Origin of the sequence: Psychrobacter sp. DAB_AL32B (genome assembly GCF_002224105.1) — a bacterium.
Lineage (GTDB): Bacteria > Pseudomonadota > Gammaproteobacteria > Pseudomonadales > Moraxellaceae > Psychrobacter.
The window spans coordinates 1-57,671 of sequence record NZ_NEXU01000072.1; the positions used below are offsets into that span (position 1 = coordinate 1).

Here is a 57,671-nt window from a genome sequence, read left to right on the forward strand (position 1 = left end):
TAAGATTAAGATTAAGATTAAGATTAATATTGAAAGTGAGCTTGAAGTAATTAAATTTGTCCACTCATACATAGTAATTATAGAATATGAGCAATGAAACAAAGCTACGTGAAAGTTTATAGTTAAATTTTTTTAGTATAGGATAGGACAACTGGGGGCTTTGATTAAGTAGGATAAGATTGGCGGTGAAGGAGGGATTCGAACCCTCGATACGCTATTAACGCATACACACTTTCCAGGCGTGCGGTTTCAGCCACTCACCCACTTCACCGTTTTTGATACTGCTAGATTTAATACTGAACAGATTATTCACCAGAAAATAGCTATAATTGACTGTTGGTCTGTTTTTGGACGACACTGATTTTTGAACGCCTCAGTATAGCGGATACGATTTAGAATGTCACGGCTTGCGCTGTATCTTTCTTTATTAGTGGACGCCTGCTAGGATAGCGCATACATAATAGTAGGCATAAATGGTTGAAAGTTGCATGGTCAGTATTTTTAAACGTAAATCCAGTATTAAAAATAGCATAACAATGACGGCAATCACTGCCGTACTCAGCATATCATCGGCACATGCTGATGACTTTATTCAGTGTAGTCAGTCATTTTATGGCGGCGTCTATCCCGAATTTACCAATACTAAGCTCAGTAATAATACCCAAGCGCTATGTATGGACGGTTTTGCCGTCATGTATTCTGGTGTATCACGTACGCCGCTGTGGTCAGCGGAATATCTGACTCGTAAACGTTTGCAGCAAGCCAAACAAATCGATCGCGAAGACAGCTTTCATGAAGAGAGCCGTCTACCACAATCTATGCGTGCCAAATTATCTGATTATTCAGGTTCAGGTTATGACCGTGGACATTTAGCACCCAATGGCGATATGGCCAATCGTAGCCAACAGTACGATAGTTTTAGCTTAGCCAATATCGCCCCACAATCGCCGCGTAACAATCGCTATATTTGGCGTAATATTGAATCTGCTACTCGCTATTTGACCCAACAATACGGTGAGGTTTATACAATCACCGGAGTGGCATTTACCGATAAAAAAACCAAGCAATTGGCTGAACGTGTACTGGTACCCAGTCATTTTTTTAAAGCAGTTTATATTCCAGCAAGCAATCAAGCAGGCGTTTATTTTGCGCCAAATGACGAGTCAGAGCGTATAGAAATCATTAGTATTGACGAATTAACCACGAAGATTGGTATCGATGTTTTACCTGTTCTTGATGCAAAAACCAAGTCCCAAGCCTTTAATTTACCCCTTAAAGCTGGCGAGGTACTAGATACGCCCAAAACACCTGAAGAAGAGCCCACTTGGATGTTATTTGTCTTAGCAATTTTTGAATGGCTTATGGCACAATTGCAGGCATAAGTCGTTTAAATGTAACTAAACCCCCACTGTTTTAAAAAATTAGGTAATGCGTTGTTAATGAATAGGAGAACTAAATGATTGACCCATTTGCTAATAATCACCAAAGTATGCAAATCGGTGAACTGGTGATCGAAAATCAAGAAGATAAAATTATTATTTATGGTGACATTAATCTGGTATTTGATGATGCTGGATATGAACAAGCACAGCAGTTGCACGAGCTCACCAGTAAAATTCTGCTAGCGTTTGAAAACAGAAGTCCTTATAGTAATAAAGACATTAAGTCAAAAGAAAAAGATGACCAATCGGATAAAATTATAGACAATCCGTTCCTGTAACTGTTTGATATGCTTTTGGTTTTCTAGAAATAATAAACTATAAAAAAATTACTAGGCAAATTCTTAAAATTGCTTATAATGAGTCAAGACATCGCTTATGTTGTTTATATTTTTTATGAAAAGCTAATCATTAACTAATTGCTCCTATTGGTAATTAATGTAAAATTACTCAAGAAAAGCTTAGCTTCTAATAAAAGATTGTCGGCAAAGGATAAGCATAGGACATCAGAAACATAATGTTTCTAGTAATCATTGATTGAAGGGAGTCTATTTATGAAATTATTCGCAAAAACTACATTAGCCATCGCTGGTATCAGTTTAGCAAGCATGGCATTCGCCGCTGATCCATTAGCCAATACTACTTGGCAGACCTATGATGAAGGCAAACCAAAAGGCGTGGTTAAAATCACTGAGTCAAATGGTGTACTAACGGGTAAGCTAATCAGCACAGTTTCAGAGAAAGGTCAGAAGCACGTGGGCATGACAATCATCTCTGGTCTAAAAGCTGATGGCAATGGTAAATACAGTGGTGGTAAAATCACTGATCCTGAAAAAAACAAAACTTATAAACTTACCGCTAACTTGAGCGGCAGCAACTTGGCTCTAAAAGGTCACTTAGGACCTTTCTCACGTAGCCAAACGTGGAAAAAGAAATAAGTTGATGTTGATGTAGTATTCTCATTAAGTCTAGTTGTTAGTTAAAACCAGCCTTAATCAAGCATAAAAAAGCCCGCATAACCGAAAGGTCGTGCGGGCTTTTTAGTTATGTCAGCTGCTTTGATAGTTAATAAAGCGAGAATATAAATAGCCTATCTTATAAATTCTGGATAGGCTTCCATACCACACTCTGTAATATCGGCACCTTGATATTCTTCCTCTTCGGAGATACGCAGACCAATTACCAATTTGATGAGGCTCCAAACGATTAAACTGGTCACAAATACCCAAGTAAAAATGGTAGCAGCACCGGCTATTTGACCTATTAAGGACGACGCTGGATTGGTCAATGGTACAATTAGTATGCCAAATAAGCCTACCACGCCATGGACAGAAATAGCACCTACCGGATCATCGATTTTTATTTTGTCTAATATAAGAATCGATAGGACGACGATAACGCCCGCTGTCATCCCGAACAGTGTGGCTTGCAGCGCTGAGGGGGTTAAAGGTTCTGCAGTAATAGCGACTAAACCTGCTAATGCACCATTTAAGAGCATGGTCAGATCAGCTTTACCAAATATCAGCCGTGCGATGAGTAATGCGCCAATCGCTCCACCAGCGGCAGCAGCATTGGTATTCAAAAACACGATGGCAACGGAGTTGGCACTGGTGATATCAGCCAGTTTTAGAACCGATCCACCGTTAAAGCCGAACCAGCCCATCCATAATATCAACGTTCCAAGCGCTGTCAATGGTAAGTTAGCCCCCAGAATCGCGCGTATCTCACCTTTAGGACCATATTTACCCTGGCGGGCGCCTAATAGCAGTACTCCTGCCAATGCCGCTGTTGCCCCTGCCATATGTACGATACCTGAGCCAGCAAAATCAGAGAATCCTAAGTCGCCTAGATTAAATAAACCAAAGACATCTTTGCCGCCCCACGTCCAGCTGCCTTCTAACGGATAAATAACGCCCGTCATTACCACGGCAAAAATTAAGAAAGACCACAGCTTCATGCGCTCAGCTACCGCGCCTGAGACGATGGACATACAGGTTGCGACAAATACCACTTGGAAGAAAAAGTCGGATGCTTTTGAGTAAACGGAGTCGCCACCAAAGCCATTTTTGGCTGAGGCTGTTAAAGCGTCTGCTACTAAGGTTTCAGTACCTGCAATACCGCTCAAAAATAGATTGCCATCATACATAATGGCATAACCACATATCATATACATGGTACAGGCGGTGGCAAAGAGGGCGATATTTTTGGTTAGGATTTCGACGGTATTTTTTGAGCGAACCAGCCCTGCTTCTAACATTGTGAAGCCAGCTGCCATCCACATGATTAGCGCCCCACACATTAAGAAATAAAACGTATCTAATGCGTACTGGAGCTCGAAGATTTGATTTTGCATGTTTATTCCCCCTTGAATATATGCAATACAGTGATCGATATGACCTATAAATCGATGTTTAAAATCAACGTTTATAGGTGGGTCTTACGCTTAGATAGCGTCAGGACCTGTTTCACCCGTACGAATACGAATGACTTGCTCAAGATTGGTCACAAATATTTTGCCATCACCGATTTTTCCGGTACTAGCGATGCGAGTAATGGCTTCGATAGCTGGCTCAACCATCTCATCCATAACCGCCACTTCGACTTTTACTTTAGGTAAAAAGTCCACCACGTACTCGGCGCCGCGATAGAGCTCGGTATGACCTTTTTGACGACCGAAACCTTTTACCTCAGTGACGGTGACACCTTTAACACCGATGTCAGAAAGCGCTTCACGCACATCATCGAGCTTAAATGGTTTTAAGATCGCAGTGATTAGCTTCATAAAAAAATCCTTATATGGGTGATGTCGCAGGTTAATAAGTGCAGTTTGATGCAGCATCCTATTGTCATGCTTACCGTAAGTGATTCAAGAACTGTGCCAAAACTACTCAAGGGGGAGGTAGGATAGGGCACGTTTGCTTAAAAATAACTATGGTGATGACAAAGAATATTGTTTATACGGCAACGATAAGCTCGTCTTAAGCTGCATAAACAAGAGCAATCAACCTTTAACGTTGAGTTAACGAAAACTTTATTATAACCAACTTTTTAAGTGCTTGGGGCAGCGATGCCTTTATTTCATGTGATGATTTGATAAAAGCTTATAGGATATACAACAGGTATAAAAGATAAAGACCGAATGCTCACCGCTATGAAGAATAGGATTCATAGTGGTGAGCATCCGGTCTTATTATTGAAATAAAAGCTCGGTTTTAGGCTCTAGGAAAGAGTAGGTACGGGGTAGTAGTCGTACCAAGTAATTTTTTGGTGTCACTACCTTTAATCAGCTCAAGCAAGCGAGGTTGACCAAAAGCACCGGTCATAAGAAGACCAATATCGTTCTCACTTTGATAGTAGTTTAAAGCAGCGGTGACATCGCGGCAGTCCAGCAAGGTTTTTTTACATTTGATACCGGCTTGCTTAAGGCGCGCATAAGCTTCACGTAACGCATCACAGTTTTCAGAATTCTCTTTGCCGACCATAACAATATGAACCGTCAAGGCGCGGACGAGCGGTGTTTTACAAAGCCAATTCAGCAATTTATGCGATGTTGGGCTATTATCAAAAGCAAATAAAGCGCTAGTAGGGGGCAAAAATGGTGCGTGAGTCACCAAAATGGGGCAGAGACTTAAGCGTATGAGCTGGCTTAATGTCGATTTACAGGTGACGTGATGACCGATAACGATTAGTTGCGCTTTGTCGTCGACGTAATCAATGCTTTCATTGAGATTCTCGTGCCGATGCAGTGTATAGGTTTTAAGTTTATGACGCTGCTGCTCACAGTAGGTGGTGGCTTGATGCAGAAGTAGCTTACCTTGTGCTTTTAGCTCGCAGTTACTGGAGTACTCTTTCGCTGTGAATTGATCTAATAAAGTGTTCTCATCATCAATATTGAGGCAACCTGAATAATCTACGGCTGCTTTTTGCTGTAAGCTTGGTACTGAGTGTAGCAATCCAATTGGGGCTTGCAGGCGAATAGAGGCCCACATACTCGCATCCAACACCGCTTGCACGTGATCAGGACAATCTAAGCAGGCAATCACGCTATCTGGCTTCAAATTACTCATAAAGACATCACATCATTTCAATAATTAAAATGCAGGGATGACAGTTAAAGCGTTTGTCTTAACCATCAGACCTGATTTTATATACCAATATAACTGCTGATCAATAAACAAGGCGTTTATATCAGCTTGATAACAAAAATGCAGCGTTTTTTAATCCAGTAGCCCAATATCGCGGCGATCATGAATAGAAAAACGGTCAATAAGGGTACGGCTGGCGCTATTGAGTCCGACTACTTTGACATCGATACCTTCGCGCTGCAAACGTATGACTAATTTGTCCAAAGTATCAACCGCGCTGATATCCCAAAAGTGCGCTTGGCTGACATCGATGTGCACGCTGTCTAATGCTTCTTTAGTATCAAAGCTTTGCAAAAACTGTGTCGTTGAAGCAAAGAATACTTGTCCTTGAACGTAATAGTAACGGGTATTGCTACTGTCATCATATTCACTAAATATGGTCAAAAATTGACCGATTTTGTTGGCAAAAGCCAAAGCAGATAGCAGCACGCCGACACCAACACCGTACGCTAGATTGTGGGTAAAGACAGTGGTTAATACAGTCGCTAGCATAACGATATTAAATGACACTGGATGCGTCTTAAATTCACGAATAGACTGCCAATTAAAGGTACCGATAGAGACCATAATCATGACCGCGACCAGCGCTGCCATCGGTATTAGGCTGACCCATTCACTCAAGAATACCACCATAATCAGCAGCACCACACCGGCTATAAGCGTTGATAAACGAGTACGCCCACCAGACTTGACGTTAATCATCGATTGCCCAATCATGGCACAACCTGCCATACCGCCAAAGAATCCTGAGACCACGTTAGCAATACCTTGACCACGACACTCGCGGTTTTTATCGCTTGGCGTATCGGTCAGCTCATCTACAATGGTCGCTGTCATCATCGATTCTAATAAACCTACAATGGCTAGTGCGATGGAATAAGGCGCGATGATGAACAACGTGTTTAAGTTGAGCGGAATATCCGGCAACAAAAACATCGGTAACGAGTCTGGCAGCTCGCCCATACTACCCACGTTACGAATATCAAGATTCATATACATGGCTACCGCAGTCAATCCCACAATACAAACCAGTGGTGAAGGAATGACGCGACCAATTTTAGGGATCAGTGGAAATAAATAGATAATCGCCAAACCTGCGGCAGTCATGATATAGACGGTCATACCGACACGCTCAGTCATGGGGTTAAGCTCTGGTATCTGCGCGGCAAATATCAAAATCGCCAGCGCATTGACAAAACCAATGACTACGGAGCGAGAAACAAAACGCATCAGATTACCAAGTTTTAAGATTCCCATAACGATTTGAAGCGCACCGCACAATAAGGTGGCAGCAAGCAAATACTGAAGACCATGCTCGGCGACCAAATCAACCATCACCAGTGCCATCGCCCCGGTCGCAGCCGAAATCATTCCCGGACGTCCACCGACAAAACTGATCACAACGGCGATACAAAATGAGGCATACAGACCCACTTTTGGGTCAACACCGGCGATGATAGAAAAGGCAATGGCTTCTGGAATCAAAGCCAGTGCGACCACCAAGCCTGATAATGTATCGCCACGAATATTGGAAAACCATTCTTCACGCAAACTACCAAAAAAAGATGTCATAAGTAAACTGCATAGGGTTAGAGACAAAAAAAGCAATCATTATTCAGTGATAGAATGATTGCGTTGCGATAATAAGCGCTCTCGGTTATTTTTTAATGCTACTTGGCACAGTTATCATTGGTCGCTAAAAGCTATTGGTTATTCAAAACGAAAAAATCAGTAGTACCGATAAGTAATAATGATAGCTAGCAACATTTATAACGGTATCGCAAATACAATCATCAATAGTAACTATGATGAAAATATCTAAAAAGTATTTAAAATGATGAATACGTGCCCGCAATGATGTGCTGCGATAGAAGAAGATAAGTAATCTGGCAGACAAAAGCGCAAAAGTATCTGCAAGTAGTTGCCTGTCATACCATTACCACAATATGAATCGTTGCTAAAGAGAGATGACAATAGCGTGATAAGGGTGACAACATGCTAAACTAAAATGCTAGATTGAAGGCTGATTTAAATTATCAGTCAAATTAGCGGTTATTGTTAGGCCAGCTATTATAGCATTAGCCACTCAATATAAAAACAGGCGCATAATAGCACAACGTTTTGAAAAACCAGTGTATTGAAAAACCAGTACCGAAATCTGAGCGATACCGCTATGATGCTATCCATCTGCCGCGTATCACTCAGAAAATATAGTAGATTCATTTTAAAAACGATACAGTGCTATTGGCTATAAATTTTTGCAGCCTCTGTCACGCTTGCGAACAGCAAGCAAGAAAAATTTATAGCCAATAGCACGTTATTACAATCGTATCGCTTTTATTTTGAACTGACTATATGTGGTGCGTTTTTACATAATGGCAGTTTATATTATGCCTGCTTAAACAGTGCTTATTTGCTTGATAGCATTTCGTTCGTCCAACAGAAGGAAAAGATATGACCGCTAGCACCGTAACGGAAACCTTAATTCACAAAGGTAATGGCTTGCAAGTCGTGGTCGGTTTGGGGCAGTCGGGGTTATCGGTAGCGCATTATTTAGCCGAGCAAGGCTATCGAGTCGCTGTTACTGATAATCAGGCTAGTCCCACTTTAGCAGATAAATTGCCTGCCGCTGTTGATATCAAGCAGTTCGGTGGTATAGATGCCGATTTATTGCAACAAGCGGCACGGATTATTATCAGTCCTGGCATCGCTCTAGATAACGAAGCCATTAGCGCGGCCAGAGAGGCGAATATTCCGGTAGTCAGCGACATTCAGCTGTTTTGTGACGCCTGTACCGTACCGATAATCGCGATTACTGGCTCTAATGCAAAAAGCACCGTGACCACATTGGTCGGTCAAATGGCGGCGGATGCTGGTGTCAATGTGGGAATTGGCGGTAATATCGGCGTGCCAGCACTGAGTCTGCTGACGAATACCGAGATGGAGCTGGCCGTTATTGAACTATCAAGTTTTCAGCTGGAAACCGTGACAAACTTAGGGGCGCAGGTCGCAACAGTGCTTAATATGTCGCCTGATCACTTAGACCGTCACGGTGATATGCTCGGCTATCATCAAGCTAAGCATCGTATCTTTCAAGGTGCTAAGTCAGTGGTCATTAATCGTGAAGATGCTTTGACCCGTCCACTGGTGTCGGATAATTTACCGCGATTGAGCACGGGTATTCATGCGCCTGATAAAGGTCAGTATGGTCTTATTACTGATATTGAAGGGCAGACCTACCTCGCACGAGGTACAGAGCGTCTACTATCGGCGGATAAGCTACGAATTAAAGGTCGTCATAATTTGCTTAATGCTCAGGCAGCTTTAGCACTTGGTGAGCTCGCAGGTTTACCGCTTGAGAGCATGCTGAACACTTTGCAGCAGTTCGCAGGGCTTGAGCATCGCTGTCAATACGTCGCTACGGTCGCTGGTGTTGATTACTTTAATGATTCTAAAGGCACCAATATAGGCTCAACCATGGCGGCTGTCGAAGGGTTAGGTGCGGTCTATGCCCCAAAAGACGGTAAGCTGTTATTAATCTTAGGTGGTCAAGGTAAAGGTCAGCAATTTGGCGAATTGGCTCCTTTTATTAATCAATACGTCAGTCAATTACTCTTTATTGGTGAGGATAGTCGGCAGATTGAGCAGCATTTACGGGCAGCTGGCCTCAGTGACGATGTGACACTACATCAATGCCAGACATTAGAAGGCGCTTTTGCAACAATTGAGCAAGTGACTGCGAGTAGTTTATCGCAAGTACAAGCTGTGTTATTGTCACCCGCTTGTGCCAGCTTTGATCAATTCAGTGGATTTGTCGATCGTGGCGAGCACTTTAGTCAGCTTGTCAGACAATCAGACGCAGTGTTGTAAGATGATATAAGGTGTCATGTCATAAAAGGCTGTATGACAACATCATGTGACGCGCAATTTATAATCGTAAACACGATCTGCATTTTTTTGATAAATGATTGTTTTGCTTATAAATTGCTGCTACTGTCAAACATAAGCAGTGCAGCCAGTGACAAATTAAGCATTCGAGCATGTAGGCACTGAATAAAGCGTTATTTGTCGATACTGAACTGTTAGTTATTAATTGTTAGTTATTATCTATTTAATAAAATCTATTTCATATTTTTTAAACGGTGGCGTTTCTATAGACGCCGTGTTTTTTCGTTTGCTAGTGTATATAAAATTATGGCGCTCTCTTCTATTTTTCGTTCATCTTCTCAATCTCAGCAAGCTACCGGTTCAGATGGTATTCTTTCTATGCCATCAGCGCGCGCCATTTTATTATCGAGCGTCGGCTGTATGTTGGTGCTGAGTCTATTGATGGTTGCTTCGGCTTCTATTCCTTTTGCGCTCAGTCGCGGCATGACAGAACTGCATTTCTTCAATAATCAGCTACTCTACATGAGTATTGGGCTGGCTGTCGCAGGTATTGCTTATCGTGTTGTGTCCCTAAAGAATTTATATAAAACTGAAACTCAGTTTATGCTATTGGCCATCACCGGGGCATTGCTGGTTGCCACCTTATTTAGTACGCCCATTAATGGCTCTAAGCGCTGGCTAAGCTTGGGAGGTTTTAACTTTCAGGTAGCAGAGTTGGCAAAGCTGGTGATGATTGTGTTTGTCTCAGACTTTGTGGTACGGCGCTCATTTGAGGTTCGTAATGGTTGGGATGGCTTTTTGAGGATTGCCCTAGTGGTCGGGCTGATAACTGTACTGCTGTTAGCGCAGCCAGATTTTGGCTCCTTTGTGGTTATCATTGGAATGGTTTTTGCTATCTTTTATATTGCTGGTGCACCCTACAAGCAATTTATAGCCTTGGGTGCGGTCGCCGTCGGTGGGGCAGTGTTAATGGTTGCGACTGTACAATACCGATTGGTACGGGTGATGTCGTTTTTGGATCCTTTCGATGATGTCCAAGATACGGATTATCAGCTGGCACGTAGCTTGATTGCCTTTGGTCGTGGGCAGTTTACTGGCGTCGGTTATGGTGAAAGCGTGCAAAAATTATCGCATTTACCAGAGGCGCATACGGATTTCTTATTAGCGATTACGGGTGAAGAGTTGGGTTTTGTTGGCGTTACGATGATATTAGTGCTTGAGGCGCTGATTATCGGTAGTGCAATGCGTATCAGCTATAATGCGCTAAAACGTCGACAGATGCGCATGAGCTATACTGCCTTTGGCATCGCTGTGGTGTTTATTGCGCAGACAATTATTAATGCCGCGATGAATATGGGTGCGATTCCGACCAAAGGTCTGACGATGCCTTTCTTTAGTTACGGTGGTTCATCGATGTTGATTAGCTTAGTGATGGTGGCGGTGCTGCTAAAGATTTACAAAGAAAGCCCTGAGATCGAAAAAAGCCAGTGTCGTTATTACTAAACTATTCGCGCATTTTGATCATAAACTGATAAATTGTTGCTGGTTGTCTTTTTGGTAATAAGTCTGATACCAATTTTGATACTAAAAAGATAACCGGTAAATATATTAAAGCGTCGTAGCAGCGGCGCTTTTTCTATTAAATGTTAGGCATATTTAACGATTGCATACCCTGTAATGGCACGTTATCCCATTGTGCAATCGCTTGATTGAGCATGCATGCTGGCGTGTCGTGATCGACCGTAGGTTGCTGTAATAGTTGTAAAGCATGAGCAATCAGCTTACTTGGATCACGCGTATCAATAGGCTGGGCAAGATTCTGCTTAGATAGCTTTTGACCGTCAGGATTGCATATCAACGGTAAATGATACCAATGCTCGATAGCAGGCAAGCGCGCGGCATGCATGATACTAATTTGAGCCGTGGTCATTGGTAAAATATCCAAACCGCGCATGATATGGGTTACTTGTTGTAAGCCATCATCAAGGCTGGCGGCCAAAATATAATTAATCATCCCATCTTGGCGACGAACCACCATATCCCCTAAAGTCTGCTGTGGATTATCCCACTGTACGCCTTGAATGCCATCCTTAAAGCCAATGCTATAGTCTGGTAACTGTATTCGTAGCTTATGTTGTTCATGACTCAGATCAGCATTAACACAGAATCTTGGATAGCGCTGTCTATTAGGTTGTATTTGGGTGTTATGCATAGAAGGTGAGTCAGTTGCTAAGAATTCCGCGTTCATAACTGTTGCGTGCTGTTCTTCTTGCTGCGTCCAGTAGTGTTCCAAGCTCTTACGTGAACATTGGCAGCCATAAGTCAGCGGGTGCAGCACTGAAGAGAGATAATCATTATAAATATCAATGCGCTCAGATTGATAAATAACATCACCATCCCAGTTTAGCCCAAGCATCTCTAAGTCGATAAGAATCTGCTCAGTAAATTGTCTATCACAGCGTTCTGTATCTGTGTCTTCCATACGTAATAACCATTTACCACCGAGGGATTTGATGTGACAAAAGCTGGCAAGCGCTGTCGTTAATGAACCAAGATGTAACTCACCTGTGGGTGAAGGCGCAAAACGACCGATAGGCTGAAGTAATGATTTTTGAGCGTGCAACGAGATGTTTGGCATAGGATTTTTAATCTAGAGAGGTTAGACGTTTTTGAAATAGCCAGTTATTGAACCAAGGGATATATAGATAGAATAAAGAAAATGATGATAAAAAGATATTTATCAAATAGCTCTATTTTGTTGGTAACTCGTCAACAAACCTAAAGTGACATTATGAAATAGCCGCATTATAAAACGCGACGAGCGACCAATATATGGTCGCTCGTGTTTATTATTGAAATTTTTATTTATTGCAATTTCGTTGATAGCGTATCTAAGCGCGCGTCTAGGTATGACCTTGATTTTGGCGTTCTTTGATCTCAGACAAGGTTTTGCAGTCGATGCACTGAGTCGCCGTTGGGCGTGCTTCGAGACGACGCAGACCAATCTCTACACCACAGGTCTCGCAAAAACCATAATCGTCATTTTCGATTTCTGAAATAGACTTGTCGATTTTGCGAATGAGTTTGCGCTCACGATCACGCGTACGCAAAGTCAGAGCAAACTCTTCTTCTTGAGTGGCGCGATCATTAATATCTGGCATGGCGCTCGATTCATCTTGAATATAAGTCTTGGTGCGATCAGCTTCACCAATAAGCTGATGCTTCCAGTCTAATAACATAGCCTTAAAATGCGCTAACTGCTCATCAGACATATATTCTTCGTCTTTGGCAGGTGCATAAGGCGTAAACTTAACATCACTTGGATTCGTGGTCAGGGTGCTCATATGGGTATCCTACTTTTTCAAATTAATCCAATAAAACGACCTGTCGACAGACAAGACGTTATCAATTTACCAAACGCTATAAATGGTCCCTTTATAAAACGTTTTACCACTTAGTAACACAGTTGATCTAATTAAGATGGTTATCTCGATATGGCGATTTCGACATATCAATGGTCAAGTATATTGTCATAAATATTTTTATTTAAATGGTCGTACTTAAATAAAATAACAAATCACGGACTGTGAAAACTTAGATTGTGGTCAATGTAGCCATCCTAGCTATTATAATTTTGCCTAATTAAGTCTTAGACCGTACGCATTTTTATGGCATTTCATCGTTGATAGTGCTACTTCTAAATCGCTGATGGCAAAAGCGAGAAAGCGATTGTTAAGATAGATATAGACCTGTACTGTGCCAGCCATTTCATATTGAATCAAGCAAAATCAGCTAGCGATATAAAATACAGATGCCTCATTTTTATATGCGCTATTATAGACAAAGGGTAGTCAAGCGATAGACAAATCCTAGCCAATAAAACTGGTCGTCAAGTATCTAGTCTTTCAACCCAGCTTGCAACCTTTCCATTGTTGGCTAATTGCAACCAACGATATCCTGGGCGCGCGTTTTTATCGTAAGCAAAATTATCCTCAAAAGGCTTGAATTGATAGCAGGTAGAGGGCGTACTATAAACGGTGACCCCTTGATAGTGGCGCATTTGGTCTTGGTGAGTATGTCCATGAATAACCACTTTTAAATGCTCAAACGCTGAGATATGCTGCCAAAAATTATCTGCATTCTTAGCCATATGGCTATCAATCCACGCAGAATCTACCGGTAACACGTGATGGTGTAGAGCAATGAGTGCTGGCTTATCACAAGAATCTAGCTGCTCAAATACCCAATCAATGTCGGTAGGCGTAACCTCACCTTCTACCTTGCCTGTAATGGAGGAGTCTAATAAAAGTAGCTGCCAATGGTCGGTTTCAATAATATGCCGACTCAGCAAACGTGAGTCAGTAGGCCTAGCAATGAGTTCTCGCTGGAAAAATGGTAAATCCTCACCAATCTCATCAGTTACGTCATGATTGCCTGCAATACAGGCAAAAGGAATGCCGGTTTCCTGCAATACCTCAAAGATATGATCATAAATAGCTGGCTGCACTTTATTGACCAAGTCGCCCGTCACAAGGATCAAATCACAGCGAAGCTCTTTGCTTAATGCTTGTTTGACAATCGCCTCAAAACTGTACTGGCAAACGGACACTTCACTACTGTTTTCAGCAGCAGGCACAGGCGATGATAAATGCAAATCAGTAATTTGTAAAACATTGACCTGTCCATCTGGCGTGCTGACGGTACTGGCAGGATAGCTTAGCATTGGATTCAGTCCCTCATCGAATCAATGAATATTTTTATAAGTTAATACGATTAAACGAGTAGCGATAAATGAGCGACTATTACTTGTCTGGTATTTATGTCTCATGTTAATAAAATGAAGCTTCATACTATAAGAGTGGTCATCAAAAGCGATTATCTAATCCTATATAAAGCTTGTTTATACACCGCTCGTTTGGTGGTAGACGTATTTAACTATAGTGTTGATAGTATTAGGGAAAGTTTACAACATAATGCCTCTGAAAGCTTTAGCAATTTTGATGAAATAAAATTCTATAAAGGATAGAAAATATCTTTGCCGTGTCGATTAGTGCCGCTGTCATAATAGCTATAGACTGTTCAAAATCAAAATTTATACTTTAAATATAATCAAAGCACAGTAAAATCGGAACGCTGTCAGAACGCGACTAGTCACAGGCTATTGGTATAAATTTTCATCATCTACTTTGTGTTTCGCATTTGAATAAGCTTCAAAAAAAGCTTCGAAAAATCTATCCTAGCGGCACTGTGTTTTTTTAAAGTAAATCAACTGTATGACAGCAACAAACTATTCTAATCTAATGCTATGACGATACAATGACCTAACGACGTGGCGACCAAAATTTTGCCATTATTGACTTTGCTGATATGAGTTTTGAGACAATCAAGGCGGCGAAAAATAGAATGGCTAAAATCAATACGATAGAAAGTCCGGTTTGAATATCTAGCCAAATACTGCCCCAAACACCTAGCGTCACGCCAAGTTGAGCGGTGATCAGCGCTATAATCACCATTTGTTTTGGCGATGCTGAGTATAGGCGCGCAGTGAGAGCTGGCAATACCAATAGGCCGCTAATTAATAAGCTACCAACCGCTTGCAAGGCAATCGCACAAAACCCTGCCAATACGCCCATGAAAAACAATCGTTGCCGCGTTGGGTTAATGCCTTGAATACGCGCTAACGCTTCATGAGTAGCGAGCTTTATTTGCGCTGGCCATATATAAATCAATAACCCCAATCCCACCAGTGTGCTAGCAGCAATCAATGGCAAGTCAGCCCAATCAAGCTCAAGTAGATTACCAAATAAAAAGCCTAATACATTGGCTTGCTGATCGGTAAGCTGGGTTAAAGTCAATAGCCCTAAACAAAGTAGCGATACCGCAACCACTGCCAGCACTGCATCGACTGGCAAACGCTCATCATCGATGAGTACCAACCCTAGTACCACCATAACGCTGACCAGAGCAATGCCAATGCCCATTGGCAACTGCCACCATACCGCCAGTGCGACCCCTAGCAATGTCCCATGCGCCAAAGCATCGGCAAAAAAAGCCATGCGTCGCCATAATACTAGACACCCTAAGGGTGCAGAGAGCAGCGCTAAAATACTGCCAGCAATCCAAGCAGGCGCAATGATGGCTAACCAAGCAGTCATAATAAGTATCCATAAAATTTTTATAAAAAGAGCCACAAGGCATTTTTTTGTCTTAATTAGCTAGGTTGTCTATCATATCTCGCTTGGTGCATGATGTTCACAGGCGTGTGGCTGATGGACGTATGGTTGCTCGTAATGATGTCCAAACAGCTTTTGGAATTCACTGCTAATCGCAAGCTCGCTTGGCTGACCTTCACAGCAGATATGCTTATTCAGACAAATTACCCGTCGACTGCCTTTCATCACCCAATGCAAATCGTGCGACACCACTAGCATGGCGCACTGCAAAAATTCTGGTAATTCATCAATAAACTGATAAAGCCAAACCTCAGTATCAGGGTCAAGCCCTTGCATCGGCTCATCTAAAATCAATAAATTGGGTTTGTCTAACAATGCCCGTGCCAACAATACTCGCTGGGTCTCACCGCCCGACAGATGCAGCATCTGCCGTGAGAGCAAATGGGTTAATGACAAATTATCAAATATAAACTGACGTTGCTCAGCCGTTAAGCGCTTTTTGTCTGCTTGCGCTAATAAATCGCATACGCGTAACGGCAAAATTGGCGGCACGGCAAAGCGCTGCGGTACATAGCCAAGCTTCAATGGTTCATCATAAGTGCTAATTTGACCTTCCGTAGGATTAATCAGCCCCAAAATTAGCTTCACGAGCGTTGATTTGCCAGCACCATTAGGTCCAATAAGACTCACAGTTTCATTGACTGCAATATCGATATTGATATGCGATAGTAAGCGTTGTTGCCCAATATGGTAGCTGATATTATTTAAGCTCAGCAACTTGCTGGCATGATTCATCGTGTGACCACTCATATTAGCAGTTGAGGATTGATTAGATGGTGAGGTAGACAGGCTCATAGGCTGACAACTGTTAGCTTGGTAATAAGTTTGGTAATAAATAATGACAAGAGGCAACTATGCAAAGCTAAGTCTCAAGTGCCAAGCAGTCATATTAATAAAACGGCTGCTGTTTTACTGACACGCTTGGCACCGACCGCTCAGCTCAATCACACTACGAGCAACGGTAAAGCCAATATCTTGCTCAGCAAAGCTCATCATCTCTTGCACGGGTAAGCTGCTACATTCTTGTACGCGCTGGCACTGCTCACAGATTAAGAACGCTGCCGTATGCTGCGCGCGCGGATGACAGCAAGGAACATAAGCATTAATAGAGGTCAACTTATGAATCAAACCTTCGCTTAATAAAAATTCTAAACTGCGATACACCGTCGGCGGCGCGACATTCTTTGCGGCATCAGTGTCATTATCGTTGTTTAATAGACGCATTTGCTGTAATTGGGTGATTAAGTCATAAGCGCCAACTGGTTTGTTGGCTTGTAATATCAGCATATAAACCTGTTGCCGCAAGGGCGTAAAGCGCACACCGCGTATACGAGACTGCTCTTTTGCTGCCTCTAGACGCTCAGTCACATTGTGTGGCGTAAAATCTTGCACATCGTGCACATGCTCACAGGTAGATGAGGTGGTCGGCATAGCACAAGCTCCCAAAAAGCAATCTAAATTATAAAGCAGGTATTCATTCTGTAAGTATTTAAAGGTGACATAGTATAACGTCAAATAATAAAGCAAATACTGAGGATTGCTAAGCATCATTATCGTATTTTTTATGCGATTGAAACCGCTTAAAACTAAATAGAATAACAAGCATTAAAAATAAAAGTGTAATTCTATATTGTTATAGTATAACATAATGAAATTAATAAGAACCATAACTTCTACTATTGTTATCTATTTTACAGGGTTGACGACGCATGATTGCCTATTATCACAATGCTACAAAGACTATAAATAAACTTTGGCGCTTAATATTACAGCCGCAACGCTTGTTGATAACTGTAGTAATGATGCTAGGCTCTTTGGCGATAAATGCGCAAGCAGCAACGGTCAGCGTGAGTAACTATCCACTATTTTTATTAAGTCAGGCAGTAACTGCAGGATCGCCACCTGCCAAGCAATTATTGCAAGCAGGGGAGGTGGGTCACCATGGCAGTATCAGTCCTGGTGATATTAAAGCGATTCAAGACAGCACCTTTGTGGTTTGGTTTGGCGAGCCATTAGAAAATAATTTGGCAGCAAGTTTAAATAGTGCGCCCAATGCCATTGCTTTATTTAAGTTTGATGCTTTTAATCGTCATCCACTGCGCGATGTAAAAGGTAAAGCCATTGCTGGTACGTTAGATCCCCATATTTGGCTTGATCCTGATAATGCCAAAGCCATTACCCGTGCGCTTGCTGTCATACACAGCCATGCCAATCCACAATATAAAAAGCTCTATCATGCCAATGCGCAAAAATTTGCCCAGCGGATGAATACAGCCGTGGCGGTGACCAACCAAAATAATCCGCAAAAACCTTTACCGTATTGGGCTTATCATGATGCTTATCAATATATGGAAAGCAGCGCTAACTTACAGCTGATTGGTAGCTTAAGTACTGACCATCATCTCGCACCAAAAGCCAGCCAATTACGCTGGCTCAATGAGCAGCGCCCAGCCAAGCAAATGTGCTTAGTATCGCCAAGCCAACCTGCTAAAGGTTTGCTCGCCAAGCTACAGCCCGTTCAAGCTACCGTTCAAGCTGAAGATATGAGTAACAGTAAAGACTTTATTAGCGGTTGGCAGATAATGGCGGAGCAAATCCGTCAATGCATATCATAAATAATTTTTATAAAGGGTTTTTGGTTAAACAAATTGGAAGGTTAGAGTTTGAGAAATCAGGTAAAAGAGATACGCTTTGAAAATAAACCGATACTAAATTAATCGCTTCTAGCTCTCAGCTAATAATATAAAAACGCTGATTGCTGACGTATTAGCTCTGCTTTATGGATTATGTAGAGAAATTTTCGCTACTAAACCAGCAAATACTTGATAAAAGGGATATTTGACTTGCTTAAAAGGCACTCGCTCCTTATAATGAGGGCGTTTTATTTTGGTTGAAAGATAACGCCTATATGGTAAGCTACTCGCGGATAAAAGTTTCGCAAGCAAGCTACATTATTCCCATGTGATAGGGCTATAGGAATATCAATGACCAAGCCTGCTAAACGCACACAAAAAGATAAAATTGGCATCTATCTCAAGCGCCAAGCATGGATATTATTTATCCTAATTATTATTGCTTGGATGATAGATACGATATGGCTACATAGTGAGCTTGCCGTAGCGAAAAGTACCGCTATTGGTGCCTTGCTGAGTTTTGCCACCCAAGCAGTTTTTGCTTTTTTTATCTTTTGGTATACCGGTTATCGCGCGCGCTTACATATTGTGAGCCAGCTTTATCGGGGTCAGATGGCTAAATGGCTGTTGACCGTGTTTGGTTTCGCACTAATTTTTATTACCGTACAACCCCTATCGGCGCCTGCGCTGTTCATCGGTTTTATGGTAATGCAAATTAGTCACAGTTGGATGTTGTGGCATATACGCTAGTGTAGATAGAGGATAGCTATTTTATAGTTGCCTCATTGAGTGCACTGAGCTCGTCACCCTGCTGTCCAACTTCTCTATGACTGGTTTTAGCAAGTTGCAGTATAATCATTGCCTTAAAATAGCAGCGATAATTGTGATATAAATTTTCGATATAAAGATATACGCAGTTATTTGAGGGTAGGGGAGCGTTTATTACCCATTATAATTAAATGCTTACAATTTAATTAGCGATGCAAAGCTGTGTGGTTTAAGGCGATTCATAGCTAACTTATTCATACAGTAGATAAAAAAGTCATAATTGACTTTACACGAATACAACGCTGCATTAATATAGGCGGCTAAATATCTTGCTTACGATCGCTGTATTAAGCGTTTATCGTGACAAAACGGGCGAAGCAAACAATAGATGATATTTTACCGCATACATTAAAGGGCCATTAATGAATAATGATAAGCCCTTTTTTGATAGCTAAAATTTATCATCAGCTAGCAAATTTAGCATAAGTAACAGAACTATGGGTTGGATGTTATTGCTTACAGAGGTGCTTTAGCGTCGCTTCTTATATCTGCATTTAAGTAATGCCGATATAAGAAGCGCTAGAGAACTCATCAGATAGCAACCGTATTTTTTGGTAGTTGAGTAAATCGTTGACTAATAAGAAGCTTATATTATGGCAGGCGAGCAAACAACCACAGACTATATCTCTCATCACTTAACGAACTGGACGTACGGCTATCTGCCGGGCGAAGGTTGGAAAGTTGCCTATACTGCCGAAGAAGCAGGATTAATGGGCTTTAAAGCGATCCACCTTGATTCTATGCTTTGGTCAATTGGTCTCGGTATTGTTTTCTGCGCCATCTTTTGGATGGTCGCTAGAAAAGTCACTTCAGGCGTGCCGGGTAAAACTCAGGCCGCGGTTGAGATGATCGTTGAGTTCGTTGATAACAACGTGCGTGACTCTTATAGTGGTACCTCAAAGCTGATTGCGCCTTTAGCATTAACCATCTTTGTGTGGATATTCTTAATGAACTTGATGGATTTATTACCCGTTGACTTCATCCCTATGCTCGCTGGACAAATCGGCGCAATGATGGGACATGATCCGCATCATGTATTCTTTAAGATTGTTCCAACCACTGATCCTAATATCACGCTTGGCATGTCATTCTCTGTCTTTGCGCTGATTCTATTTTATAGTATCAAAGAAAAAGGTTTGGGCGGCTTTGTTGGCGAGCTAACATTGCATCCGTTTAGTGCCAAAAATCCTATCGTACAAATTATTTTAATACCCATCAACTTTATCTTAGAGTTTGTTACTCTGATAGCCAAGCCTATCTCTTTAGGTTTACGACTATTCGGTAACATGTATGCTGGTGAGTTGATTTTCATACTGATTGCCCTAATGCCATTTTGGATTCAGTGGGCGTTGTCAGTACCGTGGGCTATTTTCCACATCTTAATTATTACCCTCCAAGCGTTCGTATTTATGATGCTGACGATAGTTTATATGTCACTTGCATCATCAACTGAACATTAATTAGACATTCAATAGGTAAATGAGGATACATCCATGGATCCAGTATTAGGTGGTTACACAGTTATCGCAGTAGCACTACTTATCGGTTTAGGTGCACTAGGTACAGGTATTGGTTTTGCTATTCTAGGTGGTAAATTCCTAGAAGGTGTTGCGCGTCAGCCAGAACTTGGTTCACAGTTGCAAACTCGTATGTTCATCGTAGCAGGTCTTCTTGATGCTATTCCGATGATCGGTGTTGGTATTGCTATGCTATTGTTGTTCGCTAACCCTCTAGCAGGTTAATCAGAAAGCTCAGTTGTAAATGTTTGGTAGTCAAAGTTTGTATCTTAACCATAGCCAAAGTTTGGCTATCAAATATGATCAATGAAACTGATTTTTCATTAACAAAGAGGTGATCACGTGAATATCAATTCTACCCTCATCGGTCAAGCCATTGCTTTTGCAATCTTTGTGATGTTCTGCATGAAATTCGTGTGGCCACCACTTATCGGCGCTATTAATGACCGTCAGCGTAAAATTGCTGAAGGCTTAAATGCTGCTGAAAAAGCAAAAGCAGATTTGGCGACCGCGGAGCAAGATGTACAGCAGGAGCTTAATCTGGCTAAGACCAAAGCTGCTGCGTTAATTGAGCAAGCGAACAAAAGCGCCAATCAACTTGTTGAAGATGCTAAAACGCAAGCCCAAGCGGAAGGCGAGCGCATTCGCCAACAAGCACAAGCGGCAATCGACCAAGAAATCAATCAAGCACGTGAGTCATTACGTGCCCAAGTAGCTGAACTGGCTGTCCTTGGTGCTGAGAAGATTTTGCAAGACACAGTCGATGTGCAAAAACATGCCAGTATGTTAAATCAGCTGGCGGCTAAGCTGTAATTGTGAGGATAACATGGCTGACTTATCAACCTTAGCACGACCGTACGCTAAAGCCGCTTTTGACTATGCCAATGAAAACGGGGCAGTAAATGACTGGGAAAACTTCTTGTTTGTTGCGGCTACCGTTGTCAACGACAAGTCGTTCAGTACTTGGCTAGACAATCCAGCTGTTTCTGCTGAGCATAAGTCAGCTGCTTTGGTCGATCTTTATGATACGCAAGTAGCTAGCGCTAGTGATTCTGCTTTTAAGCAGTTATTAGGTGAGACCCAAGGGGCTCGTCATGACAGCAACGCCAGCTATCCAAAAGTATCAGTAGCACTTAGTAACTTCGTTAAACAGTTATCAGAGCAAGAGCGTCTGGCGCTGCTTCCTGAAGTTTATGAGCATTATCGCCGTCATAAGGCAGTAAGCTTAAAGCAGCTTGACGCTTATGTGACCTCTGCTTATCCATTGACCGATGCACAGCGTGATACGCTGCAAGCAAGTCTTGCTGCTTCGCTAAATGCGAGCGTAGTGATTCATGAATCGGTGGATCCAAGTCTCTTGGCAGGCGTTACGATCAAAGTCGGTGACAAAGTCATTGATGATTCGATGCGCGGCAAGTTACAACAGTTAAAAACACAGCTAACGGCCTAATGCCAATCGTCAACGTAGCTTATCAAGCATGCGTGATATAAGAGCATTTACGTCAGTGGCGGGTTATCATAAATTAAAGGAAACAAGGCAATGCAACAATTGAATCCAGCGGAAATCAGTAACCTGATTAAGCAGCGCATTCAAGACCTTGATGCGGGTGCAACTGCAAAGAATGAAGGCACGATTGTCAAAGTATCTGACGGTATCGTGCAGATTCATGGTCTTGAAGATGCCATGTACGGCGAAATGATTGAGTTTGAAGGTGAAGTCTACGGAATGGCGCTTAACTTAGAGCGTGATTCTGTTGGCGCAGTAGTACTGGGTGACTTCCTAAAACTACAAGAAGGTCAAAAAGCCTATTGTACTGGTCGTATCCTTGAAGTTCCGGTAGGTCCTGAGTTGCTAGGCCGTGTTGTTGATGCTTTAGGTAACCCTATTGATGGCAAAGGTCCTATTAATGCCAAAATGACCGACAAAGTCGAGAAGATCGCCCCAGGCGTTATCGATCGTCAATCAGTTGATCAGCCAGTCATGACTGGTTATAAATCTGTTGATACCATGATTCCAATCGGTCGTGGTCAGCGTGAGCTTATCATTGGTGACCGTCAGACGGGTAAAACCGCGATGGCTATCGATGCGATCATTGCACAGAAAGCCTCTGGTATTAAGTGTGTCTATGTTGCAATCGGTCAGAAACGCTCTACCATTGCCAACGTCGTACGTAAGCTTGAGCAAACTGGCGCCCTTGAATATACGACTGTTGTAGTCGCTTCAGCGTCAGAGCCAGCAGCACTCCAGTATATCGCACCGTACTCAGGTTGTACGATGGGTGAATACTTCCGTGACCGCGGCGAAGATGCACTGATTGTCTTTGATGACTTATCAAAACAAGCCGTTGCTTATCGTCAGATTTCACTACTATTACGTCGTCCGCCAGGTCGTGAAGCGTATCCTGGTGACGTATTCTACTTACACTCACGTTTACTTGAGCGCGCATCACGCGTAAACGCAGCGTACGTAGAAAAATTCACCAATGGTGAAGTGGTTGGTAAAACTGGTTCTTTAACCGCGCTACCTATCATTGAAACCCAAGCTGGTGACGTATCTGCATTCGTACCGACTAACGTAATTTCAATTACTGATGGTCAGATTTTCTTAGAATCAAGCCTATTCAACTCAGGTATCCGTCCGGCTGTGAACGCTGGTATCTCGGTATCGCGTGTTGGTGGTGCAGCTCAGACTAAGATTATCAAAAAGCTATCGGGTGGTATCCGTACCGCACTAGCTCAGTATCGTGAATTGGCAGCATTTGCACAGTTTGCATCAGATCTTGATGACGCAACGCGCGAACAGCTTGATCATGGTGAGCGTGTGACTGAACTGATGAAGCAAAAGCAATATCAGCCAATGTCTATCTCTGAGCAAGCCGCTGTTATTTATGCATCAAACGAAGGCTTCTTAGCAGACGTACCTGTTGAAAAAATCGGTTCTTTTGAAGAAGCTTACTTACGTTATATGCATGATGAGCAAGCTGACTTAATGAAAGAGATTGATGACACTGCGAATTATAACGACGATATCGCAGGTCGTTTAAAGTCCTCTTTAGAGACCTTTAAACAAAATCACAGTTATTAATTTAACGGGTTAAGCCAGTTTTGTTGTGGCTTTAGTGTTAGAGCTTATGGAGTGGCGCGTTGTCTGATAAGCTTTTTATTAAGACAGCAGCGCCACTTTAGTCACAACTAATGGTATATGGTTGCGTCATGCCACAAGATATTGAAACATTAAAACAATGATGCCATGCTACATTGTTAATAAGAATACTGTTTTATATTAAAATATTGTTGCATGCGCCAATGCTTTTTAACCCTCTTATATTGGAATCATTATGGCAAACTTAAAAGAAATACGTGCCAAAGTCACCAGTATTCAAAGCACCCAGAAAATTACTCGCGCTATGCAAATGGTAGCGGCTAGTAAAATGCGCCGTGCCCAAGAGCGCATGGAAGTGGGTCGCCCGTATGCTGATAGTATGCGCCGGGTTATTTCGCATTTGGTGCATGCCTCATCAGATTATAAACATCCGTATATGGTAAGCCGTCCAGTCGATAGAGTTGGCTATATTGTCATCACATCCGACCGTGGTCTAGCGGGTGGTTTAAATATTAATTTATTTAAAGCCTTATCTAAAAGTATCCAGCAATACCAAGACCAGTCTGTACAAGCTGAATTTGCCGTGATTGGCTCTAAAGGTGTCAGCTTCTTTAAAAGCTTTGGTGGCAAGGTCACTGCAGCAGTGACTGATTATGGTGATAAACCTACTTTTGAGCAGATAAACGCACCGGTTCAAGCGATGCTTGATGATTATACTAACGGTAAAATAGATCGCATTTATGTGGTTTATAATAAGTTCGTTAATGCGATGACGCAAAAGCCAACCATTAATCAGTTGGTACCTTTACCAGAAAGTGCGTTTGGTGAAGAAGAGAGCGGCATTCAAACAGAACTGAGCTGGGATTATATCTACGAGCCTGATATCAAAACATTGATTGATGAGTTGCTTGGACGTTACATTGAATCGATCGTCTATCAAGCGGTAATGGAAAACATTGCCTCTGAGCAGTCCTCACGTATGGTTGCGATGAAAGCGGCGACAGATAATGCTGGCGACCTAATTAACGATTTACAGTTGGTTTATAACAAGCTGCGTCAAGCGGCGATTACCCGAGAAATCTCGGAAATCGTTGGCGGTGCTGCTGCTGTTTCATAATTGAAACCCTTTATGAAACCCACTATATACAGAATTTTCAGGAGAACGCAATGAGTAGCGGTCGTATTGTACAGATTATTGGCGCGGTTCTTGACGTTGAGTTTAACCGTAACGAAGTACCTAAGATTTTTGATGCTTTGCTAGTTGATGGCACCGAAACCACTTTAGAAGTACAGCAACAGCTGGGTGATGGCATCGTACGTACGATTGCTATGGGTTCTACTGAAGGACTAAAGCGTAACCTACCGGTTACTAATACTGGTGGCCCGATTTCTGTTCCAGTCGGTATTGGTACGCTAGGTCGTATCATGGATGTTCTTGGTCGTCCTATCGATGAAGAAGGTCCAGTTGCGGCAGATGAGCGCTGGTCAATTCATCGCGAAGCGCCAAGCTATGCGGAACAATCAAACAGTACTGAGCTGCTAGAAACTGGTATCAAAGTAATCGATTTACTTTGCCCGTTTGCTAAAGGTGGTAAAGTTGGTCTGTTTGGTGGTGCTGGTGTTGGTAAAACCGTCAACATGATGGAATTGATCAACAACATCGCGCTTAAGCACGAAGGTCTATCAGTATTTGCGGGTGTCGGTGAGCGTACGCGTGAAGGGAATGACTTCTATCACGAAATGCAAGAAGCTGGCGTTGTTAATACCGAAGACTTTAGTAAATCTAAAGTAGCGATGGTATACGGTCAGATGAATGAGCCGCCGGGTAACCGTTTACGTGTTGCACTGTCTGGTTTGACCATGGCTGAATACTTCCGTGATACTAAAGATCCTGCCACTGGCAAAGGTCGTGACGTATTGCTATTCGTTGATAACATCTATCGTTATACACTAGCCGGTACTGAAGTATCAGCACTGTTAGGTCGTATGCCATCAGCCGTTGGTTATCAGCCAACACTAGCTGAAGAGATGGGTATGCTGCAAGAGCGTATTACTTCTACGCAATCAGGTTCAATTACTTCTGTACAAGCAGTATATGTACCTGCGGATGACTTGACGGATCCATCACCAGCTACAACATTTGCTCACTTGGATGCAACGGTTGTACTAAGCCGTGATATCGCCTCACAAGGTATTTATCCTGCGGTTGATCCACTAGATTCAACCTCACGTCAGCTAGATCCATTGGTTATCGGTGAAGAGCATTACAACGTTGCTCGTGGTGTTCAGGAAGTTCTACAGCGTTATAAAGAACTTAAAGACATCATCGCAATTTTGGGTATGGATGAGTTATCAGAAGAAGATAAGCTAGTCGTTTATCGTGCTCGTAAAATCCAGCGCTTCCTATCTCAGCCATTCCACGTAGCGGAAGTTTTCACTGGCGCACCTGGTAAATATGTGCCATTACGCGATACCATTGCGAGCTTTAAAGCAATCATCGCGGGTGAGTATGACAGCTTACCAGAGCAAGCCTTCTACATGGCTGGCGGCATCGATGAAGTTGTTGCTAAAGCTGAAAAAATGAAGTCTTCTGCAGCGTAAGTTGTATTCGTATTGTCTAACGAGTAGGTATAATATAAATCTTATATCTACTTCTTAGTAACGCATCGCAGTTTTTACTGTTTTTTGATCGCGCTTTGATGGTAAGGAATTAAGTATGGCAACGTTACAATGTCGCGTCGTAAGTGCTCGTGAAGAGTTGTATTCAGGCGAAATTAGCATGTTAATAGCTAGTGGTACCGAAGGCGAGATTGGTATATTGCCAGGTCACACCCCGCTTATTACTTTGCTTAAGCCTGGCGCAATGCGTGTGCAAACCCCAGATGGTTCAGAAGAAGTAATTTATGTATCAGGCGGCGTGTTAGAAGTACAGCCAAAAATGGTGACCGTATTGGCTGATACGGCTATGCGTGCGCACAATCTTGACGAAAGTAAAATCGTTGAAGCACGCAAAAAAGCCGAGCAAATGCTGGTCAACCAGTCTGATACCGTACAGACCAATGCTGCTTTAGCATCATTAGCAGAATCTGTCGCTCAGCTACAAACTATTCGTAAGTACAAAAACCGTGCTTAGTATTTTTTGTTAGTAAGGTTAACTATTTATTTTAGCTTTTTCTACGATAATAAAAAACAGTCCATGATGGGCTGTTTTTTTATGCCTGTCTTTTTATAACTACCTTTTTATATGTCTGTTTTTACCATCGTTTGGCTTTTTATGTTTAACTCCCACAGAGATACACTGTATTAATAGAATCCTCATCAACGAATTAAAAGTTTTTTATAAACTGCTGGAAAAGTCGCTAGCGACAATGGCAATATATGGTTATATTAGGGGTTGGAAAATAAAACTTTAAGTATCAAGTTACTTGCCCTGATTTTGATTAAGTGTGTCTGTATTATTTGGCTATCTAGCTTGGTAAGTAATCGTTTGAATATGATAAAAAATCATTATTGAATAAAAGCTATCTTATTCCTTTTGTTCGCTATAAAAGGGATGATTTTTGGACGCAAACTAAAGTTTTAGCGGATGTAGTTTATAGGTTTTGTTACCAACAATACGCTATAGTATAGGAAGCTGTAGGTTTAATAGTATACTGTGCTACCAAGTTTGTAACAGCTATACCAACATCAATTGCACTGCTTGATGGTGCTATTAATTTTACCGCTCTTACTTTGACTGCTTTTAAATGAGATGTATTAGAGGATATAACAATGACAACGAATGATGATGACAATACCCCACGAATTTTGATTGTTGAGGATGATGAGCGTCTGGCCATGTTGACCCAAGATTATTTGGTCAAAAATGGTTTAGAAGTTGCGATTGAAACGGATGGTAATCGCGCCATTCGTCGTATTGTCAATGAACAACCAGATTTGGTCGTGCTTGATGTTATGCTTCCTGGTAGCGATGGGTTGACTGTATGCCGTGAGGTACGCCCACATTACCAAAATCCTATTTTGATGCTGACCGCGCGCACAGAAGATATGGATCAAGTATTGGGTCTTGAGATGGGTGCGGATGACTACGTCGCTAAGCCTGCTCAGCCGCGTGTATTATTAGCACGTATTCGTGCATTATTACGTCGCTCAGAAAATGCACCCTCAGAAGATGTGCCACAGCGTTTAGAGTTTGGCGAGCTTATCATCGATAACGGTGGTCGTTCAGTCATGCTAGGCGAAGAATTGGTTGATTTTACCAGTGCTGAATATGACTTATTATGGTTATTGGCTTCTAATGCCGGTCGTATCTTGTCGCGTGAAGATATCTTTGAGCGCCTACGTGGTATCGAATACGACGGTCAAGATCGTTCTATTGACGTACGTATTTCGCGTATTCGTCCAAAAATCGGTGATGATCCAGAGAATCCAAAACGTATCAAAACCGTCCGTAGTAAAGGGTATTTGTTCGTTAAAGAAGGCAACTAATACACTCTTTTCGACGCAAACCCTTAGCATTAATCGTTATTTAATAAGAAACCAGCATGAAGCTGGTTTTTTATGGTTTAAATTTTAAGTTTTTAAACTTAATCGCTGTGTTATGTGGTTTAATTAAGCGATAATTTAATACGCCAGTTAAGTAAATGTCAGATAAATACAATAGCAAATATTTATCATATATCCGTTATGATATATAACACGCAGTATTCAAAAAGCAGCCATTAAAAACAGCCGCTATTTGTTTTTGATTTAACCGCAGTTGCTTACATTTATCATGGTATCAATAACTCTTATTCATTAGGTTGGTTACGGCACGTATGTCATTAGTCTCTTCTCTCAAACACAGTATTTTTGTTCGTATTTATGCAGGATTATTAATAGTCTGCTTGTGTGTGGCATTATTTGCCCAGCTATTGATGGATACTATCAATAAAGAACGCGTTCAATCTTACCGTGAAAACATGGCAACAGGGGCTTTTCATATAGTAAGCGAAGGTCTTACTCACCAAGAAAATGAGGCGCAACGTGATTATTGGCTAGCTGATGCAAGCAGTTTGTTTGGCACAGAATTCAGTATTTTGTCCATCGATGAGGTGGACTTCAATGCCAGTGAATTGCGTCGCTTTGAGAAGGGAAATACTGTCGTTCGCTATGTCAGTCAGCCGATGTACGCTGATGTTTATTACCGGTTACCAGACAATAAAAGTGTTTTAACCGCCCGCATATCACAAGTCACCGAACAGCATGTACGGGCAATTGCTGTATTTCTATTAGATGATTTGTCCTATTACAGTACCTTGTCTGATAAGCGTGCACGTTTAGCGCAGTTGGAAGAAAAATTTTCGTTTCCGTTAGCATTTAAAGCCGTAAATACACTCGATTTAGATCCTGATCAGATGGCACGCTTGCGCCGTGATGAGGTCGTCATTTTATTGCAAGATACTAATAGCAGTAAAAGCAATTCGTCTATTAAAGTTGTTGTGCCATCTGAAATAAATGATATGGCGGTTTTGATAGGACCAGTCCCTCTGTTTAATTTTTTCCCGCTTAATTTAATCGTCAGTATGATTCTGATCAGTATGTTTTTAATCAGTTTGGGCGTTTATGCGCTGATTTTCCCGCTCGAGCGCAAACTACAACTGATTCAAGTGGGTGTTAATGAAGTTAGTAAAGGCAATCTTGATAGTCAAGTACAGGTCATTGGGCAAGATGAAATTGCGCGTCTATCAGCGACCTTTAATGCGATGACTGCCCATATTAAGCGTTTGATTGAGTCGCAGCGCGAGTTGACCCGCGCGGTCTCCCATGAACTGCGTACGCCGGTTGCACGTATCCGCTTTGCTGTTGATATGCTGGCAGATACTGATGATGAAGACTCGCGGTTCAGTCAGCGTGACTTTATTGATGAAGATATTGAGGCGCTGAACGGTCTGATTGATGAGATATTAACGTATGCGAAACTTGAAGAAGGCTCACCAAAACTAGATTTGGAGCCGGTGAACCTTAGGGAATTACTTGAGCAGATTGAGCGTGAAACCAATGCTTTAGGTAAGCCTATCAAAATAGTGACTAAGCTGCCAAATGCTAAAGTGAGCGCAGTAGCCGATAGGCGCTACTTGCATCGCGTTATTCAAAATTTGGCAGGTAATGCCTTACGCTATGCGGAGAGCACTATTATTATTAGCGCTGGAGTTAAAAAGGGCAATGCCTTTGTCAGCGTAGAAGATGACGGTCACGGTATTTCAGAAGCAGATCGTGAAAAGGTGTTTATTCCATTTTCACGCTTGGATGATAGTCGTACGCGTGCCTCAGGTGGCTACGGGTTAGGCTTATCTATCGTCTCACGTATCGCTTTTTGGTTTAATGGCAGTATGAAAGTAGATGAGAGCCGCGATTTGGGCGGTGCGCGATTTGTCATGACCTGGCCGATTAAACCGCTGACCCAAGTTCTTGCTGCTGATGAGTTAACACAAGAAAAGAGCGAACGCGATTTTGATGCTTAATCATTTATAGTCAGTGCAAAATTAAAAATAATCGACTATAGCTTGTAGAATAATATAGTCGAAAATAGAGGAGGGCAAAGGATGCCATATTTATTTGGTGGTTTAGTCGTATTGAATGCCGCAACGCTAGGGTATTACTTGTTTCTGCAGCAACCAACCACGACTCAGACTTTAAAAGCGGCGCAGGAAGACATAATCCAGCCTTTAGCGTTTACCAACAGCGCTGAGTATATTCCGCCTATCATTGGCACTAGAGAATAGTATTTACCGCATAAAATAGCTGCAAAAATTTTATCGTTTGTATTTTTAGTCAGATTTTTCATTTTTAGCGTTATTTATTTACTGTTTTAGCAGCCATAGGGGTTTTATCTGTATTGGCATCCAATGGTTGTTCTCCAGCAACTTTAGAGATCAAAGGAATATGTACGCAGACCTGTAGGCCGCCATCCGGATGATTAATGACCTCAACTGTCCCATGGTGCAAGCGCGCGATACGATCGACAATCGCTAAGCCTAAACCGCTGCCTTGAGTAGTACGCGCTGACTCACCCCGCTCAAACGGCTGCATAATACGCTCTAATTGGTCTTCTGCAACGCCACCACCACAGTCGCGCACACATATTATCAATTGCTCTTTTGCTTCTTTGTTGACCGCATTTTCAGTCACCACATCGCTATCCTCTATTACCTCTGTCTCCATAAAGGTTGGTACAACCGTTGCTGATAGATAAATAGGCGGCTTGCCATAACGTTTGGCATTGTTTACCAGATTGACAATCAGGCGCTTAATGGACATAGGCCGTACGGGGACGACCTTGTGACATTCTGACTGATAAATAAACTGCATTGGTGCAAACTGCACCATAATCTCATTAAATATGGTATCTAAATTGGTGAGGCGTACCGGTTCATCAGAGCCATCTTTCATAAAGGAGATAAACTGCTCTAAAATAGCATCCATATCTTCAATATCATAAATCAAGCCTTCACGAAAAAACTCATCAGGCAGCATCTCAGCGGTTAAACGCATCCGAGTCAGCGGTGTACGCAAATCATGTGAGATACCGGCAAGCATAATCGTGCGCTCTTTTTGCGCTTGATTGAGCGTCGTAAACAAGTGGTTAAAGGCCATATTCACTTGGCGAATCTCAGTAGGACCATGACGGGTTGGCAAAGTGGTGGCATGACCGAGACGAATATAGTTGGTCGCTGCACGCTGTAAATAACGTAACGGGCGATTTAATTGACGTGCCAATAGAATGATGGTCAATAGCGTTAAAATCGGTAGGCCAATTAAAAACAATATTAATAAGGTCGGACTGTACTGAGAATAATAAACCACCGGTTCGCGAATCCAAAAACTACTATCACGACTGTCTTGTACCCAAAGCTGCGGGGTCGGTTTAAACTTAAAATACACCTCCACCGGTCGGCCCAACTGCGCCCCGATTTCGCGTTTTAGCACATCGGTAAAGACACCGACAAAAGCTTTATCCGCAATCTGTGGAAAGTCGTTTGGATTGTCTACGACCACTACATGAGAGTGCTGGTAAATCCATTGACGTACTTCAGGATTGTCCTTCCAATCTTGATTGACGCTATTCATTAACCGTAGCTCACTGGTCAAATAGCGTGCATGGCTTTTAAGCTCTGGTAAATACAGACTACGCCAAAAAAATAAAATCGATACCCCGACACTGATGATAACAATAAAAGCGACCATCAAGGTGGTCAGCCAACTGTTGGAGTAAGAGCGTGGCAGCCAGCTTTTATGAGGCAATTGAGTATTTGGGGTCGTCATATGAGTCCAAGATATTGGTATGCAATGGTAGATACTAGGATAGCATAATCAAATAGCGGCGCTGGTAGCTTTCATATTACAAAATGCTTGCTCACATAGGCGGAAAAATACGAGCCTATTATTCTAATAATGAGTACAGATTATGGATTTTGTTTTACAGCAACGATGATTTAAGCTATTGTTAATAAATAATTAAATAAGCACAGTTTATGTTTTCAATAAAATAAGACTGTGATATAATTATGCCCTTTTTGGTATACCTGCGAAAGAGAGAATTCACATGGTTGTTATTCGTTTAGCACGGGGCGGTGCCAAGAAACGCCCATTTTATCAAGTAGTTGTTGCTGATCAACGCCGCGCGCGTGACGGTCGCTATATTGAAAACATCGGCTTTTTTAACCCACTCGCTAAAGATTCTGAAGAAGCAGTACGCCTAAACATGGAAGCGTACAATGCGTGGATCGAAAAAGGTGCACAACCTTCAGATCGCGTTGCTTCATTAGCAAAAGCTTATAACAAAGCTGCGGCTACTACTGAAGCGACTGCTTAATTTTTAAGCAGGCGTTTTAGTGGTAAAAAGTGATAACGTGATAATAGCGTTATCTCGTAGTTTTAGAACACACAGCGTAGCTGGTCTGACCAGTATGCGCGATTAACTGTTTATCGCTGTTTTAATTGACTACCGTGGTTGAACGGGCGCGATTTATTTACTGCTGTTTATATATTGTTAGGTTAGCCGTTATGTCATCTGTTCCAGACGCTAGTACCCTTATGAAAATCGGTCAACTCAAAAAGCCTTATGGCATTAAAGGTTGGCTTTGGGTGTTTAGCGACACCGATGAACACGCGGAAATATTTGACATTAGGCCGTGGTGGATGAAAACAGCTACCGGCATGAAGCCGTTAACTGTTAAAGCGTGGCGTGAGCAAGGCACAGGACTTGTTGCTCAGTTTGAGCAAGTCCCTGACCGTAATATTGCTGAAACCATGAATGGTGTTACCATTTGGGTTGCTCAAGACGTATTGCCAGAACCTAATGAAGACGAATATTATTGGTCGGATTTAGTTGGTATGCGGGTTATGAATGAGCAAGACCAGTATCTTGGTGATATTACTGAAATGTTTGAGACCGGTGCCCATGACATCATGCGTGTAACGGCAACCTCAGACAGTTTAGATGCTGAAGAGCGCCTGATACCTTGGCATAAGCAAACTGTGATACAGGTCGATATGGCCAGTAAAACGGTAACGGTAGCTTGGGAAAGCGACTATTAGTTTAGTGCCTGTTAATTCAGTGCTTATTAATTCAGTGCTTATTAATTTAGTGCTTATTAATGTCATGTTAATAGCATAACGTTAATATCGTAATCATCATGTCAGTCGTTATTTAAACGCTTGTATGTAGGATTCAGATGTATTTTGCCGTGATTAGTATTTTTCCTGAGATGTTTGCAACGATTCGTGATTTTGGTATCACAGCGCGTGCAGTGACTCAGGAAAAGGTCACGATTGAATGCATTAACCCGCGCGATTATACCACTGACAACTATCGCCGTATTGATGAACGTCCGTATGGTGGTGGTCCTGGTATGGTAATGATGGCTGAGCCATTGTCACAAGCTATTGAAGATGCTCGTCTGCGCGCCAGCCAACATGGTTGCCGTATGGACGCAGCGCACTGTCCGGTGATTTACATGTCACCACAAGGGCAGACGCTGAGCGAGAGTAGTGTGGTCGATATGACTGAGTATGACGGCATGATTATATTATGTGGTCGTTACGAAGGCATTGACGAGCGCTTATTGTCGCGGTATGTGGATATGGAAGTGTCGCTGGGTGACTATGTACTGACCGGTGGTGAGCTACCAGCGATGGTGCTAATGGATAGTGTGATACGTCGTCTGCCTGATATTATGGGTGATGATAAGTCAGCTGAGCAAGACTCGTTCGTCGATGGCTTGCTTGATTGCCCACATTATACTAAGCCGCATGAGTTTGCGGGTATGACAGTGCCTGAAGTGTTACTTTCAGGCCATCATGCCAATATCGCGAAGTGGCGCTTTAGCCAGCAAGTTGAGCGTACGCAAATGCGGCGTCCAGACTTATGGCAAGCGTTTACCCCAACGGTAGAGCAAGCGAAGTGGTTAAAAGCATTGGCAAAAGCAGATAAAAAGTAGCGTTGATAGCTGCTATAAAGATAAACAGTTAAGTAATAAAGTTTTGAGCAACAATAAAACGAGTCATAGCATAATGGCCGTTTGTCATAACCCACTTACGTTGTGTCTCATTAAAACAGATGCGATTAATTATTACAAACAGGTGATATGCGTTAAGCCTCTATTATCTAATGTGAGGAGATAACTCTCATGAGCAACAAGCATCCATTGGTTCAGGTCATCGAAAATGCTCAATTGATTGAGCGCCCAAGCTTTGCACCCGGCGATACCGTTGTGGTTCAAGTAAAAGTACGTGAAGGTGAGCGTGAGCGTTTACAGGCTTTTGAAGGCGTTGTAATTGCTAAGCGTAACCGCGGTTTAAACTCAGCGTTTACCGTACGTAAAATCTCAAGCGGTGTTGGTGTTGAGCGTGCATTCCAATTGCATTCACCAATTATCGAGAGCATCGAAGTGAAACGCCGTGGCGCTGTTCGCCGTGCGAAACTATACTACTTACGTGAGCGCTCTGGTAAATCAGCACGTATCCGCGAGAAGCTTGCTCCGCGTGCACCTAAAGTTGTTAAGCCAAAAGCTGACGCTTAGATTATATCCAGTATCTGCTTTTAAGCATTGTGCTTAATATTACTTTATTGCTGAGCCGTCTATTATGCGATTCAGTAATAAAGAAGAATCAGATACAAGCCCTTATTCATAGGTTTATCATATAAATAAGCGGGTAGTACCAAAAAAGACAAAGCCCCAATCTGTGCGCATGCCAGATTGGGGTTTTTGTTTCTGCAGTTTTAAATTAGGATTTTAAATTTAGATTTTAGAGGGCTTAAGATTTGAGCTCGCAGTTTTAGCTTAAACTATCCATATTAAACCTAGCCATCAAGATTTTCGATACGGCTGTTTTGATCTTTAGATTTACTGTATTTACGCAGGCGTATGTATAACTTTTTAGTGACGGTAGCAATGGTTTTTTGCTGATCGTCGACGATATCTACTTGGTATTCGCGAAAGACGGGTTCGCCGTCCTTTGCCAATTCTTGAATAATTGTGATTTCATTGCTAGGAATTTTCATGCGGGCAGTGACTTTGCTATTACCGGGGGCAAGGAACTCGATATGTGAGCTTTTATCCCAAACGACGTAGCTGCTACCTAACTGATGCATCAGCATCAGCATATAAAAAGGATCAATCATTGAGTATAAACTGCCACCGAACTGTGTACCTACGATATTTTTATTCAGACTATTAAGTCCCATGCTCACTACACATAAGCCCTGATCAAGGTTGATATGCTCAATTTTGATACCGGCACCGATATAGGGAGCATAAGTGTTGATACGCAGCTTAAGCAGATAAGGCGTGAGCAATGGCATAATGTTTTTTTTAGCATTACGTTTTAGAGTCTCAAGTTTGCTGGGTAGTAAACTCATAAATTTATCCTATGGCCTTTTCTTGATTTTTTAGACGGCTACTAATCAATCGTGATTGATAAAAAGGTATTCATCATAATTAAAAATAACTAAAGTCGCTAGACCTAAAGCGTAACTGAAGCAGAACTTTAATCGTTACTTTCTATTATTATTAATCACTTATCGTAATGGTATTTATAATTGTTGGCGCATTAGCCAAAAAAGAAAATGTGTGTTTTAGCTTAAGCTAGTCTCATATTAGTCCGTCGATATAGCGTAATTTTATGTCCTTTTATTATATAAGCATCTGATTAGTTTCAGATAGTCATAAATGGAAACTTTAAGTTATCAATAATAACGATGCATATAGTATCTTTTAATCGTTATAAATTCGCATTTCAAAGGCTCATAGCATACAATAGCCGCAATTTTGTCTTTGGTGGCTTAACGTTTATAGCAAGTTTAGTAAATGAACGGGCAGTCACTCAAACATCGGTCGACATAAGGAAATGTGATGAGTGATACACAGCTTCCCGCTTCAGGGTCCAATCCGCAGCATCCAATCCCCTCTGATAGTGATTTGCAAGGTAGCTATGTAGATTTACATAAGCCCAATTCAAGTTTTAAAAATCGTAACGCCTATCTGAACCATGAATTACAAATTATGCAGCCCAAGCGCTGGCGTCCTAATTTGCCGTTCCGTGATTATCGTTTTGAATATGAAGATACGATTCCGGCAATGGCGGCAACCATTGGCAAAGTCGTGATGGTCGGTGCCATTGCCGCCACCTTTGCAGGACCGCTTGGTTTGGGTGATGCATTTGTTCTAGAAAACGTCCGTTATGAGCTGTTAATCGTGGCGTTCTTCGTTATTTTATTCTCAGGTTTTTTGCTACCTACAGCGAACCTTGCGGGTACCCATGGTCCACTAATCCCACTAATCCCTATTGTCGTAGCCGCTGGTGGTCATCCAATGGCTTTTGGTCTGCTTATCGGTGCTTTTGGCTTATTGCTTGCCATTAGTAAAGGGGGAAGTCTGCTGGCAAACTTGACCAGTAAAGGCGTGTGCGGTGGTTTACTACTATATTTGGGCTTTATTGGTACCATCTCCCAAGTTAAAAATCTGTTCACTTGGGCAGAAGGCATCGGTATGGCACATATTGCCTTTGTGGTGATTCTACTCACAATCATACTGTATGCGGTGCTAGAGAATTTTCAAAAACGCTGGCTTGCCGTGCCGCTTAGTTGCTTACTAGGGGGCGGGGTTGCTTTTGCTATGGGTGCGCCTTTTGCTTTTAAAACAGCACCAGGTCTACCGAATATGAGCCCGATGTATTGGTGGGGAGAAAACACCGGTTGGATGCTAGGATTACCAACCGTTGAGAGCTTTATCGTCGTACTGCCATTTGCGGTGTTGGCGGTTGCCATGTGGTCACCAGACTTTTTGGGTCATCAGGTCTTCCAAAAAATCAGCTATCCTAAACGTACCGAACGTGTGCTGATGGATATTGATGATACGATGACTAGTGCATCGTTTCGTCAGGTTGTAGGCTCTTTGCTTGGCGGTGCAAACTTTGCCTCCTCATGGGGTACTTATATTGTACCAGCAGCGATTGCGAAGCGTCCGATTCCAGCCGGTGCGATTTTAACCGGTATTTTCTGTATCATCGCTGGTGTTTGGGGTTATCCCATGGACTTGGCAATTTGGGAGCCAGTTATGTGTGTGGCGCTCATTGTCGGGGTCTTTATTCCGCTGCTTGAAGCAGGGATGGAGATGACACGTGAAGGTAAAACCACCCAGTCCGCTGCCATTGTCGTTTTTGCCTCAGCGTTGGTAAATCCAGCCTTTGGTTGGTCGATTACCTTGGTGCTTGATAATTTAGGTTTGATTGGCTCTAAAGAGCGTAGTGCTAATCTAACCAAGATGAGCCGCTGGATTATTCCTGTAATTACTTTTGTGATATTAACGGGTGTGATGGCTATCGTTGGTATGTTGCCGGGTATTCCAGCATTAATGCCAAATTTCCGTCATTAAAAAAGTTATACTTACCTAAAAAAGTCAGCCATAGTGCTGGCTTTTTTTATGGTTATTGCTAAGCTGATAACTGTTCTTGCAAAACGCTCACTATCGCCCCATAAATAGCTGTATATCAGTATCTTGAGAGCAATAAATTCTATGGTCAATGTCTCCACATCGAGCCTCGTCGACGATAAAAAAGCCCGTCTTAAGCATTTAATCCAGCGCCTGCCAAATTTGCCAGGAGTCTATAAAATGCTGGGTAAAAATGGCGATATTCTGTATGTCGGTAAAGCTAAATCGCTTAAAAGTCGTGTGAACAGTTACTTTGCTAAGACAATTGATCATCCGAAGACACGCGCGTTAGTCGCACGGATTCATAATATTGAAACCATTATTACTCGTAGCGAAACCGAAGCCCTACTGCTCGAGCAAAACCTGATTAAAGAGCATCGTCCGCCTTATAACGTGCTACTGCGCGATGATAAATCCTATCTTTACGTGTTTATTTCAGCAGATAAGCCCTATCCAAGATTGGCTTATGGGCGCGGCAAGGGCAATCATCAAAAAGGGCGCTTTTTTGGACCTTTCCCTTCCGCACATGCCGCAAAAGAGACGTTAGTCTTGATGCAAAAAATGTTTCAAATGCGCCAATGTACCAATACGTTTTTTAAGCAGCGTAAGCGCCCTTGTCTTGAATATCAAATTAAACGCTGCCGTGCGCCCTGTGTGGGCTTGGTATCAGCTGATGAATATGCAGAAGACGTCAGCAATACCATTCGTTTTTTAAAGGGTGATTCTAGTGATATTCATAGCGCGCTGATTGAAAAAATGGAAGCTTCTGCGGAAGAATTAGATTTTGAAAAAGCAGTATTTTATCGCGATCAGCTGTCTATGCTGCGTGAAGTACAAGCTAAGCAAGCTGTTTATACCGTACAGGGTGAGGCGGATGTGATTGCTATTGCCAGTCAAGCAGGCATGACTTGCGTCAATGTCTTAACTGTCCGTGGCGGGCGCGTACTTGGTGGTAAGAACTACTTCCCCGATGTTGATAGCAGCGAGCCGCTTGCTGATAATTTATCAGCATTTATCACCTCGTTTTATTTTCAGGTGACAGATGACTTACCAGCAGAAATCATGTTGAGTCATGAGTTACCGGATCAGGTTGCGATCAGTGAAGCACTGGCGAGCCATTTTGGTAGTAAAGTCGTTATCAAAACCAGCGTCCGTGAGCACCGTGCCGAATGGTTAGATTTGGCTAGACTTAATACCAATAACGCCTTAAAAACCAAGCTTGGCGATTATTTAGAGCTGCATGCGCGTTTTGGTGCACTCAAAGACGTCTTGGCTGACGTCACTGATCGAACCATTGATCGTATTGAGTGCTTTGATATTTCGCACACGATGGGCGAGGCGACCATAGGTAGCTGTGTGGTTTTTGACCAAGGTGGCTCGCGTCGCCGTGATTATCGTCAATATGCGATTCATGACATTGTCGGTGGTGATGATTATGCCGCGATGAAGCAAGTGCTGACCCGTCGTTATAAAAAGCAGCCGCTGCCTGACTTGCTGCTTATCGATGGCGGTAAAGGTCAGCTTGGAATAGCCAAAGAAGTACTGACAGAGCTGGGTATTCTTGGTGATACCTTGCTGATTAGTGTAGCAAAAGGCGAAGGGCGTAAGGCTGGGCTTGAAGTATTGCACTTTATTGATCATGAGCCGCTTGATTTACCCATGGATAGCAAAGCGCTGCATTTATTGATGCATATTCGTGATGAGGCGCATCGTTTTGCGATTACTGCGCATCGTAAAAAGCGTGATAAGCGCCGTTCATCGTCAGTGTTGGAAGTAATTCCGGGACTGGGTGAAAAGCGCCGTCGTGACTTGCTCAATCATTTTGGCGGCTTGCAGCAATTGCTCGGTGCATCGCAGCAAGAGTTGGCAGGCGTGCAGGGTATTGGTCCGATTTTGGCTAAAACGGTTTATAAAGTATTGCATGAGTAGCTTGGTTAATATTAGCTAAATAAAATTGGGGCTGTTCTAGAATTATCTAGGACAGCCTTAATTTTATAGATTTTAAATAAAGAGTCGCTATTATTCAGTGGCTTTTCTTTTATAGGTCACAAATTTAAAATCTAACTCACTTTTATCATCGTACATCCGCTCAGACGCTTCTGCTACTCCAAATTCGCTTGGCAGTTCGGGGTAAAATGCTTCGCCATCAGTAATTTCAGTATCGACATGAGTCAGCTCAATACGGTCGGTATACATCAACGCATCGCTAAAAACGCGCTCGCCGCCAATTACCCAAATCGTATCAATATGCGCACCATGAGCGAGACTTGCTGCTTGCGTCAGCGCATCATCTAAATTATGTACCACATAAGCGTTATCTTTGCCGACAAGGCCTTTTTGCTCAGCATAATCTAGCTGGGTACTAATAATAAAACTAACACGTTTTGGCAACGGCTTGCTACCCATCGACTCAAACGTCTTGCGACCCATAATGACGATACCTTGTATCGCGCCATCATTTTGTTTGGTCGTCATCTTTTTAAAATGCTGCAAGTCGGCTGAGATATGCCACGGTAGCTCATTGTCTTTACCAATACAGCGATTGCTACTGATAGCTGCGATTTGGGCAACTTCGGTGTTGGCATAACTCATAACGTATCCTTTTTATTAGCTTCTAAAATGCAGGTTTTATTTAAAACAGTCAATAAGACCAACGCTATACAGCAACCTTCGCTTTGATAGCAGGATGCGACTCGTAATCAGCAACGTTGATATCTTCATATTTGAAAGCAAAAATATCTTTAACATCAGGGTTGAGCGTCAATGTTGGCAGCGTATACAGCGAGCGCGTCAACTGTAACTCGACTTGCTCACGGTGGTTTTGATAGATATGACAATCGCCACCCGTCCAGATAAATTCGCCAACTTCTAGGCCGCAAACTTGCGCCACCATATGGGTCAAGAGCGCATAACTAGCGATATTAAACGGCACACCTAAGAACAAATCGGCAGAGCGCTGATAGAGCTGGCAAGAGAGTTTATTATCCGCAACAAAGAACTGAAACATCGTATGACAAGGGGGCAAGGCAACTTGTTCTGCTTCACCGGGATTCCAGCCAGAGACGATCAAACGGCGCGAATTGGGGTTGGTCTTTATTTGCTCGATGACTTGGGTAATTTGATCGACGCCATCATTATTGTAGCGACCATCTTCGTCTTTAGTAGCACCATAATTGCGCCATTGATGACCATAAATAGGACCTAAATCACCCGCAGGACGATTGAAGCGTGCGGTTTGCTCGCTGGTCGCCCATTCGTTCCAAATACGCACGCCGTTTTCTTGCAAGTAATCGACGTGGGTACTGCCCCTTAAAAACCATAGAAGCTCATAGGTGATGGACTTAAGATGCACTTTTTTGGTGGTTAATAAGGGGAAACCGTCGGTTAAATTAAAACGTAGCTGCGCCCCAAAGTGGCTAAGCGTACCGGTTCCAGTACGATCACCTTTTTCGGTGCCATGAGTCATGACGTGTTTTAGCAAGTCTAAATAGGCTTGCTCGTTTTTACTCTGCTCGGTTTTAATAATAACGTTGTTCATGGTCATAAAGTTACTCTTCTACGCTGTTCAAACGCATCGTTGATATCGTTCTTAAGGTAATGCTGAAGGAAGATAAAGCTTAATAAGCTGACTGCTTACCCCAATCATAGATGCCGCGTTTATAAGCATAAATCAGCATGATTAAGCCAGCGATGATCATCGGTGCGCTTAATAGTTGTCCTTTGGTCATCCAGCCTAATAAAACAAATCCTTGGTCAACGTCAGGCTGACGGAAGAATTCGATGATAAAGCGGCTGATACCGTAGCCTAGTAAGAACACAGCAGAGGCGGCCATACGTGGACGCGGCTTCGATGAATACCACCATAAGAAGATAAATAGTAGCAGACCTTCGGCAAAGGCTTCGTATAGCTGCGAGGGGTGACGCGGCAGCACATATTGACCATTAACCTCAATCATCAATTCTTGCAATTGTGGATTGCTCTGTAATTGCTCCATATCAAAGGCAGCCGCTTGCGGGAAATAGGTCAGCCAGTTATAGCCACCGTCTGATACGCGCCCCCATAGCTCACCGTTAATATAGTTGCCGATGCGACCAAATAGTAAACCGGTTGGCACACAAGGAACGATAAAATCGAATACTTGGAAAGTGGTTTTTTTATATTTGCGCGCAAAGAACCACATACCTAGCATGACGCCAATAAAGCCGCCGTGGAAAGACATGCCGCCTTCCCAAACCTTTAATAGGTAGGCTGGGTTTTGTAGCAGCTCGCCGAATTGATAAAACAACACATAGCCAATACGACCGCCTAAAATAACGCCAAGCGCACCATAAAAGACCAAATCAGACACCATATCGGTGGTCCAATTATCGCGTTTAGTGCTGCGATACCAAGCCAGACCATAAGCTGCGGCAAATGCCAGCAAATACATTAGGCCATACCAGTGCACTTCTACTGGACCCAAGGACAGTGCTACAGGATCGTACTGAGGATGAATTATCATAAAGGCATCATAATTATTAATAATAGAATGCTGGTCATAATAGCAAAATTCGACCCTTACGAACACTACCGTCTGTTCAAAATAAAAGACGGTTAGCTATCACAGCAGCACGGTATTTTTTCTAACGCTAATCGACACTATGGTTGTTGAAGCGAATTATTGCAGCGGACTATTGCAGCGAATTATGGAACCAGATAAGTGAATGGATAGCAAAGCACTAAAAAAACCGATAAGATGAAAAAAAGCGCATCAATTTCTAAGGAATCATTATGCACACTAATTTATCACCGCGATCACTTTTGCACGATAAACAATTAAAAACAAAGTTTGATGCATTAACCTTAAATAGTAACTTTAAATTGAAAATACTGCCATTATCAGTGCTATACACCGTGGCATCAGGCTTAACGGTTTTTGTTCCTGTAACCGTGCAAGCGGCAAACAGTAGTATCGAACAAATTACAATTTATCAAGGTTTAGCCAGTGTGACTCGCGCCTTGCTAATCAGCGGCACAGGTGAGCAGACGCTGGTTTTTTCTTGTTTATCGCCTGCTATTGAACCAGATAGTATCAGCGTACAAGCACTGGGTAATGTCAATATTGGTGAGGTTAGTATTGAGACGCTAAGCGGTGAACAAGCAGCGCAATGTCAATATCAAGGTGATGCTAACGTACAGACTCAGCAGAATAATCTAGCCGATATCAGCGCCGAATTAGAAGCAGCGCGTTTGACCAAAGCCTATTTGCAGAATCTGACTAAAGTGACGCAGATAACTACAGCTGGCACGCTTGCCAATAATGCACGCGATTTAGAGACGCAAGCGGCAAGTATTAATAAAAAAATTGTAGAGCTGCAAAAGCAAGAAGCTCGCGCTAAAGACGCCCTAAATCAATTGGTCGCGGGCAGTACCACCTCGGCACAGAATAGCGTGACCCAAGTGAGTGTGCGTATCGCTAATCGTTCTGCAAGCAGCGTTAAACTGCATTATCAAGTACGCGGTGCAAGTTGGGAGCCAACCTATCAAGCACGCTTAAATACCGATAGTAAGCAGCTTAATATCACCGCCTCTGCGATCATAGCCCAACAAACAGGCGAGAATTGGAACAACGTACCCGTTATTTTAAGTACCGTTAATCCCAATCAAACGACAACCAGTCAACTGCCAAGAGTCGAGCGTTTGTCGTTATATGAAGAGCGGCAAGATAAGTTGGCTCGCTATGCACAACCCATGATGGAAAGTGAATCTGCACCAGTCGTCGTTTCTGCTAGAGCTAGCTATGGCGGCGCGTCTGGAGCAGATATGCCGCCGCTACCCAGCTTTACGGTTAGCAGTCAAAATAAAAATGGCATCACCGAATATCGGCTACCGCAGCGCGTGAGTATTCCCAGTGATGGCAGGCGGGTACGTACGGTTATTGATGAGCAATCGGGTACCAGTAAGCTATGGTTACGTAGTACACCCAGTGCCGAAGCTGCCGCTTATTGGTATGCATCTGCGCCGTTCTTGACACCAGCTTGGGCTAACGGTTCGTTGCAACTGTACCGCGACGATAACTATGTTGGACAGTCGCAGTATGATTATCAGAGCTTAAAAGAGCAGGGCATTGGTTTTGGTGTTGATCCTAGTTTGCTAGTCAAACAGCTCACTGATGAAAACAAACAAGGTGATAAAGGCGTGTTTAATCGTCAGCAAACCAAAACAACTACCCAAGCTTATCAGTTTACCAATCAGCATAATCGCAGCGTGCGCTTGCAAGTCTTAAGTGCGGAACCGGTGAGTAGCGATGACAGTATTAAGGTAACCGCGACGCATACACCAGCCATTAGCCAAAAAGACTGGAAAGATAATAAGGGCATGGTTGCTTGGGAGTTTGATTTGCCGAGTAAGCAATCTAAAGTACTGCAATCGACCTATCAAATTAGCTACCCTGCGGATAAAAAATTAAACACCAATTAAATGCTGAAAATATCAATATAAAGGAATGTTATGTGTATTGTCGCCATTGCTTGGCAGTTATTTGATGAGCTACCTTTGGTTTTATTGTCCAATCGTGATGAGTTTTTACAGCGTCCGACAGAGCTGCTGCATCAATGGATAGATCAGCCTATTTATGCGGGACGCGATAAGCAAAGTGGCGGTACGTGGCTGGGCATTCACCAACAGCAGCAGACGAATTTTCATCAACAAAATGGACGCTGGGCGGCGGTATTGAACTTTCGTGATGGTGTACAGGCAAGTAATAATGAGCGCTCGCGTGGTGAATTAGTGACTGATTTTTTAACCAGTACTTTAAGCCCGATGGACTTTGCACGGCAAATAAGCCTACAAGATTATGCAGGATTTAACCTTATTATTGGTAATAGCAAGCAAGCGGTTGTCGTTAATAACCGCGGTCATGCACCGACACCGTTACATGCAGGCTTGCACGTCTTCTCTAATGGTCAGCCAGAAGAAGGTTGGTTTAAAACTGAGCGGCTACGCGGTCGGCTACGCCAAGAGGTATTACCATTAATTAGCGAGAACAGCGCATATGAGTATTGGCAAGAGGCTGCTTTTTCTGTCATGTCGGACAATACCACCGCGCCAGTAGATAATCTCCCCGATACTGGTATCGATATAAAAATAGAACAAGCACTGTCGTCTATTTATATTGAAGGTGCAAATTTGACAGGTATTACTCCTACAGCATTGCCAAGCTATGGCACACGGACACAAAGTATTCTAACCTTACTTCGTCAAGAAAGCGCGTCAGATAAAAAAATCCAAGCGGAAATTATTAGTCGTGAATGCAAACATTGAGCAGAATTAACATAAAAAAATCCCCATAGTGATGATGAACAATCAATATGGGGGTTTTTTATTCTAAAATTGTCGAAGCAATCAGTGACCTTATTTCACCAACAAATGGTTGTTTTGTTCTGGAATAATAAGTTCTTGTTTGAGCGGTAGTTCGGGCACCAATTCTTGCAAGGCGCGGCGATATACCCCACGTTTAAAGTGAATCACTTGTCCGAGTGGATACCAGTAGCTGACCCATTGCCAGTTGTCAAATTCTGGTTTCCCTTCATCAAAGCGGATATGTTGGGTGTTCGGCTCATCTAAGCGTAGCAAAAACCATTTTTGTTTTTGCCCAATACACAAAGGATACTGCCCATGGCGCACATAGCGCTTTGGCAAGCGGTAGCGCAACCAATCTTGCGTGACCGCCAGTAGATCCACATGACGTGGATGTAGACCGACCTCTTCCCAGAGCTCGCGATACATCGCATCCATCGGCGTCTCCCCGCGGTCGATGCCACCTTGAGGGAACTGCCAAGCGTTGTGACCAATGCGTTTTGCCCACAGAACTTGCCCTTGTGTATTTGCCAAGATGATGCCGACATTGGCGCGAAAGCCGTCTGCATCTATCATGACTTAACCTTTTAAATTGTTTAAAACAGCTTATCTTGACATGACACACTGACCGCAATCATAATTATTATAGGGTGATCGTTGTCGATATCAGGTCAAAATAAGATTCATTACCGTTATTAAACCAAGAAACAAGCCAAATGTGTAACAGTATTTTGCTATAAAATGTTTCACGAGTTTAGTCATTTAAAATTAAGTAATTATATAGGGGGATATAAACAGACTTTTGTGAACTTATTCAACAAACTATTTTGATGGATTTGTACTTCTGTTTGTTGGTTTTTACTTCGTTTATGCTGGCTGATACACCATATATGCTAACTTAATGGTACAAGACCATGCTTCATAAAATCTCGTTTTAGCTTATGTTACACTAGTCATATTCTGCTTATCTCAATCAATAATAAAATACTAAGTTAATGAAATTGGCTAATGAAATAAGCTAATAAAAAACATTCTATTCGCGGTTAACTATCTACCAATTAAAACAAGGGTTCGCCAAAATGTCAGAGTCAAAAGCAAGTGTTACGTGGCAAGAAAACAAAGCCTTTATGGGTATATCACCATCAGGTCATAACGTCCAAATCGATGCCGATAAAGAAAAAGGCGCAAGCCCGATGGAGCTGATTTTATTAGGGCTTGGCGGCTGTGCCAGTTATGATGTGGTATCGATTTTACAAAAATCTCGTCAAGAAGTAACAGATGTACGTTGTGAGCTGACAGCCCAGCGTGCCGAGACTGTACCAGCAGTTTATACCGATATTCACATGCACTTTATTGTGAAGGGACAGGATATCAAAGATAGCCAAGTAGAAAGGGCCATAAAATTGTCTGCAGAAAAATACTGCTCAGCCAGCCGAATGTTGGTACAGGGCGGGGTGAATGTGACCCACGATTTTGAAATTATCGCAGGATAAAGGCGAATATACTCATGAATTCATTCTTTGGATTGGTCTCTGATACTGCAGCGTCCGCCATTTGGGCGATGATAGTGGCAAGTCTGTTGCCATTAGCAATGGCATTAACTGCAAAAGCGCTCGGCGGCTTTAACTTGACTGACAATGCCCATCCGCGAGAGTTTTTACAAGGTACAACGGGCATGGCAGCGCGCGCTAATGCTGCTCAGCAAAATAGCTATGAGACGTTGCCAGTATTTTTGGCGGCGGTGTTGGTAGCGATGCTATTTTTTGTACCACAGATGATTGTCAATACATTGGCATGGCTATACGTGCTGATTCGTATTGGTTTTTGCGTGGCATATATTACCAATTTGGCAATGTTTCGTTCCATTCTTTGGGTATTATCGATTATCTGTTGCCTCATGCTCTTTTATTTAGCCATTCGGGTTAGTTTTTAACTGAACGTATTTAATTGATGGCATCATTTTATAATAAAAGCAGCCGATTATTACTTTGCGCTAGTTTGTAGTGCTTGAATAATCGCTGCTTTATTTTTTTCTCGTTTAATACTGTCCCACAATATTTGAGCTTCGCTATAGCCTTTGGTCAGCATGCCAAGCCACTGCTTATAACGACCGACTAATATCACTTCGCTTTTCGCTGCGCCTTCTAAAAACTTAATCTGATGAGCAATCAGATCTTGCCATAATAATGTTGTCGTATTTTCTGGATTTTGGCGATTGTCATTATCAACTTGTGCAATCAAGTCGGGACGGGTGACGGCGCCGCGACCTAACATTAAATGCGCTGTCCCTGCTTGCGCCATACAGTTTTGCGCGTGCTCCGCGTTCCATATTTCACCATTGGCAATTATCGGAATACTAAGCGCATTAAAATTTTGGATCTTATCCCAATAGGCTGGTGGCTTATAGCCTTGCGTTTTCGTCCGCGCATGAATAGTCAGCCAGTCAGCGCCACTATCAGCAATCGCCCCGCGAATATCATCCATGCGACTGCTATCGGTATAACCCAAGCGAATCTTTGCTGATACGGGGACATGGGCAGGCACGGCTTGACGCACAGCACTGATAATATCGTACATGACATTAGGCTCATCAAGCAATACTGAGCCACCGCGATGACTGTTGACGGTTTTAGCCGGACAACCAAAATTGATATCGATGGCAGGCGCACCAAGCTCACAGGCGTAAGCAGCATTTTCTGCCATAAGCTGTGCTTCGCTTCCTAGTAGCTGGATATGAATCGGTGTACCAGATGCTGTTTTGGCGTCATGATGCAGCTCAGGAACATATTTATAAAACACATGCGCAGGCAAAACATGCTGGGTGACACGAATAAACTCGCTGACCGACCAATCATAAGGACGACCCAAATCTGTGGCAATTTGAGTCAGTATCTGCCGCATAAGAGGATCGGTCAAACCTTCCATTGGGGCGAGGAGGCGGACGGGATTGTTAAATAGGGTGTTTGAAGTTTTCATTTATCTCATGTTCTGTGTTCAATCGTTAACAAAGCATCCTATGCTAGCATGATAATTCTATGTCTTTATGGGTTATAGGTATGGAATAATCAATAAGACTGCGCGTTTAAGTCATCTATAAAATTAAATTTTGTGTCATTGATTATAAATAAGAATATTATCTTTACTTCAGAATTTCATATGAGTTTATTGAGTCTAATGACTGCTTTTTAAGATAGTTGTTGCTCAGCTACCGATAGGGAAAAGATACTATGATAATCATATGGCTGCCGCTCCTGCTTGGTATTTCACTTTATTTGATTGCCCACTTTTATAATAAGAGGCAAGGTAGGCAGATTTTCTGGAAAGGTAATGTTAAAAAAAATATTTTAGCCTTGTTTTTTATTACTTTCGCTTTTGGTGGTGGTGTTTATTACATTTTAGACCCTAATGAAATGGGTCGTTCAGTCACAACGACATCTTATAGCTATCTATATACTGGTGGCAGGATAATAGGGTTCGGTTTGATAACCATTGCATATACGCTTTTTCATTTCTTGTTTCTTAATTCAGCGAACCTGAGAACTATAAAAGTACAAAAAAAAGTAAAACTAGAATCTGATTTACTATGGATAGGATATAAAACCATATTTGTGTTAGCTTCTATTACCGCTATAGCGTCTGGCACTTATGGTTTTTTGACTCATAATTGTTTAGGACTTTTTGAGAATAGATATATTAGCGATACTTTTATGTGGTGGGCTGAGCTTGGCTGGTGTATTTTTGGTGTTATTGGATTGTTTTGTTATTTTAGATATATTCGCTATTGGGATGGAGAAGAAGGTAATAGTGACCATTAGTTCTAATTCTAATAAACATAGAATATTAAAAACTAAAATTAAGTATTGCCAAAAATCACCTTTTTCCCCGTCTGCAACCCTGATATCAAATCTTTAATATTATGAATATCTAAATTGCTTTGCGCGCGCGTACAAGCGACGTAGAGCAACCGCAATTCTTCTGGATTTATCTTGACCGCATTGGTCGTCACATCATAATAAAAATCATCGTCTAACTGTACTTTGCCCCATTCAAGACCTTTGGCTTTATGTGCCGTTGAGATGACATAATCGGCATTTTCAATACTGGATAAGCTATTGACCGCTTGGCTCAATACATTGGTGCCATGATCATCGACCAATTTGACCAGCGTTTTTAGGTCACTACCTTCATTGGTTTCAGAATACTCTTGTACATCACTCCAATTATAAAAATACGCCAGCTCAGGTACACCATAGGCCGATTTACCATTTTTTAGGTTTTCGGCTGCCTGACAGAATTTGAGCATACGGTCAGTATCGGCTTGTAGCGCTACCCGATGTCCAAGCTTTAGACCAGTCAGTAATTGCGACATAGCAGCGGCATTGGTACGACAAAGAATGGCATCTTTTTTACTATGTACCATACCTTTATCAGTAGAAGACTGTTTCTTAGGGTTGCCTTTTAGCGGTACATCTTCTTGCAATGCCTTTAACAGCGTATTGGCAATGTCGGCAATCGGTTCGCCAAAACGAAAGGACTGCGTCAATAAAGTTTGTGGCAATGGTAGCTGTTTCATGGCATTGACTGCCCCGCGCCACTCATAAATTTGCTGATGGGCGTCGCCCACATAAATCACTTGCCGAGGCTGCTGAGTCAGAATTCCCATCATTAAGGGATCGGCATCTTGTGCTTCATCAAATAAGATAAAATCCGCAGGAATACTGGGTTTTGACAATGCCCAAAGTTTTAGATAAATATCATGACTAATACCAGCAGGGTGGCGTGCATCAATCGACTGTAGCCAGCGCTGCTCTACGGCAGGGTAGAGCATCTCACGTAGCTGCTCGGCGTCTGACGCATCAAGCCAGCTTGGAAATAATAGATGCCTTGGCGCAGGATAGCTGGCATGCGTACTACAAAAATTGCTTACGGCATCACTGACGAAACGCGATAATCTTGCTGGAGTTAAAGTAATATATTTATTTACCCCATCCATCTGCCGACGGATTTGTACCGGTTGCAAGCCCAAATCATCCCCAAGGCGTTTGGGGGAGAAGCGCGGCAAAGACAGTTTAGCAGTGATATCTCGGGGTACGTGGCGGTAGGCAAGTGAGTGAAAAGTACGACAGTCCACATGTGACGGAAACTTTGAGCGCGCATCATTAGCAATGGCTTTGTTAAAGGCTAAATACAAGCCGCGTCCACGCAAGCGCTCACCGATGAGCTTCAAGGTCGTCGTTTTACCGGCACCGGCATAGGCGACCACTTTAAATGACTTATGATCCATCGCCATATTAAGCGCGTTTAGCTGCTCATCAGTGGGATCGCTCATATAAGCTGGCATAGATGCGGACATAACAAAGCTACCTAAAAGACTAGAATGTGGACAAAAATAATGGGGGTAAAAAAAGCCACTGCATAGACAATGGCTGATGAGTAATAATGGACGTTATCGTAAAATACTTATGACTGTAAACGACGATGATAAAAATACGTTAAGCGACAATTCATTTAGAAAAAAATGCACATAGAACTCAATGTACGGTGAGTCATATTACCAGATTATATGGTTGGGTGTTTTTTTGAAAAAATTTCTAATAAGGAAATTTATTCCTTGTTCAATTCTTTATTTACTGCCGCTAAAGCAGTATTGCGATCCTCTTTAATTAAAATTTTCGCTAAAAATAAACCCAGCTCAAATAACAACCACATGGGAATAGCCAGCATTAGCATCGACACGCCGTCAGGCGGAGTGACGACGGCAGCAACGGCAAAACAGCCGACAATAATGTAACGACGTTTATCTTCTAAGCCCTGAATGGAGACGATGCCGACCAATATCAACAGTAAAGTGACGACTGGAATCTCAAAAGTTAAGCCAAATACCATAAATAGCTTGAGCGCAAAGCTCAGATAACTATCGATGTCTGTCATTGGCAAGACGTTCTGCGGCGCGAACATGATAAAGAATTTTAGGACGCCTTTGAGTACAATAAAATAAGCAAAAGCCACCCCAGAATAAAATAAAAATATAGAGGACAGCAGTACTGGAATAGCGACTTTTTTCTCTTTTTTATATAAGCCTGGAGCTACAAACGACCAAATTTGATACAGGATATAAGGCATAGCAAAGAATGCGGCTACAAATATCGTTAAGCGTATTGGTGCCATAAAGTTTGAAGTGATATCTGTGGCAATCATCGTTGAGTTGGCAGGTAACTGGGCAACCAAGGGGTCCGATAAAAAATCATACAACTCACGTGAAAATCCGACTAACGCTAAAAATATCACCAGCACAGCAACGCATATTTTAATTAGATGGACGCGTAACTCAATTAAATGCTCAGTGATAGGCATATCAGCCAATGAGCTTAATATGTCGCCCGAATCATTACTATTTTCCGACTCTGTCTCGGTTTCAATGGCTGAGTCTGTCAGCTTTTCTTGGCGGCTTTTTTGACGTTTAAATAAACCCACTATTTACTCTCCTGCTTGTTGGCAGAAGACTGTTTATTTAAATGGTTGTTTAAAGGGCTATCTAAACCACTGTTTAATAAAATATCTGCTTTATAGTTCGGTAAATAGGGCGCTGTAGGCAAGCGCCGCGCTTTATCATAAGTACCAAGGCGGAACCACATATTTTCCCACGGTTTGGTGGTGATAATTTGAGCGATTTGATCTGAATTGTCTTTGATATCATTGGAGTCAGTTTTTAAATTGTCATCAGACACTTTTGACTGGTCATTTTGCTGATAGCTGTAGTCAAATGTTTTTGGCGTGGCTGACTCATGATTGCTTTGATCACTGTTATTACTCTTTTCTTTATCATTGGCGTCTTTATTATTCTTGTCTTCATTATTGGCGCCATACTCTTCATCAGCTACGGCATTATGCGTGGTTTTTAAATGCTGGTTTTGCGAAGATTCAAACTCTTGCATACTGCCGCGCATCTCGGCCATTTCGCGTCTCATCTCGGCTTCAGTTTGGCGAATTTTGGCCAGCTCTTTTTGCATTTGCTGCCGAGTCTCAGCTAAGTCGAGCTCAGCTTCTATTTCAGACTGTAGCGTAGAGACCGTACGGCGAATTTTGGCATACCATTGCCCAGCCGTACGCGCCGCTTGGGGCAGCTTTTCTGGCCCCAAGACAATTAAGGCGATGACGCCAAAAAGCAATAATTCAGAAAACCCAATATCAAACATAAGCGTTAAATATCACTATCTAGATGCAGCACGCATTACACCTTGTGGTTATCATCAGTAGTGGAGTTGATGTTAGCATCGTCCACTTTATTCGTTGTCGCATGGTTTGTTGGTCGCGCATTGCCATCATGATCAAGGACTACGTGCTTCTTAGCATGCTCGGTATTTTCGTCTTTGACCGCTTCTTTAAAGCCTTTGACGGCACCGCCCAAATCTTTGCCAGCATTTCTAAGCTTCGAGGTGCCAAATACGACCACCACTACCACCAATAAAATCAGCCAATGCGTAATAGAAAAACTACCCATAAAGGTATCCTTATGTCTTGGTTTTCAGTCTTTGTATGCCTACTTTGGGTTTATCGAATATCGTTATACTCAATAAAAAGCTTCGACATACAATGCGAAGTAAAACAGAGTTATATTATAACCTGCACTTGTGACAAAAAGGTGAAAGCAACAATAATCAAACAGGGCAGTGGCTTATAACCACTGCCCACATTATTGAGATTAATAATGCTATCGAACTTATAAAGGCTATCGAGCCGCTTTTTCATCAATACCTGATAAGCCAAAACGTCGTCCTAGCTCATTTAATACCGTATCCGATTCTATATCAAACCATGCCAGTCCAACTAAGGTATGAAACCAAACGTCCGCCACTTCATAGATGAGTTCATGGCGCGCGTCATCATATTGCGTTTTGTTGAGGTTTTCATCGCAATTGGCAAAGTCTTTAGCCGCAATAATACTTTCGGTGCTTTCTTCACCAACTTTCTCTAATATTTTATTCAAACCTTTGGCGTATAAGCTTGCCACATAAGAGCTATCAGCATCTGCTTGTTTGCGCTCTGCTAATACCTTATCAAGCTGCTGTAAAATAGAATGGGTCGCAACTTTAACTTGGCTATTAGAGTTTGCAATAATATTAGGAGCTTTGTTAACGTTATCAGCATCTGTATCAATAACGGTATCTTGATGAGTAGCGCTGACGGCTGTATCAGATTTATAAATTTCTGCCGGATCTTTTAATACTTTATCGACTGTTTGCCATGCAGGCGTTTGCCCAGACAAATCTAAACGTTGATAAAAACAAGATTCGCGACCCGTATGACAAGCGATACCACCAGCCTGAGTGACGCTAAGCACAATCACATCGGCATCGCAATCCAAACGAATATCATGCACTTGCTGAGTATGTCCTGATGACTCGCCTTTATGCCATAATTTAGCACGCGAACGCGAAAAATAAACCGCCGTTTGTGTTTGCGCAGTCAATTGTAATGCTTCGGCATTCATCCAAGCCATCATCAAAATACGTCCTGACTGCAAGTCTTGGGCAATTGCAGGAATCAAGCCATCAGCATTAAAACTTACGGCAGTCAGCCAAGCAGGTAAAGTCATAATTTATCTGTCTTATTATCAGTAGAAAGTAGTAAAAGGATGGTTAAATAGCTGCAGTCAGCAGTCATTATGCGCTAAGTGCAAGCTCTATCGAAATACAATCTCTACTTAAACATAGCTGAGACTGACATTCAATATTTTAATATAACCACTCTAATGATATTCACTTTATTTAATATTCATTACATAAGTAAATAAGCGCCAATTATACCTGAGCTAAATTTTGATAAATCAATAATTGTAAATTAGCCTCAAGTTATTTGTGAATATTTAAAATGTACTTCTTAGGGTTTTGTTTATAAAAATTTAGGGCGTAAATATGAGTTAAAGGCTATTTTTTTTGCACAGAAATTTAGGTAAGAGTAGGGCGCAAAACTTTCCTTGGCAAAACAGCGACCTATCTGCTAAAATAGCGCCTCCCACCTCGAGGCAAATAGAGGTTTAGTGGTTGTTTTTACAGCGACTATACGCTTTTAACTATTTGACGACCAGGTTCTATCAAAGACAAAGAGGCAAATCATCATGAAAGTTAAGATGAAAACCAGAAGCGGTGCAGCTAAACGCTTCAAAAAAACAGCGAATGGCTTCAAGCGTAAGCAAGCATTCAAAAGCCATATCTTGACCAAGAAATCAGCTAAGCGTATTCGCCAGTTGCGCGGTCTAAAGATGGTGGACAAGTCTGACGAAGCAGCAGTTCGTCGTATGTGCCCATACATCTAATAACCTATCGTCATTTGGGTTTAATCAAAAATATTTTGATTAAAAATATTTGACTTTGCAATCTGACAACGATGTTTATCGTTTAATAACATCGTCACTCGCTTAATTAAAGAAATCTTGGAGTAATTTATGGCCCGTGTAAAACGTGGTGTACAGGCAAATCGCCGTCACAAAAAAATCCTAAAACGCGCAAAAGGCTACTACGGTGCCCGTTCACGTGTTTACCGCGTAGCGGTACAAGCAGTGACCAAAGCTGGTCAATATGCTTATCGTGACCGTCGCAACAAAAAACGTACTTTCCGTCGTCTTTGGATTGCACGTATCAATGCTGGTGCACGCTTAAACGGCTTAAGCTATAGCCGCTTTATCAACGGCATGAAAAAAGCTAACATTGCAATCGATCGTCGCGTACTTGCTGACATCGCTATGCATGATGCAGCGACTTTCACAGCATTGGTTGAAAAAGCAAAAGCGGAACTAGCATAAATATTAACGATTCTATTTAGATATGCTGCTTTTTAAATAATTTTCTATAAGTGATTACTTATAACTGATTGTCCATAAGCGATTATCTACATGGATAGAGATAATATTAATTAATAGTATGATATTAATAGAAGCTACCGCTGGTCGGTGGCTTTTTTTATATTAAAGTATTTTACAGCTAACTCTATAAATACCGATCATAGATATAACCTTTGTGAAATGACACTTATACTCGTCTAAATTATCGTCGTCTAAATATTCAAGCCATTCATATAACTAGCATTATTTTAAAATAAATGGGTAAATGGTTTGCAATATTTGGTCAAATCTCTACAATTAATAATCTGTTTAAATCAGGAATGATGCGTCTTATGACTACCCCTGCTGCTACCAACGATTTGTCGGCGCTACCGACCTTGTCCTCAGAGATCAATGAGCTTAACGAAACGCAGCTTATTGAATTTACCAGTGCTGCTGAAGCCTTAATCTTACAAGTAAGCGATACACGTCTATTACAGGATTTGCGTGTGCAACTGACTGGTAAAAAGAGCCCATTAACCGGCTGGTCAAAGCAGATGGGTAAACTAGATGCTGACGACAAAAAAACCTTTGGTGGTTGGTTACATCAAGTACGTAGCCGCATTCAAGACGCATTGACATCACAACAGCAGCAGCTAGAAGTGGCGGCATTAAATGCCAAACTAGCAAGCGAGAGCATTGATATCACTTTGCCTGCTCGCGGTGGTCAAAAGGGTCATTTGCACCCAGTGACGATGATTACTCAGCGTATGCAGCAGTATTTTATACAAGCTGGTTTTAATGTTGCTACTGGTCCTGAGGTTGAGAGCGACTATTATAACTTTGAAGCGCTTAATATCCCATCGCATCACCCTGCGCGTGCCATGCACGATACTTTCTATTTCGATGCGCATTATCTACTACGCACTCATACCAGTCCGGTGCAAATTCGTACCATGGAAAAGAATGAGCCGCCGATTCGTATTATTTGTCCAGGTCGCGTTTATCGTAATGACTCAGATCAAACCCATTCACCGATGTTTCATCAGCTAGAAGGGCTCATGGTCACAGAATCGAGCACCTTTGCGGAGCTAAAAGGTCTAATTAGTGAGTTCTTAGAAGCATTTTTTGCCAAAGAGCTGACCGTCCGTTTTCGTCCGTCATTTTTCCCGTTCACTGAGCCTTCTGCTGAAGTAGATATCTTGGATGATAATGGTAAATGGCTTGAAGTTATGGGCTGCGGTATGGTACATCCTCAAGTGCTGACCAACTGCGGTATTGATGCCGAAAAATATACCGGCTTTGCTTTTGGTATGGGCATTGAGCGCTTTGCGATGCTGTATTACGGCATCGATGATTTACGTTTATTTTTCCAAAATGACGTGCGCTTCTTAAAGCAGTTTGGCTAGATTGTCGTTATTAATACGCCTACCTTTACTCCAAAATCTTTATTATGAAATTCTGATCCGAGATATTTATGAAAATTAGCGAACAGTGGCTACGTCAATGGGTAAACCCCAACAATAACAGTGAGCAATTGGCTGACCAATTGACCATGGCAGGCCTTGAGATTGACGATCGCTATGCGGTTGCCCGTGATTTTAGCGGTGTGGTTGTCGGTGAAGTGATCAGCGTCGAACAACATCCAGATGCAGATAAATTACGTGTTACACAGGTCAATATTGGTGCAGCTGAACCGTTGCAAATCGTTTGCGGCGCACCAAACGTTACTGTCGGTATGAAAGCACCCGTTGCTACCGTTGGTGCTGTTTTACCCTCTGATGATGGTGCGGGATTTAAAATTAAAAACGGCAACCTACGCGGTGTCGACTCTAACGGTATGCTTTGCGGTGCTTCTGAAATTGATTTAACCGATAGCATAGACGGTCTGCTTGAATTGGCAGCTGATGCACCAATTGGCATGAATATCCGTGAGTATTTGGGTTTAGACAATCAAATATTGGATATCTCTATCACCCCAAACCGTGGTGATTGCTTTAGCGTACGTGGTATTGCGCGTGAGATATCAGTCATTAACGATTTACCTATGCAAATGCCAAATATCCCTGATAACAGCCAATTTACTCATAACGAAGATATGCAAGATATGCCAGCTGTTACAGTCAGTGCTGTTGAAGCTTGTCCGCGCTATCTATTACAGTCAATTAGTAACATTGATCGTAGTATTGATACGCCAAAATGGATGCAAGATGCGCTGATTCAGTCAGGACTGCGCTCGCACAACTTTTTAGTTGATGTGACTAACTATGTGTTGATGGAACTGGGTCAGCCGCTGCATGCGTTCGATGCTGATACTATCGAGGGCAATATCGTTGTGCGTTTGGCACAGCCTGAAGAAACCATTACCTTGCTTAATGAGCAAACCATTACCTTAACGGGTGATGAGTTGGTCATTGCTGACGATAAAGGTATACTTGCGCTTGCTGGTATTATGGGTGGTCAGCGTAGTAGCGTTACTGATAGCACCACTAATATCGTATTAGAGAGTGCCTTCTTTAATCAATTGGCTATCGCTGCGCGCGCACGTCGTTTTGGTTTGCATACCGATGCCTCACAACGCTTTGAGCGTGGTGTTGATTTTGAATTACCAATGCTTGCTTTAGCGCGTGCTGTTGATTTGATTACAAGCGTTACAGGTAGCCAAGCGGGACAAATCGTAAAAGTTGAAAGTAGCGAGCACCTACCTGCTCGTGCGCCAATTACTTTACCAATTACAAAGGTTCGTGATGTTA

Annotated in this window: 55 protein-coding genes and 1 tRNA gene (1 of these 56 running past the window's edge); 33 read left to right on the top strand and 23 right to left on the bottom strand. The window is 42.3% G+C overall.

The features are described from left to right. Nucleotides 1-180: 180 nt before the first annotated feature. Nucleotides 181-271: transfer RNA gene (locus tag CAN34_RS08385), tRNA-Ser, on the bottom strand. Between the two features lie 217 nt (nucleotides 272-488). Between CAN34_RS08385 and CAN34_RS08390 the strand changes: the two genes are divergently transcribed. From CAN34_RS08390 to CAN34_RS08400, 3 genes are all read left to right on the top strand, one after another. Continuing rightward, nucleotides 489-1,382: a DNA/RNA non-specific endonuclease gene (locus CAN34_RS08390; RefSeq protein ID WP_254423137.1), complete on the top strand. Its 894-nt coding sequence runs from the start codon at nucleotides 489-491 to the stop codon at nucleotides 1,380-1,382. A 74-nt stretch (nucleotides 1,383-1,456) separates the two neighbouring features. Then, nucleotides 1,457-1,720: a hypothetical protein gene (locus CAN34_RS08395; protein WP_079692834.1), complete on the top strand. Its 264-nt coding sequence runs from the start codon at nucleotides 1,457-1,459 to the stop codon at nucleotides 1,718-1,720. Between the two features lie 273 nt (nucleotides 1,721-1,993). Further along, nucleotides 1,994-2,377, top strand: coding sequence for a DUF2147 domain-containing protein (locus CAN34_RS08400; RefSeq protein WP_079692833.1), 384 nt, complete (start codon nucleotides 1,994-1,996; stop codon nucleotides 2,375-2,377). 152 nt (nucleotides 2,378-2,529) lie between these two features. Here the strand turns inward: CAN34_RS08400 and CAN34_RS08405 are convergent, their stop codons facing one another. The 4 genes from CAN34_RS08405 to CAN34_RS08420 form a co-directional block, all read right to left on the bottom strand. Further along, nucleotides 2,530-3,792: an ammonium transporter gene (locus CAN34_RS08405; RefSeq protein WP_089555265.1), complete on the bottom strand. Its 1,263-nt coding sequence runs from the start codon at nucleotides 3,790-3,792 to the stop codon at nucleotides 2,530-2,532. Between the two features lie 90 nt (nucleotides 3,793-3,882). Beyond that, nucleotides 3,883-4,221, bottom strand: a complete 339-nt coding sequence (locus CAN34_RS08410; RefSeq protein WP_011514651.1) for a P-II family nitrogen regulator — start codon at nucleotides 4,219-4,221, stop codon at nucleotides 3,883-3,885. A 430-nt stretch (nucleotides 4,222-4,651) separates the two neighbouring features. Continuing rightward, entirely contained in the window at nucleotides 4,652-5,506 is an 855-nt protein-coding gene (locus tag CAN34_RS08415; protein WP_089555266.1) for a universal stress protein, read from the bottom strand. A gap of 150 nt (nucleotides 5,507-5,656) precedes the next feature. Beyond that, nucleotides 5,657-7,156 carry a SulP family inorganic anion transporter gene (locus tag CAN34_RS08420; protein ID WP_089555267.1) on the bottom strand — a complete coding sequence of 500 codons (1,500 nt, stop codon included), beginning with the start codon at nucleotides 7,154-7,156 and terminating at the stop codon, nucleotides 5,657-5,659. Nucleotides 7,157-8,038: 882 nt separating this feature from the next. Here CAN34_RS08420 and murD point away from each other — a divergent pair. Both murD and ftsW read left to right on the top strand, forming a co-directional pair. Then, the gene (gene murD, locus CAN34_RS08425) at nucleotides 8,039-9,454 is read left to right on the top strand and encodes a UDP-N-acetylmuramoyl-L-alanine--D-glutamate ligase (protein ID WP_089555268.1); all 1,416 of its coding nucleotides are present in this window, start codon (nucleotides 8,039-8,041) and stop codon (nucleotides 9,452-9,454) included. Nucleotides 9,455-9,778: 324 nt separating this feature from the next. After that, nucleotides 9,779-10,975 (top strand): putative lipid II flippase FtsW, encoded by a 1,197-nt coding sequence (gene ftsW / locus CAN34_RS08430; protein ID WP_227516698.1) that lies wholly within the window; start codon nucleotides 9,779-9,781, stop codon nucleotides 10,973-10,975. A gap of 136 nt (nucleotides 10,976-11,111) precedes the next feature. Here ftsW and gluQRS read toward each other — a convergent pair whose 3' ends face one another. The 6 genes from gluQRS to CAN34_RS08460 form a co-directional block, all read right to left on the bottom strand. Continuing rightward, nucleotides 11,112-12,110: a tRNA glutamyl-Q(34) synthetase GluQRS gene (gluQRS, locus tag CAN34_RS08435; protein WP_089555269.1), complete on the bottom strand. Its 999-nt coding sequence runs from the start codon at nucleotides 12,108-12,110 to the stop codon at nucleotides 11,112-11,114. Nucleotides 12,111-12,375: 265 nt separating this feature from the next. Next, the gene (dksA, locus tag CAN34_RS08440; protein WP_011514645.1) at nucleotides 12,376-12,816 is read right to left on the bottom strand and encodes an RNA polymerase-binding protein DksA; all 441 of its coding nucleotides are present in this window, start codon (nucleotides 12,814-12,816) and stop codon (nucleotides 12,376-12,378) included. 545 nt (nucleotides 12,817-13,361) lie between these two features. Further along, nucleotides 13,362-14,195 carry a metallophosphoesterase gene (locus CAN34_RS08445; RefSeq protein ID WP_089555270.1) on the bottom strand — a complete coding sequence of 278 codons (834 nt, stop codon included), beginning with the start codon at nucleotides 14,193-14,195 and terminating at the stop codon, nucleotides 13,362-13,364. A 598-nt stretch (nucleotides 14,196-14,793) separates the two neighbouring features. Next, nucleotides 14,794-15,627, bottom strand: a complete 834-nt coding sequence (locus tag CAN34_RS08450) for a metal ABC transporter permease (RefSeq protein ID WP_089555271.1) — start codon at nucleotides 15,625-15,627, stop codon at nucleotides 14,794-14,796. A 72-nt stretch (nucleotides 15,628-15,699) separates the two neighbouring features. Beyond that, nucleotides 15,700-16,440 (bottom strand): metal ABC transporter ATP-binding protein, encoded by a 741-nt coding sequence (locus tag CAN34_RS08455; RefSeq protein WP_254423141.1) that lies wholly within the window; start codon nucleotides 16,438-16,440, stop codon nucleotides 15,700-15,702. Nucleotides 16,441-16,614: 174 nt separating this feature from the next. Next, nucleotides 16,615-17,136, bottom strand: coding sequence for a transcriptional repressor (locus tag CAN34_RS08460; protein WP_089555272.1), 522 nt, complete (start codon nucleotides 17,134-17,136; stop codon nucleotides 16,615-16,617). Between the two features lie 278 nt (nucleotides 17,137-17,414). Here CAN34_RS08460 and CAN34_RS08465 point away from each other — a divergent pair, with 278 nt between their 5' ends. The 13 genes from CAN34_RS08465 to CAN34_RS08525 all read left to right on the top strand — a co-directional run bounded on the left by CAN34_RS08465 (nucleotide 17,415) and on the right by CAN34_RS08525 (nucleotide 30,550). Next, entirely contained in the window at nucleotides 17,415-18,320 is a 906-nt protein-coding gene (locus CAN34_RS08465; protein WP_089555273.1) for a metal ABC transporter substrate-binding protein, read from the top strand. Nucleotides 18,321-18,689: 369 nt separating this feature from the next. Continuing rightward, a complete protein-coding gene (locus tag CAN34_RS08470; protein WP_089555274.1) occupies nucleotides 18,690-19,088 on the top strand; it encodes an ATP synthase subunit I in 399 nt (132 codons plus the stop codon). Between the two features lie 671 nt (nucleotides 19,089-19,759). Next, nucleotides 19,760-20,626, top strand: a complete 867-nt coding sequence (atpB, locus tag CAN34_RS08475; protein WP_089555275.1) for a F0F1 ATP synthase subunit A — start codon at nucleotides 19,760-19,762, stop codon at nucleotides 20,624-20,626. Between the two features lie 33 nt (nucleotides 20,627-20,659). Continuing rightward, the gene (atpE, locus tag CAN34_RS08480; RefSeq protein WP_010197960.1) at nucleotides 20,660-20,908 is read left to right on the top strand and encodes a F0F1 ATP synthase subunit C; all 249 of its coding nucleotides are present in this window, start codon (nucleotides 20,660-20,662) and stop codon (nucleotides 20,906-20,908) included. A gap of 117 nt (nucleotides 20,909-21,025) precedes the next feature. Beyond that, entirely contained in the window at nucleotides 21,026-21,496 is a 471-nt protein-coding gene (locus CAN34_RS08485) for a F0F1 ATP synthase subunit B (RefSeq protein ID WP_079692821.1), read from the top strand. Between the two features lie 13 nt (nucleotides 21,497-21,509). Then, nucleotides 21,510-22,133 carry a F0F1 ATP synthase subunit delta gene (locus tag CAN34_RS08490; protein ID WP_089555276.1) on the top strand — a complete coding sequence of 208 codons (624 nt, stop codon included), beginning with the start codon at nucleotides 21,510-21,512 and terminating at the stop codon, nucleotides 22,131-22,133. A gap of 90 nt (nucleotides 22,134-22,223) precedes the next feature. After that, nucleotides 22,224-23,768, top strand: coding sequence for a F0F1 ATP synthase subunit alpha (gene atpA, locus CAN34_RS08495; protein ID WP_079692819.1), 1,545 nt, complete (start codon nucleotides 22,224-22,226; stop codon nucleotides 23,766-23,768). A 253-nt stretch (nucleotides 23,769-24,021) separates the two neighbouring features. After that, nucleotides 24,022-24,903, top strand: a complete 882-nt coding sequence (atpG, locus tag CAN34_RS08500) for a F0F1 ATP synthase subunit gamma (RefSeq protein ID WP_079692818.1) — start codon at nucleotides 24,022-24,024, stop codon at nucleotides 24,901-24,903. Between the two features lie 50 nt (nucleotides 24,904-24,953). Then, on the top strand, nucleotides 24,954-26,387 hold the full coding sequence (gene atpD / locus CAN34_RS08505) for a F0F1 ATP synthase subunit beta (RefSeq protein ID WP_079692817.1): 1,434 nt from the start codon (nucleotides 24,954-24,956) through the stop codon (nucleotides 26,385-26,387). Nucleotides 26,388-26,502: 115 nt separating this feature from the next. Continuing rightward, nucleotides 26,503-26,919, top strand: a complete 417-nt coding sequence (locus tag CAN34_RS08510; RefSeq protein ID WP_089555277.1) for a F0F1 ATP synthase subunit epsilon — start codon at nucleotides 26,503-26,505, stop codon at nucleotides 26,917-26,919. Nucleotides 26,920-27,557: 638 nt separating this feature from the next. Beyond that, on the top strand, nucleotides 27,558-28,274 hold the full coding sequence (locus CAN34_RS08515) for a response regulator (protein ID WP_079692815.1): 717 nt from the start codon (nucleotides 27,558-27,560) through the stop codon (nucleotides 28,272-28,274). Between the two features lie 329 nt (nucleotides 28,275-28,603). Next, entirely contained in the window at nucleotides 28,604-30,289 is a 1,686-nt protein-coding gene (locus CAN34_RS08520; RefSeq protein ID WP_089555278.1) for an ATP-binding protein, read from the top strand. Nucleotides 30,290-30,370: 81 nt separating this feature from the next. Next, nucleotides 30,371-30,550, top strand: a complete 180-nt coding sequence (locus CAN34_RS08525) for a hypothetical protein (RefSeq protein ID WP_089555279.1) — start codon at nucleotides 30,371-30,373, stop codon at nucleotides 30,548-30,550. 70 nt (nucleotides 30,551-30,620) lie between these two features. Here CAN34_RS08525 and CAN34_RS08530 read toward each other — a convergent pair whose 3' ends face one another. Beyond that, a complete protein-coding gene (locus tag CAN34_RS08530) occupies nucleotides 30,621-32,090 on the bottom strand; it encodes an ATP-binding protein (RefSeq protein WP_089555280.1) in 1,470 nt (489 codons plus the stop codon). Between the two features lie 280 nt (nucleotides 32,091-32,370). On the opposite strand from CAN34_RS08530, the gene rpsP reads away from it, so the two are divergent. From rpsP to rplS, 4 genes are all read left to right on the top strand, one after another. Next, a complete protein-coding gene (rpsP, locus tag CAN34_RS08535) occupies nucleotides 32,371-32,640 on the top strand; it encodes a 30S ribosomal protein S16 (RefSeq protein ID WP_079692811.1) in 270 nt (89 codons plus the stop codon). A 191-nt stretch (nucleotides 32,641-32,831) separates the two neighbouring features. Beyond that, on the top strand, nucleotides 32,832-33,365 hold the full coding sequence (gene rimM, locus CAN34_RS08540; protein ID WP_089555281.1) for a ribosome maturation factor RimM: 534 nt from the start codon (nucleotides 32,832-32,834) through the stop codon (nucleotides 33,363-33,365). Between the two features lie 137 nt (nucleotides 33,366-33,502). Then, on the top strand, nucleotides 33,503-34,267 hold the full coding sequence (gene trmD, locus CAN34_RS08545) for a tRNA (guanosine(37)-N1)-methyltransferase TrmD (RefSeq protein ID WP_089555282.1): 765 nt from the start codon (nucleotides 33,503-33,505) through the stop codon (nucleotides 34,265-34,267). A 189-nt stretch (nucleotides 34,268-34,456) separates the two neighbouring features. Next, nucleotides 34,457-34,849 carry a 50S ribosomal protein L19 gene (gene rplS, locus CAN34_RS08550; protein ID WP_079692808.1) on the top strand — a complete coding sequence of 131 codons (393 nt, stop codon included), beginning with the start codon at nucleotides 34,457-34,459 and terminating at the stop codon, nucleotides 34,847-34,849. Between the two features lie 281 nt (nucleotides 34,850-35,130). Here rplS and CAN34_RS08555 read toward each other — a convergent pair whose 3' ends face one another. Beyond that, the gene (locus tag CAN34_RS08555; protein WP_089555283.1) at nucleotides 35,131-35,688 is read right to left on the bottom strand and encodes a DUF4442 domain-containing protein; all 558 of its coding nucleotides are present in this window, start codon (nucleotides 35,686-35,688) and stop codon (nucleotides 35,131-35,133) included. 493 nt (nucleotides 35,689-36,181) lie between these two features. Here CAN34_RS08555 and CAN34_RS08560 point away from each other — a divergent pair, with 493 nt between their 5' ends. Both CAN34_RS08560 and uvrC read left to right on the top strand, forming a co-directional pair. Next, a complete protein-coding gene (locus CAN34_RS08560) occupies nucleotides 36,182-37,702 on the top strand; it encodes a DUF3360 family protein (RefSeq protein WP_089555284.1) in 1,521 nt (506 codons plus the stop codon). Between the two features lie 141 nt (nucleotides 37,703-37,843). Beyond that, nucleotides 37,844-39,688, top strand: a complete 1,845-nt coding sequence (uvrC, locus tag CAN34_RS08565; RefSeq protein WP_089555285.1) for an excinuclease ABC subunit UvrC — start codon at nucleotides 37,844-37,846, stop codon at nucleotides 39,686-39,688. Nucleotides 39,689-39,778: 90 nt separating this feature from the next. On the opposite strand, the gene CAN34_RS08570 is transcribed toward uvrC, so the two are convergent. The 3 genes from CAN34_RS08570 to lgt all read right to left on the bottom strand — a co-directional run bounded on the left by CAN34_RS08570 (nucleotide 39,779) and on the right by lgt (nucleotide 42,261). Continuing rightward, nucleotides 39,779-40,351: a dihydrofolate reductase gene (locus tag CAN34_RS08570; RefSeq protein WP_089555286.1), complete on the bottom strand. Its 573-nt coding sequence runs from the start codon at nucleotides 40,349-40,351 to the stop codon at nucleotides 39,779-39,781. Between the two features lie 64 nt (nucleotides 40,352-40,415). Then, nucleotides 40,416-41,303, bottom strand: coding sequence for a thymidylate synthase (locus CAN34_RS08575; RefSeq protein ID WP_089555287.1), 888 nt, complete (start codon nucleotides 41,301-41,303; stop codon nucleotides 40,416-40,418). Between the two features lie 73 nt (nucleotides 41,304-41,376). Continuing rightward, a complete protein-coding gene (lgt, locus tag CAN34_RS08580; protein WP_089555288.1) occupies nucleotides 41,377-42,261 on the bottom strand; it encodes a prolipoprotein diacylglyceryl transferase in 885 nt (294 codons plus the stop codon). A gap of 269 nt (nucleotides 42,262-42,530) precedes the next feature. Here lgt and CAN34_RS08585 point away from each other — a divergent pair, with 269 nt between their 5' ends. Further along, complete coding sequence (locus CAN34_RS08585) at nucleotides 42,531-44,219, top strand: DUF4139 domain-containing protein (RefSeq protein WP_089555289.1); 1,689 nt, start codon at nucleotides 42,531-42,533, stop codon at nucleotides 44,217-44,219. A gap of 30 nt (nucleotides 44,220-44,249) precedes the next feature. Then, on the top strand, nucleotides 44,250-45,062 hold the full coding sequence (locus CAN34_RS08590; RefSeq protein ID WP_089555290.1) for an NRDE family protein: 813 nt from the start codon (nucleotides 44,250-44,252) through the stop codon (nucleotides 45,060-45,062). Between the two features lie 90 nt (nucleotides 45,063-45,152). Here the strand turns inward: CAN34_RS08590 and CAN34_RS08595 are convergent, their stop codons facing one another. Next, on the bottom strand, nucleotides 45,153-45,674 hold the full coding sequence (locus tag CAN34_RS08595) for an RNA pyrophosphohydrolase (protein ID WP_089555291.1): 522 nt from the start codon (nucleotides 45,672-45,674) through the stop codon (nucleotides 45,153-45,155). Nucleotides 45,675-46,177: 503 nt separating this feature from the next. Here CAN34_RS08595 and CAN34_RS08600 point away from each other — a divergent pair. Together CAN34_RS08600 and CAN34_RS08605 are read left to right on the top strand one after the other, a co-directional pair. After that, on the top strand, nucleotides 46,178-46,591 hold the full coding sequence (locus CAN34_RS08600) for an OsmC family protein (RefSeq protein ID WP_089555292.1): 414 nt from the start codon (nucleotides 46,178-46,180) through the stop codon (nucleotides 46,589-46,591). A 14-nt stretch (nucleotides 46,592-46,605) separates the two neighbouring features. Further along, entirely contained in the window at nucleotides 46,606-47,031 is a 426-nt protein-coding gene (locus tag CAN34_RS08605; protein ID WP_089555293.1) for an MAPEG family protein, read from the top strand. 50 nt (nucleotides 47,032-47,081) lie between these two features. On the opposite strand, the gene CAN34_RS08610 is transcribed toward CAN34_RS08605, so the two are convergent. Further along, the gene (locus CAN34_RS08610) at nucleotides 47,082-48,074 is read right to left on the bottom strand and encodes a tRNA-dihydrouridine synthase (RefSeq protein WP_089555294.1); all 993 of its coding nucleotides are present in this window, start codon (nucleotides 48,072-48,074) and stop codon (nucleotides 47,082-47,084) included. 251 nt (nucleotides 48,075-48,325) lie between these two features. Between CAN34_RS08610 and CAN34_RS08615 the strand changes: the two genes are divergently transcribed. Then, nucleotides 48,326-48,913 carry a hypothetical protein gene (locus CAN34_RS08615; protein ID WP_089555295.1) on the top strand — a complete coding sequence of 196 codons (588 nt, stop codon included), beginning with the start codon at nucleotides 48,326-48,328 and terminating at the stop codon, nucleotides 48,911-48,913. 38 nt (nucleotides 48,914-48,951) lie between these two features. Here CAN34_RS08615 and CAN34_RS08620 read toward each other — a convergent pair whose 3' ends face one another. The 5 genes from CAN34_RS08620 to hisI form a co-directional block, all read right to left on the bottom strand. Then, nucleotides 48,952-50,451 carry a UvrD-helicase domain-containing protein gene (locus CAN34_RS08620; protein ID WP_089555296.1) on the bottom strand — a complete coding sequence of 500 codons (1,500 nt, stop codon included), beginning with the start codon at nucleotides 50,449-50,451 and terminating at the stop codon, nucleotides 48,952-48,954. Nucleotides 50,452-50,702: 251 nt separating this feature from the next. Then, nucleotides 50,703-51,572 carry a twin-arginine translocase subunit TatC gene (gene tatC / locus CAN34_RS08625; RefSeq protein WP_089555297.1) on the bottom strand — a complete coding sequence of 290 codons (870 nt, stop codon included), beginning with the start codon at nucleotides 51,570-51,572 and terminating at the stop codon, nucleotides 50,703-50,705. Next, entirely contained in the window at nucleotides 51,572-52,294 is a 723-nt protein-coding gene (gene tatB / locus CAN34_RS08630; RefSeq protein ID WP_089555298.1) for a Sec-independent protein translocase protein TatB, read from the bottom strand. Before tatB ends, tatC begins: the two co-directional genes overlap by 1 nt. A gap of 35 nt (nucleotides 52,295-52,329) precedes the next feature. Beyond that, nucleotides 52,330-52,599: a Sec-independent protein translocase subunit TatA gene (tatA, locus tag CAN34_RS08635; RefSeq protein ID WP_079692792.1), complete on the bottom strand. Its 270-nt coding sequence runs from the start codon at nucleotides 52,597-52,599 to the stop codon at nucleotides 52,330-52,332. Between the two features lie 228 nt (nucleotides 52,600-52,827). Further along, the gene (hisI, locus tag CAN34_RS08640) at nucleotides 52,828-53,694 is read right to left on the bottom strand and encodes a phosphoribosyl-AMP cyclohydrolase (RefSeq protein WP_089555299.1); all 867 of its coding nucleotides are present in this window, start codon (nucleotides 53,692-53,694) and stop codon (nucleotides 52,828-52,830) included. A 522-nt stretch (nucleotides 53,695-54,216) separates the two neighbouring features. On the opposite strand from hisI, the gene rpmI reads away from it, so the two are divergent. From rpmI to pheT, 4 genes are all read left to right on the top strand, one after another. Next, a complete protein-coding gene (gene rpmI, locus CAN34_RS08645) occupies nucleotides 54,217-54,414 on the top strand; it encodes a 50S ribosomal protein L35 (protein ID WP_011281253.1) in 198 nt (65 codons plus the stop codon). Nucleotides 54,415-54,543: 129 nt separating this feature from the next. Further along, the gene (gene rplT / locus CAN34_RS08650; RefSeq protein WP_011281252.1) at nucleotides 54,544-54,900 is read left to right on the top strand and encodes a 50S ribosomal protein L20; all 357 of its coding nucleotides are present in this window, start codon (nucleotides 54,544-54,546) and stop codon (nucleotides 54,898-54,900) included. A 371-nt stretch (nucleotides 54,901-55,271) separates the two neighbouring features. Beyond that, nucleotides 55,272-56,327, top strand: a complete 1,056-nt coding sequence (pheS, locus tag CAN34_RS08655; RefSeq protein ID WP_089555300.1) for a phenylalanine--tRNA ligase subunit alpha — start codon at nucleotides 55,272-55,274, stop codon at nucleotides 56,325-56,327. Between the two features lie 68 nt (nucleotides 56,328-56,395). Continuing rightward, nucleotides 56,396-57,671, top strand: partial view of a phenylalanine--tRNA ligase subunit beta gene (gene pheT, locus CAN34_RS08660; protein WP_089555301.1) — the 5' portion only. The gene runs 1,139 nt beyond the window's last position; only the first 1,276 of its 2,415 coding nucleotides appear in the window; its start codon is at nucleotides 56,396-56,398; its stop codon lies off the right edge, out of view.

Excerpts from the sequence above, each read along its gene's own strand:
- CAN34_RS08390 (WP_254423137.1), top strand. The coding sequence starts at position 489 with ATGGTCAGTATTTTTAAACGTAAATCCAGTATTAAAAATAGCATAACA.
- CAN34_RS08395 (WP_079692834.1), top strand. The coding sequence starts at position 1,457 with ATGATTGACCCATTTGCTAATAATCACCAAAGTATGCAAATCGGTGAA.
- CAN34_RS08400 (WP_079692833.1), top strand. The coding sequence starts at position 1,994 with ATGAAATTATTCGCAAAAACTACATTAGCCATCGCTGGTATCAGTTTA.
- CAN34_RS08405 (WP_089555265.1), bottom strand. The coding sequence starts at position 3,792 with ATGCAAAATCAAATCTTCGAGCTCCAGTACGCATTAGATACGTTTTAT.
- CAN34_RS08410 (WP_011514651.1), bottom strand. The coding sequence starts at position 4,221 with ATGAAGCTAATCACTGCGATCTTAAAACCATTTAAGCTCGATGATGTG.
- CAN34_RS08415 (WP_089555266.1), bottom strand. The coding sequence starts at position 5,506 with ATGAGTAATTTGAAGCCAGATAGCGTGATTGCCTGCTTAGATTGTCCT.
- CAN34_RS08420 (WP_089555267.1), bottom strand. The coding sequence starts at position 7,156 with ATGACATCTTTTTTTGGTAGTTTGCGTGAAGAATGGTTTTCCAATATT.
- murD (WP_089555268.1), top strand. The coding sequence starts at position 8,039 with ATGACCGCTAGCACCGTAACGGAAACCTTAATTCACAAAGGTAATGGC.
- ftsW (WP_227516698.1), top strand. The coding sequence starts at position 9,779 with ATGGCGCTCTCTTCTATTTTTCGTTCATCTTCTCAATCTCAGCAAGCT.
- gluQRS (WP_089555269.1), bottom strand. The coding sequence starts at position 12,110 with ATGCCAAACATCTCGTTGCACGCTCAAAAATCATTACTTCAGCCTATC.
- dksA (WP_011514645.1), bottom strand. The coding sequence starts at position 12,816 with ATGAGCACCCTGACCACGAATCCAAGTGATGTTAAGTTTACGCCTTAT.
- CAN34_RS08445 (WP_089555270.1), bottom strand. The coding sequence starts at position 14,195 with ATGCTAAGCTATCCTGCCAGTACCGTCAGCACGCCAGATGGACAGGTC.
- CAN34_RS08450 (WP_089555271.1), bottom strand. The coding sequence starts at position 15,627 with ATGACTGCTTGGTTAGCCATCATTGCGCCTGCTTGGATTGCTGGCAGT.
- CAN34_RS08455 (WP_254423141.1), bottom strand. The coding sequence starts at position 16,440 with ATGAATCATGCCAGCAAGTTGCTGAGCTTAAATAATATCAGCTACCAT.
- CAN34_RS08460 (WP_089555272.1), bottom strand. The coding sequence starts at position 17,136 with ATGCCGACCACCTCATCTACCTGTGAGCATGTGCACGATGTGCAAGAT.
- CAN34_RS08465 (WP_089555273.1), top strand. The coding sequence starts at position 17,415 with ATGATTGCCTATTATCACAATGCTACAAAGACTATAAATAAACTTTGG.
- CAN34_RS08470 (WP_089555274.1), top strand. The coding sequence starts at position 18,690 with ATGACCAAGCCTGCTAAACGCACACAAAAAGATAAAATTGGCATCTAT.
- atpB (WP_089555275.1), top strand. The coding sequence starts at position 19,760 with ATGGCAGGCGAGCAAACAACCACAGACTATATCTCTCATCACTTAACG.
- atpE (WP_010197960.1), top strand. The coding sequence starts at position 20,660 with ATGGATCCAGTATTAGGTGGTTACACAGTTATCGCAGTAGCACTACTT.
- CAN34_RS08490 (WP_089555276.1), top strand. The coding sequence starts at position 21,510 with ATGGCTGACTTATCAACCTTAGCACGACCGTACGCTAAAGCCGCTTTT.
- atpA (WP_079692819.1), top strand. The coding sequence starts at position 22,224 with ATGCAACAATTGAATCCAGCGGAAATCAGTAACCTGATTAAGCAGCGC.
- atpG (WP_079692818.1), top strand. The coding sequence starts at position 24,022 with ATGGCAAACTTAAAAGAAATACGTGCCAAAGTCACCAGTATTCAAAGC.
- atpD (WP_079692817.1), top strand. The coding sequence starts at position 24,954 with ATGAGTAGCGGTCGTATTGTACAGATTATTGGCGCGGTTCTTGACGTT.
- CAN34_RS08510 (WP_089555277.1), top strand. The coding sequence starts at position 26,503 with ATGGCAACGTTACAATGTCGCGTCGTAAGTGCTCGTGAAGAGTTGTAT.
- CAN34_RS08515 (WP_079692815.1), top strand. The coding sequence starts at position 27,558 with ATGACAACGAATGATGATGACAATACCCCACGAATTTTGATTGTTGAG.
- CAN34_RS08520 (WP_089555278.1), top strand. The coding sequence starts at position 28,604 with ATGTCATTAGTCTCTTCTCTCAAACACAGTATTTTTGTTCGTATTTAT.
- CAN34_RS08525 (WP_089555279.1), top strand. The coding sequence starts at position 30,371 with ATGCCATATTTATTTGGTGGTTTAGTCGTATTGAATGCCGCAACGCTA.
- CAN34_RS08530 (WP_089555280.1), bottom strand. The coding sequence starts at position 32,090 with ATGACGACCCCAAATACTCAATTGCCTCATAAAAGCTGGCTGCCACGC.
- rpsP (WP_079692811.1), top strand. The coding sequence starts at position 32,371 with ATGGTTGTTATTCGTTTAGCACGGGGCGGTGCCAAGAAACGCCCATTT.
- rimM (WP_089555281.1), top strand. The coding sequence starts at position 32,832 with ATGTCATCTGTTCCAGACGCTAGTACCCTTATGAAAATCGGTCAACTC.
- trmD (WP_089555282.1), top strand. The coding sequence starts at position 33,503 with ATGTATTTTGCCGTGATTAGTATTTTTCCTGAGATGTTTGCAACGATT.
- rplS (WP_079692808.1), top strand. The coding sequence starts at position 34,457 with ATGAGCAACAAGCATCCATTGGTTCAGGTCATCGAAAATGCTCAATTG.
- CAN34_RS08555 (WP_089555283.1), bottom strand. The coding sequence starts at position 35,688 with ATGAGTTTACTACCCAGCAAACTTGAGACTCTAAAACGTAATGCTAAA.
- CAN34_RS08560 (WP_089555284.1), top strand. The coding sequence starts at position 36,182 with ATGAGTGATACACAGCTTCCCGCTTCAGGGTCCAATCCGCAGCATCCA.
- uvrC (WP_089555285.1), top strand. The coding sequence starts at position 37,844 with ATGGTCAATGTCTCCACATCGAGCCTCGTCGACGATAAAAAAGCCCGT.
- CAN34_RS08570 (WP_089555286.1), bottom strand. The coding sequence starts at position 40,351 with ATGAGTTATGCCAACACCGAAGTTGCCCAAATCGCAGCTATCAGTAGC.
- CAN34_RS08575 (WP_089555287.1), bottom strand. The coding sequence starts at position 41,303 with ATGACCATGAACAACGTTATTATTAAAACCGAGCAGAGTAAAAACGAG.
- lgt (WP_089555288.1), bottom strand. The coding sequence starts at position 42,261 with ATGATAATTCATCCTCAGTACGATCCTGTAGCACTGTCCTTGGGTCCA.
- CAN34_RS08585 (WP_089555289.1), top strand. The coding sequence starts at position 42,531 with ATGCACACTAATTTATCACCGCGATCACTTTTGCACGATAAACAATTA.
- CAN34_RS08590 (WP_089555290.1), top strand. The coding sequence starts at position 44,250 with ATGTGTATTGTCGCCATTGCTTGGCAGTTATTTGATGAGCTACCTTTG.
- CAN34_RS08595 (WP_089555291.1), bottom strand. The coding sequence starts at position 45,674 with ATGATAGATGCAGACGGCTTTCGCGCCAATGTCGGCATCATCTTGGCA.
- CAN34_RS08600 (WP_089555292.1), top strand. The coding sequence starts at position 46,178 with ATGTCAGAGTCAAAAGCAAGTGTTACGTGGCAAGAAAACAAAGCCTTT.
- CAN34_RS08605 (WP_089555293.1), top strand. The coding sequence starts at position 46,606 with ATGAATTCATTCTTTGGATTGGTCTCTGATACTGCAGCGTCCGCCATT.
- CAN34_RS08610 (WP_089555294.1), bottom strand. The coding sequence starts at position 48,074 with ATGAAAACTTCAAACACCCTATTTAACAATCCCGTCCGCCTCCTCGCC.
- CAN34_RS08615 (WP_089555295.1), top strand. The coding sequence starts at position 48,326 with ATGATAATCATATGGCTGCCGCTCCTGCTTGGTATTTCACTTTATTTG.
- CAN34_RS08620 (WP_089555296.1), bottom strand. The coding sequence starts at position 50,451 with ATGTCCGCATCTATGCCAGCTTATATGAGCGATCCCACTGATGAGCAG.
- tatB (WP_089555298.1), bottom strand. The coding sequence starts at position 52,294 with ATGTTTGATATTGGGTTTTCTGAATTATTGCTTTTTGGCGTCATCGCC.
- tatA (WP_079692792.1), bottom strand. The coding sequence starts at position 52,599 with ATGGGTAGTTTTTCTATTACGCATTGGCTGATTTTATTGGTGGTAGTG.
- hisI (WP_089555299.1), bottom strand. The coding sequence starts at position 53,694 with ATGACTTTACCTGCTTGGCTGACTGCCGTAAGTTTTAATGCTGATGGC.
- rpmI (WP_011281253.1), top strand. The coding sequence starts at position 54,217 with ATGAAAGTTAAGATGAAAACCAGAAGCGGTGCAGCTAAACGCTTCAAA.
- rplT (WP_011281252.1), top strand. The coding sequence starts at position 54,544 with ATGGCCCGTGTAAAACGTGGTGTACAGGCAAATCGCCGTCACAAAAAA.
- pheS (WP_089555300.1), top strand. The coding sequence starts at position 55,272 with ATGACTACCCCTGCTGCTACCAACGATTTGTCGGCGCTACCGACCTTG.